50 protein-coding genes are annotated in these 57671 nt (G+C 71.8%); 46 read left to right on the top strand and 4 right to left on the bottom strand.

What is annotated here, in order from left to right:
* The first annotated feature begins 82 nt into the window (after positions 1-82).
* From ACH4S8_RS29825 to nusB, 13 genes are all read left to right on the top strand, one after another.
* Entirely contained in the window at positions 83-517 is a 435-nt protein-coding gene (locus tag ACH4S8_RS29825; RefSeq protein WP_385404399.1) for a DUF948 domain-containing protein, read from the top strand.
* Between the two features lie 7 nt (positions 518-524).
* Positions 525-881 carry a DUF6167 family protein gene (locus ACH4S8_RS29820; protein WP_398399423.1) on the top strand — a complete coding sequence of 119 codons (357 nt, stop codon included), beginning with the start codon at positions 525-527 and terminating at the stop codon, positions 879-881.
* Entirely contained in the window at positions 881-3553 is a 2673-nt protein-coding gene (gene alaS / locus ACH4S8_RS29815; protein ID WP_398399421.1) for an alanine--tRNA ligase, read from the top strand. Before ACH4S8_RS29820 ends, alaS begins: the two co-directional genes overlap by 1 nt.
* A gap of 15 nt (positions 3554-3568) precedes the next feature.
* The gene (ruvX, locus tag ACH4S8_RS29810) at positions 3569-4033 is read left to right on the top strand and encodes a Holliday junction resolvase RuvX (protein WP_398399419.1); all 465 of its coding nucleotides are present in this window, start codon (positions 3569-3571) and stop codon (positions 4031-4033) included.
* 123 nt (positions 4034-4156) lie between these two features.
* Complete coding sequence (gene mltG / locus ACH4S8_RS29805) at positions 4157-6055, top strand: endolytic transglycosylase MltG (RefSeq protein WP_398399417.1); 1899 nt, start codon at positions 4157-4159, stop codon at positions 6053-6055.
* Positions 6036-6875, top strand: a complete 840-nt coding sequence (locus ACH4S8_RS29800) for a shikimate dehydrogenase (protein WP_398399415.1) — start codon at positions 6036-6038, stop codon at positions 6873-6875. Before mltG ends, ACH4S8_RS29800 begins: the two co-directional genes overlap by 20 nt.
* A gap of 538 nt (positions 6876-7413) precedes the next feature.
* Entirely contained in the window at positions 7414-8598 is a 1185-nt protein-coding gene (aroC, locus tag ACH4S8_RS29795) for a chorismate synthase (protein ID WP_398399413.1), read from the top strand.
* A 29-nt stretch (positions 8599-8627) separates the two neighbouring features.
* Positions 8628-9110, top strand: a complete 483-nt coding sequence (locus tag ACH4S8_RS29790) for a shikimate kinase (protein ID WP_398399733.1) — start codon at positions 8628-8630, stop codon at positions 9108-9110.
* Positions 9107-10198 (top strand): 3-dehydroquinate synthase, encoded by a 1092-nt coding sequence (aroB, locus tag ACH4S8_RS29785; protein WP_398399411.1) that lies wholly within the window; start codon positions 9107-9109, stop codon positions 10196-10198. Before ACH4S8_RS29790 ends, aroB begins: the two co-directional genes overlap by 4 nt.
* A gap of 192 nt (positions 10199-10390) precedes the next feature.
* Positions 10391-11341, top strand: a complete 951-nt coding sequence (locus ACH4S8_RS29780; RefSeq protein ID WP_398399409.1) for an AAA family ATPase — start codon at positions 10391-10393, stop codon at positions 11339-11341.
* A 459-nt stretch (positions 11342-11800) separates the two neighbouring features.
* Entirely contained in the window at positions 11801-12907 is a 1107-nt protein-coding gene (locus ACH4S8_RS29775; RefSeq protein ID WP_398399407.1) for an aminopeptidase P family protein, read from the top strand.
* A 59-nt stretch (positions 12908-12966) separates the two neighbouring features.
* Complete coding sequence (efp, locus tag ACH4S8_RS29770; RefSeq protein WP_351862521.1) at positions 12967-13533, top strand: elongation factor P; 567 nt, start codon at positions 12967-12969, stop codon at positions 13531-13533.
* 2 nt (positions 13534-13535) lie between these two features.
* Positions 13536-13970, top strand: a complete 435-nt coding sequence (nusB, locus tag ACH4S8_RS29765; protein ID WP_398399404.1) for a transcription antitermination factor NusB — start codon at positions 13536-13538, stop codon at positions 13968-13970.
* Positions 13971-14163: 193 nt separating this feature from the next.
* Here nusB and bldD read toward each other — a convergent pair whose 3' ends face one another.
* Positions 14164-14664: a transcriptional regulator BldD gene (gene bldD / locus ACH4S8_RS29760; protein WP_037621142.1), complete on the bottom strand. Its 501-nt coding sequence runs from the start codon at positions 14662-14664 to the stop codon at positions 14164-14166.
* Positions 14665-14908: 244 nt separating this feature from the next.
* On the opposite strand from bldD, the gene pyrR reads away from it, so the two are divergent.
* The 14 genes from pyrR (at position 14909) to ACH4S8_RS29690 (ending at position 31790) form a co-directional block, all read left to right on the top strand.
* Positions 14909-15499, top strand: a complete 591-nt coding sequence (gene pyrR, locus ACH4S8_RS29755; RefSeq protein ID WP_398399401.1) for a bifunctional pyr operon transcriptional regulator/uracil phosphoribosyltransferase PyrR — start codon at positions 14909-14911, stop codon at positions 15497-15499.
* Positions 15500-15581: 82 nt separating this feature from the next.
* Entirely contained in the window at positions 15582-16559 is a 978-nt protein-coding gene (locus ACH4S8_RS29750; RefSeq protein WP_398399399.1) for an aspartate carbamoyltransferase catalytic subunit, read from the top strand.
* A 4-nt stretch (positions 16560-16563) separates the two neighbouring features.
* A complete protein-coding gene (locus ACH4S8_RS29745; protein WP_398399397.1) occupies positions 16564-17850 on the top strand; it encodes a dihydroorotase in 1287 nt (428 codons plus the stop codon).
* Entirely contained in the window at positions 17847-18413 is a 567-nt protein-coding gene (locus ACH4S8_RS29740; RefSeq protein WP_398399395.1) for a hypothetical protein, read from the top strand. The genes ACH4S8_RS29745 and ACH4S8_RS29740 overlap by 4 nt, the downstream gene beginning before the upstream one ends.
* Positions 18410-19567: a glutamine-hydrolyzing carbamoyl-phosphate synthase small subunit gene (gene carA / locus ACH4S8_RS29735; protein WP_398399393.1), complete on the top strand. Its 1158-nt coding sequence runs from the start codon at positions 18410-18412 to the stop codon at positions 19565-19567. Before ACH4S8_RS29740 ends, carA begins: the two co-directional genes overlap by 4 nt.
* The gene (carB, locus tag ACH4S8_RS29730) at positions 19560-22868 is read left to right on the top strand and encodes a carbamoyl-phosphate synthase large subunit (RefSeq protein WP_398399391.1); all 3309 of its coding nucleotides are present in this window, start codon (positions 19560-19562) and stop codon (positions 22866-22868) included. The genes carA and carB overlap by 8 nt, the downstream gene beginning before the upstream one ends.
* A 97-nt stretch (positions 22869-22965) precedes the next feature.
* Positions 22966-24072, top strand: coding sequence for a quinone-dependent dihydroorotate dehydrogenase (locus tag ACH4S8_RS29725; protein WP_398399389.1), 1107 nt, complete (start codon positions 22966-22968; stop codon positions 24070-24072).
* Complete coding sequence (gene pyrF, locus ACH4S8_RS29720) at positions 24069-24911, top strand: orotidine-5'-phosphate decarboxylase (RefSeq protein WP_398399387.1); 843 nt, start codon at positions 24069-24071, stop codon at positions 24909-24911. Before ACH4S8_RS29725 ends, pyrF begins: the two co-directional genes overlap by 4 nt.
* Positions 24912-25220: 309 nt before the next feature.
* Positions 25221-25544, top strand: a complete 324-nt coding sequence (locus tag ACH4S8_RS29715) for an integration host factor (protein WP_016638838.1) — start codon at positions 25221-25223, stop codon at positions 25542-25544.
* 37 nt (positions 25545-25581) lie between these two features.
* Positions 25582-26175, top strand: a complete 594-nt coding sequence (gene gmk / locus ACH4S8_RS29710; RefSeq protein ID WP_398399384.1) for a guanylate kinase — start codon at positions 25582-25584, stop codon at positions 26173-26175.
* A 37-nt stretch (positions 26176-26212) separates the two neighbouring features.
* Positions 26213-26485: a DNA-directed RNA polymerase subunit omega gene (gene rpoZ, locus ACH4S8_RS29705; protein WP_003982715.1), complete on the top strand. Its 273-nt coding sequence runs from the start codon at positions 26213-26215 to the stop codon at positions 26483-26485.
* 92 nt (positions 26486-26577) lie between these two features.
* Complete coding sequence (coaBC, locus tag ACH4S8_RS29700; RefSeq protein WP_398399382.1) at positions 26578-27780, top strand: bifunctional phosphopantothenoylcysteine decarboxylase/phosphopantothenate--cysteine ligase CoaBC; 1203 nt, start codon at positions 26578-26580, stop codon at positions 27778-27780.
* 236 nt (positions 27781-28016) lie between these two features.
* Positions 28017-29225, top strand: coding sequence for a methionine adenosyltransferase (gene metK / locus ACH4S8_RS29695; protein WP_151468486.1), 1209 nt, complete (start codon positions 28017-28019; stop codon positions 29223-29225).
* A gap of 408 nt (positions 29226-29633) precedes the next feature.
* Entirely contained in the window at positions 29634-31790 is a 2157-nt protein-coding gene (locus ACH4S8_RS29690; RefSeq protein ID WP_398399379.1) for a primosomal protein N', read from the top strand.
* 264 nt (positions 31791-32054) lie between these two features.
* Here ACH4S8_RS29690 and ACH4S8_RS29685 read toward each other — a convergent pair whose 3' ends face one another.
* Complete coding sequence (locus ACH4S8_RS29685; protein WP_398399377.1) at positions 32055-32597, bottom strand: hypothetical protein; 543 nt, start codon at positions 32595-32597, stop codon at positions 32055-32057.
* A 357-nt stretch (positions 32598-32954) separates the two neighbouring features.
* Here ACH4S8_RS29685 and fmt point away from each other — a divergent pair, with 357 nt between their 5' ends.
* Positions 32955-33887 (top strand): methionyl-tRNA formyltransferase, encoded by a 933-nt coding sequence (gene fmt, locus ACH4S8_RS29680; protein WP_398399375.1) that lies wholly within the window; start codon positions 32955-32957, stop codon positions 33885-33887.
* A gap of 102 nt (positions 33888-33989) precedes the next feature.
* The gene (locus ACH4S8_RS29675; protein ID WP_398399373.1) at positions 33990-35423 is read left to right on the top strand and encodes an RsmB/NOP family class I SAM-dependent RNA methyltransferase; all 1434 of its coding nucleotides are present in this window, start codon (positions 33990-33992) and stop codon (positions 35421-35423) included.
* A 69-nt stretch (positions 35424-35492) separates the two neighbouring features.
* Here ACH4S8_RS29675 and ACH4S8_RS29670 read toward each other — a convergent pair whose 3' ends face one another.
* Positions 35493-37727, bottom strand: coding sequence for an MMPL family transporter (locus tag ACH4S8_RS29670; RefSeq protein WP_398399371.1), 2235 nt, complete (start codon positions 37725-37727; stop codon positions 35493-35495).
* A 134-nt stretch (positions 37728-37861) separates the two neighbouring features.
* Between ACH4S8_RS29670 and rpe the strand changes: the two genes are divergently transcribed.
* From rpe to ACH4S8_RS29635, 7 genes are all read left to right on the top strand, one after another.
* Positions 37862-38548 carry a ribulose-phosphate 3-epimerase gene (gene rpe, locus ACH4S8_RS29665; protein ID WP_355773108.1) on the top strand — a complete coding sequence of 229 codons (687 nt, stop codon included), beginning with the start codon at positions 37862-37864 and terminating at the stop codon, positions 38546-38548.
* 78 nt (positions 38549-38626) lie between these two features.
* Positions 38627-39670: a sugar-binding transcriptional regulator gene (locus tag ACH4S8_RS29660; RefSeq protein ID WP_398399368.1), complete on the top strand. Its 1044-nt coding sequence runs from the start codon at positions 38627-38629 to the stop codon at positions 39668-39670.
* Between the two features lie 52 nt (positions 39671-39722).
* On the top strand, positions 39723-40169 hold the full coding sequence (locus ACH4S8_RS29655; protein WP_398399366.1) for a ribonuclease domain-containing protein: 447 nt from the start codon (positions 39723-39725) through the stop codon (positions 40167-40169).
* Positions 40166-40543 carry a barstar family protein gene (locus ACH4S8_RS29650; protein WP_398399364.1) on the top strand — a complete coding sequence of 126 codons (378 nt, stop codon included), beginning with the start codon at positions 40166-40168 and terminating at the stop codon, positions 40541-40543. The genes ACH4S8_RS29655 and ACH4S8_RS29650 overlap by 4 nt, the downstream gene beginning before the upstream one ends.
* Positions 40544-40650: 107 nt before the next feature.
* Positions 40651-42093 (top strand): GuaB1 family IMP dehydrogenase-related protein, encoded by a 1443-nt coding sequence (locus ACH4S8_RS29645; RefSeq protein ID WP_398399731.1) that lies wholly within the window; start codon positions 40651-40653, stop codon positions 42091-42093.
* A gap of 309 nt (positions 42094-42402) precedes the next feature.
* Positions 42403-43920, top strand: a complete 1518-nt coding sequence (locus ACH4S8_RS29640) for an amino acid permease (protein WP_398399362.1) — start codon at positions 42403-42405, stop codon at positions 43918-43920.
* A 10-nt stretch (positions 43921-43930) separates the two neighbouring features.
* On the top strand, positions 43931-44383 hold the full coding sequence (locus tag ACH4S8_RS29635; protein WP_015661832.1) for an Lrp/AsnC family transcriptional regulator: 453 nt from the start codon (positions 43931-43933) through the stop codon (positions 44381-44383).
* 153 nt (positions 44384-44536) lie between these two features.
* Here the strand turns inward: ACH4S8_RS29635 and ACH4S8_RS29630 are convergent, their stop codons facing one another.
* A complete protein-coding gene (locus tag ACH4S8_RS29630) occupies positions 44537-45277 on the bottom strand; it encodes a GntR family transcriptional regulator (RefSeq protein ID WP_398399359.1) in 741 nt (246 codons plus the stop codon).
* 223 nt (positions 45278-45500) lie between these two features.
* Here ACH4S8_RS29630 and ACH4S8_RS29625 point away from each other — a divergent pair, with 223 nt between their 5' ends.
* The 10 genes from ACH4S8_RS29625 to ACH4S8_RS29580 all read left to right on the top strand — a co-directional run bounded on the left by ACH4S8_RS29625 (position 45501) and on the right by ACH4S8_RS29580 (position 57544).
* On the top strand, positions 45501-46658 hold the full coding sequence (locus ACH4S8_RS29625; RefSeq protein WP_398399356.1) for an ABC transporter substrate-binding protein: 1158 nt from the start codon (positions 45501-45503) through the stop codon (positions 46656-46658).
* Positions 46655-47560, top strand: a complete 906-nt coding sequence (locus tag ACH4S8_RS29620) for an ABC transporter permease (RefSeq protein ID WP_398399354.1) — start codon at positions 46655-46657, stop codon at positions 47558-47560. The genes ACH4S8_RS29625 and ACH4S8_RS29620 overlap by 4 nt, the downstream gene beginning before the upstream one ends.
* Positions 47548-48372 (top strand): ABC transporter permease, encoded by an 825-nt coding sequence (locus tag ACH4S8_RS29615; RefSeq protein WP_398399352.1) that lies wholly within the window; start codon positions 47548-47550, stop codon positions 48370-48372. The genes ACH4S8_RS29620 and ACH4S8_RS29615 overlap by 13 nt, the downstream gene beginning before the upstream one ends.
* Complete coding sequence (locus ACH4S8_RS29610; RefSeq protein WP_398399350.1) at positions 48369-49430, top strand: ABC transporter ATP-binding protein; 1062 nt, start codon at positions 48369-48371, stop codon at positions 49428-49430. Before ACH4S8_RS29615 ends, ACH4S8_RS29610 begins: the two co-directional genes overlap by 4 nt.
* A 285-nt stretch (positions 49431-49715) precedes the next feature.
* Entirely contained in the window at positions 49716-51209 is a 1494-nt protein-coding gene (locus ACH4S8_RS29605) for an HAD-IA family hydrolase (protein ID WP_398399729.1), read from the top strand.
* Between the two features lie 179 nt (positions 51210-51388).
* Positions 51389-53722: a nitrate- and nitrite sensing domain-containing protein gene (locus ACH4S8_RS29600; RefSeq protein ID WP_398399348.1), complete on the top strand. Its 2334-nt coding sequence runs from the start codon at positions 51389-51391 to the stop codon at positions 53720-53722.
* Between the two features lie 28 nt (positions 53723-53750).
* The gene (locus tag ACH4S8_RS29595; RefSeq protein WP_398399727.1) at positions 53751-54215 is read left to right on the top strand and encodes a roadblock/LC7 domain-containing protein; all 465 of its coding nucleotides are present in this window, start codon (positions 53751-53753) and stop codon (positions 54213-54215) included.
* 7 nt (positions 54216-54222) lie between these two features.
* Complete coding sequence (locus tag ACH4S8_RS29590) at positions 54223-54603, top strand: DUF742 domain-containing protein (protein WP_398399346.1); 381 nt, start codon at positions 54223-54225, stop codon at positions 54601-54603.
* A gap of 363 nt (positions 54604-54966) precedes the next feature.
* Entirely contained in the window at positions 54967-55773 is an 807-nt protein-coding gene (locus tag ACH4S8_RS29585) for a carbon-nitrogen hydrolase family protein (protein WP_398399344.1), read from the top strand.
* A gap of 76 nt (positions 55774-55849) precedes the next feature.
* Positions 55850-57544 carry a flavin monoamine oxidase family protein gene (locus ACH4S8_RS29580; protein ID WP_398399342.1) on the top strand — a complete coding sequence of 565 codons (1695 nt, stop codon included), beginning with the start codon at positions 55850-55852 and terminating at the stop codon, positions 57542-57544.
* Positions 57545-57671 lie beyond the last annotated feature (127 nt).

Here is a 57671-nt window from a genome sequence, read left to right as displayed (position 1 = left end):
GTACGGAGCCCCGGCCCCGGCGCGATAGGCTCGGGTGACGACTTTCCGATGTTCAGGCGCACAGTCAGGGAGCGGGTGCACAGTGTCCGGTGGTGAGGTGGCCGGGATCCTGGTGGCCGTCTTCTGGGCGATCCTGGTCTCCTTCCTCGCCGTCGCGCTGGTGAGGCTGGCCCAGACGCTCAGGGCGACCACCAAGCTCGTGGCGGACGTGACCGAGCAGGCCGTTCCGCTCCTGGCCGACGCCTCCGCCGCGGTGCGCTCCGCCCAGACGCAGATCGACCGGGTCGACGCCATCGCGTCGGACGTCCAGGAGGTCACGTCGAACGCCTCGGCGCTGTCGACGACCGTCGCCTCCACGTTCGGCGGCCCGCTGGTCAAGGTCGCGGCGTTCGGCTACGGCGTGCGCCGCGCCATCGGAGGCCGTCGTGACAATGTGCCCGACAAAGCGTCCCGGCGTACCGTGATCGTGGGCCGCACCGTCCCGTCCGCGCGGCGGGGAAAGCGGAAGAAGGACTGACGCAGCGATGTTCCGCCGTACGTTCTGGTTCACCGCGGGCGCAGCCGCGGGTGTATGGGCCACCACCAAGGTCAACCGCAAGCTCAGGCAGCTGACCCCCGAGAGCCTCGCGGCGCAGGCCGCGAACAAGGCGATCGACGCGGGCCACCGGCTCAAGGAGTTCGCGCTCGACGTCCGCGACGGGATGGCCCAACGAGAGGCCGAACTCGGCGAGGTGCTCGGTCTGAACGGGCACCCGGATTCCGAACTGCCGACGCAACGCCGTATCCGCGCGATCGGCGGCGGCGAGCAGTCCGGTGACAACAAGCAGATCAAGTACATCGACAACACGACGTACTCGTACAACCGGAATGAGGACCACTGATGGAGTCGGCTGAAATCCGCCGCCGCTGGTTGAGCTTCTACGAGGAGCGCGGTCACACCGTCGTCCCTTCGGCGTCGCTCATCGCGGACGACCCGACTCTGCTCCTGGTCCCCGCCGGCATGGTCCCCTTCAAGCCGTACTTCCTCGGCGAGGTCAAGGCCCCGTGGGCGCGCGCCACCAGCGTGCAGAAGTGCGTGCGCACGCCCGACATCGAAGAGGTCGGCAAGACCACGCGCCACGGCACGTTCTTCCAGATGTGCGGCAACTTCTCCTTCGGTGACTACTTCAAGGAAGGGGCCATCACCTACGCCTGGGAGCTGCTCACCTCGCCCCAGGACAAGGGTGGTTACGGCCTCGACCCCGAGCGCCTGTGGATCACGGTCTACCTCGACGACGACGAGGCCGAGACCATCTGGCGCGACAAGATCGGCGTCCCGGCCGAGCGCATCCAGCGCCTGGGCAAGAAGGACAACTACTGGTCCATGGGTGTCCCGGGCCCCTGCGGCCCGTGCTCCGAGATCAACTACGACCGCGGCCCCGAGTTCGGCGTCGAGGGCGGCCCGGCCGTCAACGACGAGCGCTACGTGGAGATCTGGAACCTGGTCTTCATGCAGTACGAGCGCGGCGAGGGCATCTCGAAGGACGACTTCGAGATCCTCGGCGAGCTCCCGAGCAAGAACATCGACACCGGCCTCGGCCTCGAGCGTCTCGCCATGATTCTGCAGGGCGTGCAGAACATGTACGAGATCGACACGTCCATGGCGGTCATCAAGAAGGCCACCGAGCTGACGGGTGTCGAGTACGGCGCCGCCCACGGCTCCGACGTCTCGCTGCGTGTGGTCACCGACCACATGCGCACCTCCGTGATGCTCATCGGCGACGGCGTGAGCCCCGGCAACGAGGGCCGCGGCTACGTGCTGCGCCGCATCATGCGCCGCGCCATCCGCAACATGCGCCTGCTCGGCGCCACCGGACCGGTCGTCAAGGACCTCATCGACGTCGTCATCGGCATGATGGGCCAGCAGTACCCGGAGCTCGTCACCGACCGGCAGCGCATCGAGACCGTGGCCCTCGCCGAGGAGGCCGCCTTCCTCAAGACGCTGAAGGCCGGCACGAACATCCTCGACACGGCCATCACCGACACCAAGGAGTCCGGCGGCACGGTCCTCGCCGGCGACAAGGCCTTCCTGCTCCACGACACCTGGGGCTTCCCGATCGACCTCACCCTCGAAATGTCCGCCGAACAGGGCCTGTCGGTGGACGAGGACGGCTTCCGCCGCCTGATGAAGGAGCAGCGGGACAAGGCCAAGGCCGACGCCCGCGCCAAGAAGACCGGCCACGCCGACGTCGGCGCCTACCGGCAGATCGCCGACGCCGCCGGCGAGACCGACTTCGTCGGGTACGACGGCACCGAGGCCGAGTCGACGATCGTCGGCATCCTCGTCGACGGTGTCTCCTCCCCGGCCGCCACCGAGGGCGACGAGGTAGAGATCGTCCTGGACCGCACCCCGTTCTACGCCGAGGGCGGCGGCCAGATCGGCGACACCGGCCGCATCCGGGTCGACTCCGGTGCGATCATCGAGATCCGCGACTGCCAGAAGCCCGTTCCGGGTGTGTACGTCCACAAGGGCGTCGTCCAGGTCGGCGAGGTCACCGTCGGCGCCAAGGCCCAGGCCACCATCGACGTACGCCGTCGCAAGGCCATCGCCCGCGCCCACTCGGCCACGCACCTCACGCACCAGGCGCTGCGCGACGCCCTGGGCCCGACGGCCGCCCAGGCCGGTTCCGAGAACCAGCCCGGCCGCTTCCGCTTCGACTTCGGCTCCCCGTCCGCCGTCCCGACGGCCGTGATGACGGACGTCGAGCAGCAGATCAACGAGGTGCTCGCCCGCGACCTGGACGTCCAGGCCGAGGTCATGAGCATCGACGAGGCCAAGAAGCAGGGCGCCATCGCCGAGTTCGGCGAGAAGTACGGCGAGCGCGTCCGCGTCGTGACCATCGGCGACTTCTCCAAGGAGCTGTGCGGCGGCACCCACGTGCACAACACCGCCCAGCTGGGTCTGGTGAAGCTGCTCGGTGAGTCGTCCATCGGCTCCGGCGTGCGGCGCATCGAGGCCCTGGTCGGCGTCGACGCGTACAACTTCCTGGCCCGTGAGCACACGGTCGTCGCCCAGCTCCAGGAGCTGGTCAAGGGCCGTCCGGAGGAGCTTCCGGAGAAGGTCTCCGCCATGCTCGGCAAGCTGAAGGACGCCGAGAAGGAGATCGAGAAGTTCCGCGCGGAGAAGGTGCTCCAGGCCGCCGCCGGACTCGTCGAGTCCGCCCAGGACGTGAACGGCGTCGCCCTGGTCACCGGGCAGGTCCCGGACGGCACGGGCGCCGACGACCTGCGCAAGCTGGTCCTCGACGTGCGCGGCCGCATCCAGGGCGGACGGGCCGCCGTCGTGGCCCTGTTCACGGTCGTGGGCGGCAAGCCGCTGACGGTCATCGCCACCAACGAGGCCGCCCGCGAACGCGGTCTGAAGGCCGGCGAGCTGGTCCGCGGCGCCGCCAAGACCCTCGGTGGCGGCGGTGGCGGCAAGCCGGACGTCGCCCAGGGCGGCGGTCAGAACCCCGCCGCCGTCGGCGAGGCCATCGACGTGGTCCAGCGCCTCGTCGCCGAGACGGCCAAGTAAGAAACGGCCGAGAAGATGCGAAGAGGACGTCGGCTCGCGATCGATGTCGGGGACGCCCGGATCGGGGTCGCCTCGTGCGACCCCGACGGGATCCTCGCGACTCCGGTGGAGACGGTCCCGGGACGTGACGTCCCGGCCGCCCACCGCCGGCTGCGGCAGCTCGTCGAGGAGTACGAGCCGATCGAGGTCGTCGTCGGGCTCCCTCGCTCCCTCAAGGGGGGCGAGGGCCCCGCCGCCGTCAAGGTCCGTGCCTTCGCCCAGGAGCTTGCGGAAGGGATTGCTCCTGTTCCGGTTCGGCTCGTGGATGAGAGGATGACCACGGTCACGGCCAGTCAGGGACTGCGCGCCTCGGGCGTGAAGTCGAAGAAGGGCCGGTCGGTGATCGACCAGGCGGCGGCCGTCATCATTCTGCAGCAGGCCCTGGAATCCGAACGAGTGTCAGGCACGTCGCCCGGGGAGGGCGTCGAAGTGGTCATGTGATCGCGATACGGTAACGTTCCGCCCGATGCGGTGGTGTTCGAACCGCCGTCGCACAGTAAAGAGGCGGACGGGCGCCGGGCCACTTGAACCGGCAGCTCCCGGCTCGCGGCTCGTAGGGGATCGATGACTGAGTATGGCCGGGGCTCTGGCTCCGAACCGTGGCATCCGGAGGACCCGTTGTACGGGGACGGCGGATGGGGCGGGCAGGCCGCCGACGGCCAGTCCGCCTACGACGGCGGCCAGCCGCAGCACTATCCGCAGCAGCAGGGCGACTGGGGCCAGGGGCAGCAGTACCAGGGCCAGCAGCAGTACGCGCCGCAGGGTCAGCACGAGCAGTATCCCGGCCAGCAGCAGTATCAGGACCAGCAGTTCCAGGGGCAGCAGCAGTACCCCGGCCAGGGGCAGCAGCAGTACCCCGGTCAGGGTCAGGGGCAGTACCCCGGTCAGGGGCAGGGGCAGTACCCCGGTCAAGGGCAGGGCCAGGGGCAGCAGCAGTACCCCGGACAGGGTCAGCAGCAGTACCCCGGTCAAGGTCAGCAGCAGTACCCGGGTCAAGGTCAGCAGCAGTACCCCGGTCAGGGTCAGCAGCAGTACCCGGGCCAAGGTCAGCAGCAGTACGCCGACAGGGGCACCGGCGCGCAGTCCCAGGAGCCGTACGCGGCCGATCCCGCCGACCCCTACGCGGGCCAGTACGCGGGTGAGCAGCCCGATCTCTACGGCACCCCCGACGCCTACCCGCCGCCCGAGCCGCCCGCCCGGCGCCGCACCGAGTCCGAACCCGACCCCGAGCCGGACTGGGACCCGGGACCGGACCAGGGCGAGCACGCCTTCTTCTCCGGTGCCGACGACGATGACGACGACTTCGACGAGGACGACGACCCGAAGAAGGGCCGTGGCCGCAAGGAGCGGGGCGGCGGCAAGGAACGCGGTGGCGGCAAGGGCAAGAAGCGCCGCAGCGGCTGCGCCTGCCTGGTGGTCGTCGCGGTCTTCGGCGGCGGCCTCGCCGGAGCCGGGTATTTCGGATACCACTACTACCAGAATCGTTTCAGCGCAGCCCCCGACTTTTCCGGTGAGGGCACGGGACAGGTCCCCGTCGAGATCGGCAAGGGCGAGCTCGGTTATGCCATCGGCCAGAAGCTCAAGGCGGCCGGTGTCGTCAAGAGCGTGGACGCGTTCGTGTCCGCGCAGGCGGAGAATCCCAAGGGAAAGTCGATTCAGGCGGGCGCCTATATCCTGCGCAAGGGGATGTCGGCCAAGAGCGCTGTCGCGCTGATGCTCGACCCCAAGAGCCAGAACAACGTGGTCGTGCCTCCGGGACTCCGCAATGCCCTGGTGTACGCGAAGATCGACGAAAAGCTCGGACTCGCCAAGGGCACGACGAGCGCCGTCGCGAAGAAGAAGTACAAGACCCTCGGACTGCCGAGCTGGGCGAACACCAACAAGGACATAAAGGACCCCCTGGAGGGGTTCCTGTACCCGCTCACGTATCCCGCAGCCAAGGGCATGAAACCCGAGGCCGTGCTGAAGAGCATGGTCGCGCAGGCCAACAAGAGGTACGCGGCGATGGGGCTCGTGGCGAAGGCGAAGGCGCTCAAGCTCGAGAACCCGCTGCAGGTGGTCACGGTCGCGAGCCTGGTCCAGGCGGAAGGCAAGACGCACGACGACTACCGGAAGATGGCCGAAGTCGTCTACAACCGTCTCAAGGCCACCAACACCGAGACCAACCAGAAGCTGCAGTTCGACTCGACCTTCAATTACCTGAAGGGCCAGAGCAAGATCAATATCAGCGAGTCCGAGATCAACAGCAATCCGGACCCGTACAACACGTATTACCACAGGGGTCTGCCGCCCGGTCCGATCGGCAATCCCGGTGACGACGCCTTCCGTGCGGTGTTCAACCCCACGAAGGACGGCTGGATGTATTTCGTGGCGACCGACGGCCAGAACAACACCGAATTCGCCAAGACGCTGGCCCAGTTCGAGAAACTCAAGGAAAAGTTCAATGCCAGCTCCGGCAACTGACGTCCGCCGGGCCGCGGTGCTCGGTTCACCGATCGCCCACTCCCTCTCCCCGGTCCTGCACCGCGCGGCGTACCGGGAGCTGGGCCTCGGCGACTGGACGTACGACCGCTTCGAGGTCGGCGAGGAGGCGCTGCCCGCCTTCGTCGGGGGACTCGGGCCGGAGTGGGCCGGGCTGTCGCTGACCATGCCGCTCAAGCGGGCCGTCATGCCGCTGCTCGACGAGATCAGCGAGACGGCCGCCTCCGTCGAGGCGGTCAACACCGTCGTGTTCACCGAGGACGGGCGGCGCGTCGGCGACAACACCGACGTCCCCGGAATGGTCGCAGCGCTGCGTGAACGGGGGATCGAGCAGGTCGACTCGGCCGCCGTCCTCGGCGCCGGCGCCACCGCCTCCTCCGCGCTGGCCGCCCTCGCGCGGATCTGCACCGGTGAGGTCGTCGCGTACGTCCGCAGCCGGGAGCGGGCCGCGGAGATGCGGCAGTGGGGCGAGCGGCTCGGCATCGAGGTGCGCACCGAGGACTGGGCCGACGCCGAACGGGCGCTGCGGGCGCCGCTGGTGATCGCCACGACGCCCGCCGGCACCACGGACGCCCTGGCCGCCGCCGTCCCCGGGCGCCCCACGACCCTCTTCGACGTGCTCTACGACCCCTGGCCGACCGACCTCGCGGCACGCTGGTCCGCGTACGGCGGAGCCGTGGTCGGCGGGCTCGACCTGCTCGTGCACCAGGCCGTGCTCCAGGTGGAGCAGATGACCGGACGGACGCCGGCCCCGCTCGTCGCCATGCGCAAGGCCGGCGAACACGCCCTGGCCGCGCGCTAGGGCCTGTCGTCACATTCCCGTCTGCCCCGCAACGCCTGACACGCTCCCCCGAGCTCTTCGAGCAGGGGGACCCCCACTCGCCGCACCGGGCGAAAGCCCAAGTACGTCCAGTACGAGGGCTTCCACCCGGCACGCCGAGAGCACGCACCAGACGCCGCGAGGCCGCCCTCCGGGCGACGACGGGAATGTGACGACAGGCCCTAGGACCTGACCGGTCGGCACGGCCCGAAATCCCTCGGGTCCGGCAGAAGCGGCGCCCCGACCGGGGGTGAAGCCGGGGTGCCGGCGGTCCGCGGTCCGGCGGCGTCGTGGCCCGTCACGGGCGTGGCGCGGTGCGTTCCGGCGGGCCCCGCGCCGTACGTGAGGCTCCGCGACCCGGCCGGATGCGTCCGCCTGATGGACCTGCGGCCGGTTTCCGCCCCCGGACGTGGGAGGATCGGAGACGGCGGGCCAGGGCCGCGCACCCGGTCGCGCCGTCGCCGTACGCGAGGACGCGTGTACGCAGCAGCAGTACAGGGCGCGAGCATGAGGAGCACCGTTGAGCAGGTTGCGCTGGCTGACCGCTGGGGAATCCCACGGTCCCGCACTTGTCGCGACGCTGGAGGGCCTTCCCGCCGGCGTGCCGATCACCACGGAGATGGTGGCGGACCACCTCGCCCGGCGGCGCCTGGGTTATGGACGCGGTGCCCGGATGAAGTTCGAGCGCGACGAGGTCACCTTCCTCGGCGGCGTCCGGCACGGCCTCACCCTCGGCTCCCCGGTCGCGGTCATGGTCGGCAACACCGAATGGCCCAAGTGGGACCAGGTCATGGCGGCCGACCCGGTGGACCGGGAGATCCTCGACGGTCTCGCCCGCAACGCCCCGCTGACCCGCCCGCGGCCCGGCCACGCCGACCTCGCCGGCATGCAGAAGTACGGCTTCGACGAGGCCCGGCCGATCCTGGAGCGCGCCTCCGCCCGCGAGACCGCGGCCCGCGTGGCGCTCGGCGCCGTCGCCCGTTCGTACCTGAAGGAGACGGCCGGGATCGAGATCGTCTCCCACGTCGTCGAGCTCTGCTCCGTGAAGGCTCCGCAGGGCGTCTACCCCACCCCGGCCGACGTGGAGAAGCTCGACGCCGACCCGCTGCGCTGCCTGGACGCCGACGCCTCGAAGGCGATGGTCGCGGAGGTCGACCAGGCCCACAAGGACGGCGACACGCTCGGGGGCGTCGTCGAGGTGCTCGCGTACGGCGTCCCCGTCGGCCTCGGCTCGCACGTGCACTGGGACCGCAAGCTGGACGCCCGCCTCGCCGGTGCCCTGATGGGCATCCAGGCGATCAAGGGCGTCGAGATCGGCGACGGCTTCGAACTGGCCCGGGTGCCCGGCTCCCAGGCCCACGACGAGATCGTCGGCACGCCCGAGGGCATCAGGCGGACGTCGGGCCGCGCCGGCGGTACCGAGGGCGGGCTGAGCACCGGCGAGCTGCTGCGCGTCCGCGCCGCGATGAAGCCGATCGCCACCGTGCCGCGCGCGCTGGCCACCGTGGACGTCGTCACCGGCGAGGCAGCCAAGGCCCACCACCAGCGCTCCGACGTCTCCGCCGTGCCGGCCGCCGGCATCGTCGCCGAGGCCATGGTCGCCCTCGTCCTCGCGGACGCGGTGGCCGAGAAGTTCGGCGGCGACTCGGTCACCGAGACCCGCCGCAACGTCCGGTCCTACCTCGAGAACCTGGCCATCCGGTGACCGCCCCACGGCTGGTCCTGGTCGGCCCCATGGGGGTCGGCAAGTCCACGGTGGGCGCGCTCGTCGCGGAGCGGCTCGGCTGCGCCTACCGGGACACGGACGACGACATCGTGGCCGCCGAGGGCCGCAGCATCGCCGACATCTTCGTCGACGAGGGCGAGCCCGCGTTCCGCGCGATCGAGAAGCGGGCGGTGCGCGACGCGCTCGCCGAACACGACGGTGTGCTCGCGCTGGGCGGCGGCTCGGTCCTCGACGCCGACACCCGCGCGCTGCTCGCCGGCCACCAGGTCGTCTACCTCTCCATGGACGTGGAGGAGGCGGTCCAGCGCACCGGCCTCAACGTGGCCCGGCCGCTGCTCGCCGTCAACCCCCGCAAGCAGTGGCGCGAGCTGATGGAGGCACGCCGCCACCTGTACACCGAAGTCGCCCGCGCGGTCGTGGCGACCGACGGCCGCACCCCCCAAGAGGTCGCCCAAGAGGTCCTCGACGCACTGGAGTTGAAGGAAGCATGAGCGAGGCAGTGACCCGGGTCCAGGTCGGCGGCAGTGCGGGCACCGACCCCTACGAGGTCCTGATCGGCCGTCAACTGCTCGGTGAACTGGGCGCCTTGATCGGTGCCAAGGCCAAGCGCGTCGCCGTCATCCACCCCGAGGCCCTCGCCGACACCGGCGAGGCGCTGCGCGCCGACCTGGCGGAGCAGGGCTTCGAGACCGTCGCCATCCAGGTGCCGAACGCCGAGGAGGCCAAGACCGCCGAGGTCGCGGCCTACTGCTGGAAGGCGCTGGGCCAGTCCGGCTTCACCCGCACCGACGCCATCGTCGGTGTCGGCGGAGGCGCCACCACCGACCTCGCCGGTTTCGTGGCGGCGACGTGGCTGCGCGGGGTGCGCTGGATCGCCGTCCCCACCACCGTGCTCGCCATGGTCGACGCGGCGGTCGGCGGCAAGACCGGTATCAACACCGCCGAGGGCAAGAACCTGGTGGGCGCCTTCCACCCGCCCGCGGGCGTGCTGTGCGACCTGGCCGCCCTCGACTCGCTGCCGGTCAACGACTACGTCTCCGGGCTCGCCGAGATCATCAAGGCCGGCTTCATCGCCGACCCGGTGATCCTGGACCTCATCGAGTCCGACCCCGAGGCGGCCCGGACGCCGGCCGGCCCGCACACCGCCGAGCTGATCGAGCGCTCCATCAAGGTCAAGGCCGAGGTCGTCTCCGGCGACCTCAAGGAGTCGGGGCTGCGCGAGATCCTCAACTACGGCCACACGCTCGCCCACGCCATCGAGAAGAACGAGCGGTACAAGTGGCGGCACGGCGCCGCCGTGTCCGTCGGCATGCACTTCGCCGCCGAACTCGGCCGCCTCGCGGGCCGGCTGGACGACGCGACCGCCGACAGGCACCGCACGATCCTGGAGTCCGTCGGTCTCCCGCTCAGCTACCGCTACGACCAGTGGCCGAAGCTCGTGGAGAACATGAAGGTCGACAAGAAGTCCCGCGGCGACCTGCTGCGCTTCATCGTCCTCGACGGACTGGCCAAGCCGACCGTCCTGGAGGGCCCGGATCCGGCCGTCCTCCTCGCGGCCTACGGCGAGGTCGGCGAGTAACCGGCGGCGCCCCGCGCGGCCTTATGCTCCGAAGCACACCTGCTCAGCCCGTTTTGCCTCTCCTTTCCGGGCACTTCGCACGGTCCCCGGCCGTTCACACAACGGCGGCCGGGGAAGGTACCGTTCAGTAGCGACGGGGCCCGCGTCCCGTCCGCCAGCGCTCATCGCCTGTACGAGACGGAGTGGCACCGGATGCAGCACGCAGTGGGGGCTCCGCTGCCGCCCCACCAGCCGGGGCAAGGGCCGGCCGCCGGTTGGTCGCCGGCCGGACAGTACCCGGGGCAGCGGGGTCCCGCGCCCGCTCCGGGCTTCGCCGGAGCGCCGGTTCCGCCCGGTGCCCCACCCGCCCAGGCGCCGCAGCATCATCTGCCGCCGCATCAGATGCCCCCGCAGCCGCCCCAGCACCCGTCGGCGCACCCACCGCAGCATCCTTCCGTGCAGCATCCCCAGCACCCGTCGGCGCAGCCGCCGCCGCACCCGCCCGTGCCGCCCGCGCCGGAGGCCACCGGGCACGTGCAACTGCCTCCGGGCGTCTCGGTCGCCATGCCGAGCCCGCCGCCCGCCACGGGCGCGCCCGACCCGGCGGCGACCACGCTCGCGATCCTGCTCATCGGTCCCGCGGGCGCGGGCAAGACCAGCGTCGCCAAGTACTGGGCGGACCACCGCCGGGTGCCCACGGCCCACATCAGCCTCGACGACGTCCGCGAATGGGTGCGTTCGGGCTTCGCCGACCCGCAGTCGGGATGGAACGACCACTCCGAGGCGCAGTATCGTCTCGCCCGCCGCACCTGCGGCTTCGCCGCCCGCAACTTCCTGGCCAACGGCATCTCGTGCATCCTCGACGACGCCGTCTTTCCGGACCGGCCGGTCGTCGGCCTCGGCGGCTGGAAGCGGCACGTGGGACCCGGCCTGCTGCCGGTCGTGCTCCTGCCGGGCCTGGAAGTGGTCCTGGAGCGCAACGCGGAGCGGTCGGGCAACCGCAGGCTCAGCGACGAGGAGGTCGCCCGGATCCACGGCCGGATGGCGGGCTGGTACGGCTCAGGGCTCCCGATCATCGACAACTCGCAGCTCGACGTCGCGGCCACGGCCCGCGTCCTGGACGACGTCCTGGCCCGCTCGATCGCCAGCCCGCCGCAGTGGTGAGCCGGTCGGTTCATCGGCCCGCCGCGCCGATGAACCGACCGGGCCCGCCGCAGTGGTGAACCGGTCCGGTCCGCCGAACGGCTGAACCGACCGGGACCGTCCCGACGACTGACCGATCGGGCCGACCCGCCGTGCCCGGCCAGGTCCCCGCGTACAGGGCCGCCGCGCCGTACCCGGCCGGGGTCCCCGTCCGCGCGGGGCGTCGCCATGCCCGGCAAGGCGGCTCCGCCGGTGCGGGGCGACGCTGTGCCCGGTGAGGTTCCGCCGTGCGGGTCGGTGCTGTGCCCGCCAAGGGCTCCACCTGTACGGGGCCGGCGCCGTGGCCGGCCGGGATCCCCGCCCGTGAGGGCCCGTCTCGGTGGGCGTCGAGAGAGGTCCGTGTCCGGCCCTCCGGGCGGACGGCTACCCGTCCGGCCCTCTGGACCGGCGACATCCGGCCACCGCTCGTAGGCTCGGTTCATGCCAGAGGTGTACGCGACCCGCAGAGAGCGGCTCCGGGAGCGCTGTACGGCGGGCGGCAGCGCGGCGGCGCTCGTCACCCGTCCCGCCAACGTGAGGTATCTCGCCGGTGCCGCGCCGCACGGCGCCGTGCTGCTGCTAGGCAGCGACGAGGACATGCTGCTGTGCGCCGGTCCGCCGAGCGGCGAAGCCATGGAAGGGCGCCCCGACGAGGCGCTCGCCGTCCGGGTGCTGCCGCGCGCCGGTGGTGATCCGGCCGTCGCCGCCGCCGGTGTGGCGGCCGGCCAGGGCGCCGATTCCCTCGCGGTCGAGGAACACCACCTCACCGTCACCCGGCACCGCGCCCTCGGCTCGGTCGCGCCGCGGCTGCGGCTGGCCGATCTGGGCGGCGCGGTGGAACAGCTGCGCGTGATCAAGGACGAGGAGGAGATCGCCGCCCTGCGGATCGGGGCCGAGATCGCCGACCAGGCGCTCGGGGAACTCCTCGAATCGATCCTCGTCGGCCGCACGGAACGCCATCTCGCCCTGGAACTGGAGCGCCGGCTCGTCGACCACGGCGCGGACGGACCGGCCTTCGCGACCTCGGTCGGTACCGGGCCGAACTCGGGGCGCCGCGGCCACCGGCCCAGCGACCGGCGTGTCGAGGAGGGCGACTTCCTCTCCGTCTGTCTCGGCGCGACCTACCGTGGCTACCGCTGTGAGATCGGCCGTACGTTCGTGATCGGCACCTCGCCCGCCGACTGGCAGATCGAGCTGTACGACCTCGTCTTCGCCGCCCAGCGCGCCGGCCGGGAGGCGCTGGCACCCGGCGCCGCCTACCGGGACGTGGACCGCGCGGCCCGCCAGGTACTGGATTCCGGAGGCCACACCGAAGGCCTTCCGCCCCTGACGGGACACGGTGTCGGGCTCGAAATCGACGAGGACCCGCAGCTTGCCCCCGCAGCCATGGGTAAACTGGACGCTTGCGTGCCGGTCACCGTCGAACCGGGGGTCCACCTCCCGGGCCGGGGCGGTGTCAGGATCGATGACACGCTCGTCGTGCGCCCTGAGGCGGACGGCGGACCCGAGCTACTCACCATTACGACCAAGGAACTGCTCGCGCTCTAGCTTCCGAGCTGCGCGCGTGCGCCGGGGTCGTCCACGTCAGTCCAGGAGATTCCGCAACCGTGGCTTCCACGAACGACCTCAAGAACGGCCTGGTGCTCAAGCTCGACGGAGGCCAGCTCTGGTCCGTCGTCGAGTTCCAGCACGTCAAGCCCGGCAAGGGCCCGGCCTTCGTGCGCACCAAGCTGAAGAACGTGCTCTCCGGCAAGGTCGTCGACAAGACGTTCAACGCCGGCGTCAAGGTCGAGACGGCCACGATCGACAAGCGCGACATGCAGTTCTCGTACATGGACGGCGAGTACTTCGTCTTCATGGACATGGAGACCTACGACCAGCTCATGGTCGACCGCAAGGCCGTCGCCGACGCCGCCAACTTCCTCATCGAGGGCTTCACGGCCACCGTCGCCCAGCACGAGGGCGAGGTGCTCTTCGTCGAGCTGCCGGCCGCCGTCGAGCTGGTCGTCCAGGAGACCGAGCCGGGCGTCCAGGGCGACCGCTCCACCGGTGGCACCAAGCCCGCCACCCTGGAGACCGGTCACCAGATCCAGGTCCCGCTCTTCATCACCACCGGTGAGAAGATCAAGGTCGACACCCGCACCAGCGACTACCTCGGCCGGGTGAACAGCTAACCGTGGCTGCCCGCAACACGGCCCGCAAGCGCGCCTTCCAGATCCTCTTCGAGGGCGACCAGCGCGGCGTGGACGTCCTGACGGTCCTCGCGGACTGGATCCGGCACTCCCGGTCCGACACCCGGCAGCCCCCGGTCAGCGAATACACGATGGAGCTCGTCGAGGGTTACGCCGTCAAGGCGCGGCGCATCGACGATCTCATCGCGCAGTACTCCGTCGGCTGGACGCTGGACAGGATGCCGGTCGTCGACCGCAACATCCTGCGCCTCGGTGCCTACGAGCTGATCTGGGTCGACGCGACCCCGGACGCCGTGGTGCTCGACGAGGCGGTGCAGCTGGCGAAGGAGTTCTCCACGGACGAGTCGCCCTCGTTCGTGAACGGCCTGCTGGGCCGGCTGAAGGACCTGAAGCCGTCGCTCCGCCGCGACGAGGACTGACCGGCAGCCCTGGCCGTACGGCCCGGAGGGGCGTACGGAACGCCGGAGGGCCCGCAGCGATCACGCTGCGGGCCCTCCGGCGTTCGTGTACCCGGAAGACTTCCCAGGCCCGCAGACGGCCGCCGGGGTGGCCGGAACCATCAGGTTCCGGCCACCCCGGCGGCACGTTTCTGCTGAGCTGTCCCTAGGGGATTCAGCCCTCGTCGTGGGCGACCGCGCGGCGCGCGTCCGCGTCCAGGACGCCCCAGCTGATCAGCTGCTCGGTCAGGACCGAGGGGGACTGGTCGTAGATCACGGCGAGGGTGCGCAGGTCGTCCTGGCGGATCGACAGCACCTTGCCGTTGTAGTCGCCGCGCTGCGACTGGATCGTCGCCGCGTAGCGCTGCAGCGGGCCCGCCTTCTCGGCCGGCACGTGCGCGAGCCGCTCGAGGTCGAGGACCAGCTTCGGCGGCGGCTCGGCGGCCCCGCCCGGGGTGGTGCCCGGAAGCAGCTCCTGGACCGGAACCCCGTAGAAGTCCGCCAGCTCGGCGAGACGCTGCACGGTCACGGCACGGTCGCCGCGCTCGTACGAACCGACCACGACCGCCTTCCAGCGGCCCTGCGACTTCTCCTCCACGCCATGGAGGGAAAGGCCCTGCTGGGTGCGGATGGCGCGGAGCTTGGCCCCGAGCTGTTTGGCGTATTCGCTGGACATATAGCTCCCCGGACGCTGTATCAACGTGCGGCTCCGCCGCGCGGCTGGTGACTCACTGTGAGGTTACGCAGCGTTACTCTCCCCCGTCAAGCCGAAGGATTTTCGACCGGTCCCGGACGGGTGTCACCAGGGGTGGCTCAAACCGATGTGATCAGCTGCGTTGCCGGGCTGGTACCGTTGATGGCGCAAATCCGACGTCCTTTAATGATCCGTCCCGTGAGGCGGAGAAGGAGGTCCGTTTCCCATGGACACCGAGCACGACACGCAGCACGAGGAAGCCGACGCGCGTCCCGTACTGGAGGCACCCGACATCGCGCGGGTGCTGACCCGCATCGCCCACGAGATCGTCGAACGCGCCAAGGGCGCCGACGACGTGGTGCTCCTCGGCATCCCGACCCGGGGTGTCTTCCTGGCCCGCAGGCTGGCCGACAAGCTCGAAGAGATCACCGAACGCAAGATCCCGGTCGGATCCCTCGACATCACGATGTACCGCGACGACCTGCGCATGCACCCGCCGCGCGCGCTGGCCCGCACCGAGATCCCCGGTGACGGCATCGACGGCCGCCTCGTCGTCCTCGTCGACGACGTGCTCTTCTCCGGCCGCACCATCCGCGCCGCGCTCGACGCGCTGAACGACATCGGGCGCCCGCGCGCCGTGCAGCTCGCCGTCCTCGTCGACCGGGGCCACCGCGAACTGCCCATCCGCGCCGACTACGTCGGCAAGAACCTCCCCACGTCGTTGCGGGAGACGGTCAAGGTCCAGCTCGCCGAGGAGGACGGTCGCGACACCGTGCTGCTCGGTGCCAAGCGGACCTCCACGGGCGAGCCCCGGTAGCACTCCGGCCCACGCCGCACAGTGCGCCCCCGCGCGCCCGCATGCCCGAATCCTCCCTGAACTTCCTTACGGAGCCTGACAGATGCAGCGTCATCTCATCTCGGCCGCCGACCTCACCCGCGACGACGCCGTCCTGATCCTCGACACCGCCGAGGAGATGGCCCGGGTCGCCGACCGGCCGATCAAGAAGCTGCCGACCCTGCGCGGCCGCACGATCGTCAACCTCTTCTTCGAGGACTCGACCCGGACCCGGATCTCCTTCGAGGCCGCCGAGAAGCGCCTCTCCGCGGACGTCATCAACTTCACCGCCAAGGGGTCGAGCGTCTCCAAGGGCGAGTCCCTCAAGGACACCGCCCAGACCCTGGAGGCCATGGGTGTCGACGCCGTCGTCATCCGGCACGGCGCCTCCGGAGCCCCCTACCGCCTCGCCACCTCCGACTGGATCGACGCCGCCGTCATCAACGCGGGCGACGGCACCCACCAGCACCCCACGCAGGCCCTGCTCGACGCCTTCACCATGCGCCGCCGGCTCGTCGGCCGGGACGCCGGGCTCGGCCAGGACCTGTCCGGCAAGCGCATCACGATCGTCGGCGACGTCCTGCACAGCCGTGTCGCCCGCTCCAACGTCGACCTGCTGCACACCCTCGGCGCCGAGGTCACCCTCGTCGCGCCGCCCACCCTGGTGCCGGTCGGCGTGGAGAGCTGGCCCTGCGAGATCTCGTACGACCTCGACAGCACCCTCTCCAAGTCCGACGCCGTGATGATGCTGCGCGTGCAGCGCGAGCGGATGAACGCGGCGTTCTTCCCGACCGAGCGCGAGTACTCGCGTCGCTACGGGCTCGACGGCGACCGCATGGCGAGAATGCCGGAGCACGCCATCGTGATGCACCCCGGCCCGATGGTCCGCGGCATGGAGATCACCGCCGAGGTCGCGGACTCCGAGCGCTGCACCGTCGTCGAGCAGGTCGCCAACGGTGTCTCCATCCGCATGGCCGTCCTGTACCTGCTCCTGGGCGGCAACGAGCCCGCCGTCACCCACACCCGTACCGAGGAGAAGTAAGACCATGAGCAAGATCCTTATCCGTGGTGCGCGGGTGCTCGGCGGCGAGCCGCAGGACGTCCTGATCGACGGCGAGGCCATCGAGGCCGTCGGCACCGGCCTGTCCGCCGAGGGCGCCGAGGTCGTGGAGGCCGACGGCAAGGTGCTGCTGCCGGGCCTGGTCGACCTGCACACCCATCTGCGCGAGCCGGGCCGCGAGGACTCCGAGACCGTCCTGACCGGCACCCGCGCGGCGGCGAGCGGCGGCTTCACGGCCGTGTTCGCCATGGCCAACACCTTCCCGGTCGCCGACACCGCCGGTGTGGTCGAGCAGGTCTACCGGCTCGGGCAGGAGCACGGCTACTGCGACGTGCAGCCGATCGGCGCCGTCACCGTCGGCCTGGAGGGCAAGAAGCTCGCCGAGCTCGGCGCCATGCACGAGTCCGCCGCCGGCGTCACGGTCTTCTCCGACGACGGCAAGTGCGTGGACGACGCGGTGATCATGCGCCGCGCGCTGGAGTACGTGAAGGCCTTCGGCGGTGTCGTCGCCCAGCACGCCCAGGAGCCCCGCCTCACCGAGGGCGCCCAGATGAACGAGGGCGTCGTCTCCGCCGAGCTCGGACTCGGCGGCTGGCCCGCGGTGGCCGAGGAGTCGATCATCGCCCGGGACGTCCTGCTCGCCGAGCACGTCGGCTCCCGCGTCCACATCTGCCACCTGTCGACCGCCGGCAGCGTCGAGATCGTCCGCTGGGCCAAGTCCCGCGGCATCGACGTCACCGCCGAGGTCACCCCGCACCACCTGCTCCTCACCGACGAACTGGTGCGGTCGTACAACCCGGTCTACAAGGTCAACCCGCCGCTGCGCACCGAGCGCGACGTCATGGCCCTGCGCGAGGCGCTCGCCGACGGCACGATCGACATCGTCGCCACCGACCACGCGCCGCACCCGCACGAGGACAAGGACTGCGAGTGGGCGGCCGCGGCGATGGGCATGGTCGGTCTCGAGACCGCGCTGTCCGTCGTCCAGCAGACGATGGTCGAGACCGGGCTGCTGGACTGGGCCGGCGTCGCCGACCGCATGTCCGTCAAGCCCGCCGCGATCGGCCGGGCCACCGGCCACGGACGTCCCGTCTCGGCAGGTGAGCCCGCCAACCTCACGCTCGTCGACACGGCATACCGTGGGACCGTGGACCCCGCCGGCTTCGCCTCGCGCAGCCGCAACACCCCCTACGAGGGCCGTGAGCTGCCGGGCCTGGTCACCCACACCTGGCTGCGGGGCAAGGCCACCCTCGTCGACGGGAAGCTCGCGTGACACCTCACCTCTCCATCGCCGCCGCCCAGAAGTCCGCGGAAGTGACCGACTGGTCCGCCCGGATCGGCTGGCTCGTCGGCCTCGCCCTCTTCGTCGCGCTCGTCTACTGGCTGATGCGCGAGGGCTGGAAGTGGCGCGGCACCCTCCAGGGCGACCTGCCGGAGCTGCCTGACGCGCCGGAAGACCCCGGTCCGGCGAGACTGGGCATGAGCGGCCGCTACCACGGCTCCACCACCGCCGGGCAGTGGCTCGACCGCATCGTGGCGCACGGCCTGGGCACCCGCAGCAAGGCCGAGCTCACCCTGACGGACGCGGGTCTCGACGTCGTACGCCCCGGAGCGGACGACTTCTTCATCCCGGCCGCGCAGCTGCGCGGGGCCCGGCTCGACAAGGGCATCGCGGGCAAGGTCCTCACCGAGGGCGGACTCCTCGTCGTCACCTGGGCGCACGGCGACCGGCTCCTCGACTCCGGATTCCGCTCGGACCGCGCGGCCGAGCACAACGAATGGGTCGACACCCTGAACGACATGATCAACAAGACGGAAACGGAAGGCGCACGATGACGACCTCCACTCAGGGGAACGCCTCGCAGAAGGAGAAGGCGCTTCCCGCCGTACTCGTCCTGGAGGACGGCCGGGTCTTCCGCGGCCGTTCCTACGGGGCCGTGGGGGAGACCTTCGGCGAAGCGGTGTTCTCCACCGGCATGACCGGCTACCAGGAGACCCTCACCGACCCCTCCTACCACCGCCAGGTCGTCGTGATGACCGCCCCGCACGTCGGCAACACCGGCGTCAACGACGAGGACCCCGAGTCGAAGCGGATCTGGGTCGCCGGATACGTCGTCCGTGACCCCGCGCGCGTGCCCTCCAACTGGCGCTCGCGGCGCTCCCTGGACGAGGAACTGCGCAGCCAGGGCGTCGTCGGCATCAGCGGCATCGACACCCGCGCCCTGACCCGCCACCTGCGCGAGCGCGGCGCCATGCGCGTCGGCATCTTCTCCGGCAACGCGCTGCCCGACGCGGGCACCATGCTCGCCGAGGTGCGCCAGGCGCCCGAGATGAAGGGCGCGGACCTCGCCGCCGAGGTCGCCACCAAGGAGGCGTACGTCGTCCCCGCGATCGGCACGAAGAAGTTCACCGTCGCCGCCGTCGACCTCGGCATCAAGGGCATGACCCCGCACCGGATGGCCGAACGCGGCATCGAGGTGCACGTGCTGCCCGCGACGGCCACCGCCGAGGACATCTACGCCGTCGACCCCGACGGCGTCTTCTTCTCCAACGGCCCCGGCGACCCGGCGACCGCCGACGGTCCCGTCGCCGTCATGAAGGAAGTCCTCGCCCGCAGGACGCCGCTCTTCGGCATCTGCTTCGGCAACCAGATCCTCGGCCGCGCGCTCGGCTTCGGCACGTACAAGCTGAAGTACGGCCACCGCGGCATCAACCAGCCCGTGCAGGACCGTACGACCGGCAAGGTCGAGGTCACCGCGCACAACCACGGCTTCGCCGTCGACGCCCCGCTCGACGAGGTCTCCCAGACCCCCTACGGCCGCGCCGAGGTCTCCCACGTCTGCCTCAACGACAACGTGGTGGAGGGCCTCCAACTGCTCGACCAGCCGGCCTTCAGCGTCCAGTACCACCCCGAAGCGGCGGCAGGACCGCACGACGCCGCCTACCTGTTCGACCGCTTCGTATCCCTGATGGAGGGCCAGCGTGCCTAAGCGCACCGATATCCAGTCCGTCCTGGTCATCGGCTCCGGCCCGATCGTCATCGGCCAGGCCGCCGAGTTCGACTACTCCGGCACCCAGGCGTGCCGCGTCCTGCGTGCCGAGGGCCTGCGGGTCATCCTGGTCAACTCCAACCCGGCGACGATCATGACCGACCCGGAGATCGCCGACGCCACCTACGTCGAGCCGATCACCCCCGAGTTCGTCGAGAAGATCATCGCCAAGGAGCGCCCCGACGTCCTGCTGCCGACGCTCGGCGGCCAGACGGCCCTCAACACCGCGATCTCCATGCACGAGCAGGGTGTGCTGGAGAAGTACGGCGTCGAGCTCATCGGCGCCAACATCGAGGCCATCAACAAGGGCGAGGACCGCGACCTCTTCAAGGGCGTCGTCGAGGCCGTGCGCGAGAAGATCGGTCACGGCGAGTCCGCCCGGTCCGTCATCTGCCACTCCATGGACGACGTGATCGCGGGCGTCGAGACGCTCGGCGGCTACCCCGTCGTCGTCCGCCCCTCCTTCACCATGGGCGGCGCCGGCTCCGGCTTCGCGCACGACGAGGAGGAGCTGCGCCGCATCGCCGGCCAGGGCCTCACGCTCTCCCCGACCACCGAGGTGCTCCTGGAGGAGTCCATCCTCGGCTGGAAGGAGTACGAGCTGGAGCTGATGCGCGACAGGAACGACAACGTCGTGGTCGTGTGCTCCATCGAGAACTTCGACCCCATGGGCGTCCACACCGGCGACTCCATCACCGTCGCCCCGGCCATGACGCTCACCGACCGCGAGTACCAGCGGCTGCGCGACATCGGCATCGCGATCATCCGCGAGGTCGGCGTCGACACCGGCGGCTGCAACATCCAGTTCGCGGTCAACCCCGACGACGGCCGCATCATCGTCATCGAGATGAACCCGCGCGTCTCGCGGTCCTCGGCCCTCGCCTCCAAGGCGACCGGCTTCCCCATCGCCAAGATCGCGGCCAAGCTCGCCGTCGGCTACACGCTCGACGAGATCCCGAACGACATCACCGAGAAGACCCCGGCCTCCTTCGAGCCGACCCTCGACTACGTCGTCGTGAAGGCCCCGCGCTTCGCCTTCGAGAAGTTCCCCTCCGCCGACTCCACCCTCACGACCACCATGAAGTCGGTCGGCGAGGCCATGGCCATCGGCCGCAACTTCACCGAGGCGCTGCAGAAGGCGCTGCGCTCGCTGGAGAAGAAGGGCAGCCAGTTCACCTTCGTGGGTGACCCCGGTGACAAGGACGAGCTGCTGCGCGAGGCCGTCCGGCCCACCGACGGCCGCATCAACTCCGTCATGCAGGCCATCCGCGCGGGCGCCACCCCCGAGGAGGTCTTCGAGTCCACGAAGATCGACCCGTGGTTCGTCGACCAGCTCTTCCTGATCAAGGAGACCGCGGACGAACTGGCCGCCGCCGACAAGCTCTACCCCGAGCTGCTCGCCGAGGCCAAGCGGCACGGCTTCTCCGACACCCAGATCGCCGAGATCCGCGGGCTGCGCGAGGACGTCGTCCGCGAGGTGCGGCACGCGCTCGGCATCCGCCCGGTCTACAAGACGGTCGACACCTGCGCCGCCGAGTTCGCCGCGAAGACGCCGTACTTCTACTCCTCCTACGACGAGGAGACCGAGGTCGCGCCGCGCGAGAAGCCCGCGGTGATCATCCTGGGCTCCGGCCCGAACCGCATCGGCCAGGGCATCGAGTTCGACTACTCCTGCGTCCACGCCTCCTTCGCGCTCAGCGACGCGGGCTACGAGACCGTGATGGTCAACTGCAACCCCGAGACCGTCTCCACGGACTACGACACCTCCGACCGCCTGTACTTCGAGCCGCTGACGCTGGAAGACGTGCTGGAGATCGTGCACGCGGAGTCGCTGGCCGGCCCGATCGCCGGTGTCGTCGTCCAGCTCGGCGGCCAGACCCCGCTCGGCCTCGCGCAGGCGCTGAAGGACAACGGCGTACCGATCGTGGGCACCCCGCCCGAGGCGATCCACGCCGCCGAGGACCGCGGCGCCTTCGGACGCGTCCTCGCGGAGGCCGGCCTGCCGGCCCCCAAGCACGGCACCGCCACCACCTTCGCCGAGGCCAAGGCCATCGCCGACGAGATCGGCTACCCCGTCCTGGTCCGCCCCTCGTACGTCCTCGGCGGACGCGGCATGGAGATCGTCTACGACGAGACCCGGCTGTCCTCGTACATCGCCGAGTCGACCGAGATCAGCCCCTCCCGGCCGGTCCTGGTCGACCGCTTCCTCGACGACGCGATCGAGATCGACGTCGACGCGCTGTACGACGGCGAGGAGCTCTACCTCGGCGGCGTCATGGAGCACATCGAGGAGGCCGGCATCCACTCCGGCGACTCGGCGTGCGCGCTGCCCCCGATCACCCTCGGCGGGTTCGACATCAAGCGGCTGCGCGCCTCGACCGAGGCCATCGCCAAGGGTGTCGGCGTGCGCGGTCTGATCAACATCCAGTTCGCGATGGCCGGCGACATCCTCTACGTCCTGGAGGCCAACCCGCGCGCGTCGCGCACCGTCCCCTTCACCTCGAAGGCGACCGCGGTGCCGCTCGCGAAGGCCGCCGCCCGCATCTCGCTGGGCGCCACCGTCGCCGAGCTGCGCGCCGAGGGCCTGCTCCCGGCGAACGGCGACGGCGGCACCCTGCCGCTCGACGCGCCGATCTCCGTCAAGGAGGCCGTCATGCCGTGGTCGCGCTTCCGCGACATCCACGGACGCGGCGTCGACACGGTCCTCGGCCCGGAGATGCGCTCCACCGGCGAGGTCATGGGCATCGACTCGGTGTTCGGCACCGCGTACGCCAAGTCGCAGGCCGGCGCGTACGGCCCGCTGCCCACCAAGGGCCGCGCCTTCATCTCCGTCGCCAACCGCGACAAGCGCTCGATGATCTTCCCCGCGCGCGAACTCGTCGCCCACGGCTTCGAGCTCATGGCCACCTCCGGGACGGCCGAGGTGCTCAAGCGCAACGGCATCAACGCCACGATCGTGCGCAAGCAGAGCGAGGGCGAGGGCCCGAACGGCGAGAAGACCATCGTCCAGCTCATCCACGACGGCGAGGTCGACCTCATCGTCAACACGCCGTACGGCACCGGCGGCCGCCTCGACGGCTACGAGATCCGCACGGCGGCCGTGGCCCGCTCGGTCCCGTGCCTGACGACGGTGCAGGCGCTCGCCGCCGCCGTCCAGGGCATCGACGCGCTCAACCACGGAGACGTGGGCGTGCGCTCGCTCCAGGAACACGCGGAGCATCTGACCGCGGCGCGCGACTAGCGGCCCCGAGGGGGACACCGGAAACGGTGTCCCCCTCTTCATGAGCCCCCCGCCCCTTCCAGAGGCGCCCTCACCGGGCTCCTCAGAGGACACGATCATGTACAAGCTGTTCTTCGACCTCGTCTTCAAGCGGATGGACCCGGAGCAGGCCCACCACCTCGCCTTCCGCTGGATCCGGCTCGTCGCCCGCGTCCCCGTCCTGCGCACCTTCGTCGCCGCCGCGCTCGCGCCCCGGTACAAGGAACTGCGTACCGAGGCGCTGGGCCTGCGCATGCACGGGCCCTTCGGACTCGCGGCGGGCTTCGACAAGAACGCGGTGGCCATCGACGGCATGTCGATGCTCGGCTTCGACCACATCGAGATCGGCACCGTCACCGGGGAGCCCCAGCCCGGCAACCCCAAGAAGCGGCTGTTCCGCCTCGTGCCGGACCGCGCGCTGATCAACCGCATGGGATTCAACAACGAGGGCTCCGCGGCCGTCTCCGAGCGCCTGGCGGCCCGCACGCCCGTCTTCCGGACCGTCGTGGGCGTCAACATCGGCAAGACCAAGGTCGTCCCCGAGGAAGAGGCCGTCGGCGACTACGTGAAGTCGACCGAGCGCCTCGCCCGGCACGCCGACTACCTCGTCGTGAACGTGTCGTCCCCGAACACCCCCGGCCTGCGCAACCTGCAGGCCACCGAAGCGCTGCGCCCGCTGCTCGGAGCCGTCCGCGAGGCCGCCGACCGTGCCGTCACCGGCCGGCGCGTCCCGCTCCTCGTCAAGATCGCGCCCGACCTCGCCGACGAGGACGTCGACGCGGTCGCCGACCTCGCCGTCGAGCTCGGCCTCGACGGGATCATCGCCACGAACACCACCATCGCCCGCGAGGGGCTCGGGCTGACGTCCGACCCCTCCCTGGTGAAGGAGACCGGCGGCCTGTCCGGCGCGCCGCTCAAGGCGCGCTCCCTGGAGGTGCTGCGCCGCCTCTACGCGCGCGTGGGCGACCGGATCACCCTGGTGGGCGTCGGCGGCGTCGAGAACGCCGAGGACGCCTGGCAGCGCATCCTGGCCGGCGCCACGCTGGTCCAGGGCTACAGCGCCTTCATCTACGAGGGCCCCTTCTGGGCCCGGGCCGTCCACAAGGGGCTCGCCGCCCGCCTGCGGACGAGCCCGTACGCCACCCTCGCCGACGCGGTCGGCGCCGACGTGAGGAAGCCCGTATGAGCCTGGAACCCTTCGGCACGCGCCTTCGCCGCGCCATGGACGAGCGCGGTCCCCTGTGCGTGGGCATCGACCCGCACGCCTCCCTGCTCGCCGACTGGGGGCTCGGCGACGACATCGCGGGCCTGGAGCGCTTCAGCCGTACGGTCGTCGAGGCGCTCGCCGAGCGGGTCGCCGTCCTCAAGCCCCAGAGCGCGTTCTTCGAGCGGTTCGGCTCGCGCGGGATCGCCGTCCTGGAGAAGTCCGTCGAAGAGGCCCGGGCGGCCGGCGCGCTCGTCGTGATGGACGCCAAGCGCGGCGACATCGGTTCGACCATGGCCGCGTACGCCGAGACCTTCCTGCGCAAGGACGCGCCGCTCTTCTCGGACGCGCTGACGGTGTCGCCCTACCTCGGCTACGGCTCTTTGAAGCCCGCGGTGGAGCTGGCCCGGGAGAGCGGGGCCGGGCTGTTCGTCCTCGCGCTCACCTCCAACCCGGAGGGCGGCGAGGTGCAGCACGCCGTCCGCGCGGACGGACGCGACGTCGGAGCGACGATGCTCGCGCACCTGGCCGCCGAGAACGCGGACGAGAGGCCCCTCGGCTCCTTCGGCGCGGTCGTCGGCGCCACCCTGGGCGATCTCTCCTCCTACGACCTGGACATCAACGGCCCGCTCCTCGCGCCCGGCATCGGCGCCCAGGGGGCGACCGCGGCCGACCTCGCGGGCGTGTTCGGGTCCGCCGTGCGCAACGTCGTCCCGAACGTGAGCCGGGGTGTTCTGCGTCACGGTCCCGACGTCATGGCCCTGCGGGAGTCGGCCGAGGGGTTCGCGGAGGAGATCCGGGCCGCCGTGGCGGCGGCCTGAGGGCTCCGACAACCGTTCGAGAGCCCTCCGGCGGGTGCCTTCCCGGCGTTCCGAGTCTGAATACATTCTCAAATCCGGGGAGGTATGTCGTAAATGTCGGGCTCCAGGGAGGCTGACCAGGACTTTTCCTTCGTTCTCGCTGACTCCGGCGCACTTGCCCGCTAGTCTCCGACGAGTGGGAGCGCCTCCCGCGCTGTCAAGGCGGCGGGGAGGAACGGGCGAGCGTGTTGCCCGGGGCTCCCAGGTGTGGGGCGACTAGGTTCCTCACCGGTCCGTATCCGACAGTTCGACATCCGAGGTGACGTAGGCGTGGCTCTTCCGCCCCTTACCCCTGAACAGCGCGCAGCCGCGCTCGAAAAGGCCGCCGCGGCTCGCCGGGAGCGGGCCGAGGTCAAGAATCGACTCAAGCACTCCGGCGCCTCTCTTCACGAGGTCATCAAGCAGGGCCAGGAGAACGACGTCATCGGCAAGATGAAGGTCTCCGCTCTCCTGGAGTCCCTGCCGGGCGTGGGCAAGGTCCGCGCCAAGCAGATCATGGAGCGACTCGGGATCTCCGAGAGCCGCCGCGTACGCGGTCTCGGCTCGAACCAGATCGCCTCTTTGGAGCGCGAGTTCGGCGGTTCCGGCGCCTGAGTCCTGGACACCCCGGGATTGCTGGAATAATCGCTGCATGGCTGTAACACCCCGGGGGACGACCCCCGTACCCCCGGACGCACGTCCGCGGCTGACCGTGCTCTCCGGCCCCTCCGGGGTCGGCAAGAGCACGGTCGTCGCTCATATGCGCAAGGCACACCCCGAGCTCTGGCTCTCGGTGTCGGCGACGACCCGCAAGCCGCGCCCCGGTGAGAAGCACGGAGTCCACTACTTCTTCGTCTCCGACGACGAGATGGACAAGCTGATCGCCAACGGCGAGCTCCTGGAGTGGGCCGAGTTCGCCGGCAACCGCTACGGCACCCCGCGTGCCGCGGTCACGGAGCACCTGGAGTCGGGCAAGCCGGTCCTGCTGGAGATCGACCTCCAGGGAGCCCGGCAGGTCCGCGAGTCCATGCGGGACGCGCTCCTGGTGTTCCTGGCCCCGCCCTCCTGGGAGGAGCTGGTGCGCAGACTCACCGGGCGGGGCACCGAATCGCCCGAGGTGATCGAGCGCCGCCTGGAGGCGGCCAAGGTCGAACTCGCGGCCGAGCCGGAGTTCGACGTCACCCTTGTCAACACCTCCGTCGAGGACGTGGCGCGCGAGCTGCTAGCCTTGGTGGAAGTTGTTTGATCTTTCAGGTCAATTTCCACCTTTCGGAAGGCAGAGCGTGTCCTCTTCCATCACTGCTCCCGAGGGCATCATCAACCCTCCGATCGACGAGCTCCTCGAGGCCACCGACTCGAAGTACAGCCTGGTGATCTACGCGGCCAAGCGTGCCCGCCAGATCAACGCGTACTACTCGCAGCTCGGCGAGGGCCTCCTCGAGTACGTCGGTCCGCTCGTCGACACCCACGTCCACGAGAAGCCGCTGTCGATCGCCCTGCGCGAGATCAACGCGGGTCTGCTGACCTCCGAGGCCGTCGAGGGCCCCGCTCAGTAGTCGTCACAAACGCTCATCCCAGGCCCGGCGGCGCGACTGCCGGGCCTGTGGTGTGTCATGGAGTCGTACGTTTTCGAGCCCGGGGAGAGACGGTGGACAAGCCGAAGGTCGTTCTGGGGGTCAGCGGTGGCATCGCCGCGTACAAGGCCTGTGAACTGCTGCGACGACTGACGGAGTCGGGCCACGACGTGCGTGTCGTGCCCACGGCCTCCGCACTGAACTTCGTCGGCGCCGCCACCTGGTCCGCCCTTTCGGGCCACCCCGTCTCCACCGAGGTCTGGTCGGACGTCCACGAGGTCCCGCACGTCCGCATCGGGCAGCACGCCGACCTCGTGGTGGTCGCCCCCGCGACGGCCGACATGCTCGCCAAGGCCGCCCACGGGCTGGCCGACGACCTCCTCACCAACACCCTGCTCACCGCCCGCTGTCCGGTCGTCTTCGCACCCGCCATGCACACCGAGATGTGGGAGCACCCGGCGACGCAGGAGAACGTGGCGACCCTGCGGCGGCGCGGTGCCGTCGTCATCGAGCCGGCCGTGGGGCGCCTGACCGGCGTCGACACCGGCAAGGGACGGCTGCCCGACCCGGGGGAGATCTTCGAGATCTGCCGCCGCGTCCTGGCCCGCGGGGTCACCGAGCCGGATCTCGCCGGACGGCACGTCGTCGTCAGCGCCGGCGGCACCCGTGAGCCCCTCGACCCGGTCCGCTTCCTCGGCAACCGCTCCTCCGGCAAGCAGGGGTACGCGCTCGCCCGCACGGCCGCCGCCCGCGGCGCCAGGGTCACCCTGATCGCGGCGAACACGGGCCTGGCGGACCCGGCGGGCGTCGACGTGGTCCAGGTGAGCACCGCCGTGCAGATGCGCGAGGCCGTGCTGAAGGCGGCCTCCGACGCCGACGCCGTGGTGATGGCGGCCGCTGTGGCGGACTTCCGCCCCCAGGCGTACGCGACCGGGAAGATCAAGAAGAAGGACGGCAAGGAACCGGAGCCGATCGTTCTGGTCCGTAATCCGGACATCCTCGCCGAGATCTCCGCGGACCGTGCGCGCCCCGGCCAGGTCGTGGTGGGATTCGCCGCCGAGACCGACGACGTCCTGTCCAACGGGCGGACGAAACTGGAGCGCAAGGGCTGCGATCTCCTCGTGGTGAACGAGGTGGGGGAGCGCAAGACCTTCGGTTCCGAGGAGAACGAGGCCGTGGTGCTCGGAGCCGACGGAAGCGAGACCCCGGTGCCCCACGGGCCCAAGGAAGCACTGGCCGAGACCGTGTGGGACCTGGTGACACGCCGACTCGTGTGAAGCCTCCCCTGTCGCACCTGTCACACAAATCGCGCAAAATCGGGCGTGGCGACCCTGGCGGAGACCCCTGGCCATGGCGCAGAATGCCCGTGCCGCAGGTCACAGGCCTTCCGAGAGGCGAGACAGGGGTCCCGCGGCCGAGTGCGACCGATAAACTGTTCTCGGACGACGCCGGGCGCAGCCTCCGGCCGTCCACCAATGATCAGCCAGCAGCCGCTGCAACCACAGGGAGCGTTGTGTCCCGTCGCCTGTTCACCTCGGAGTCCGTGACCGAGGGCCACCCCGACAAGATCGCTGACCAGATCAGCGACACCATTCTCGATGCGCTTCTGCGCGAGGACCCGACGTCCCGGGTCGCCGTGGAGACGCTCATCACGACCGGCCTGGTGCACGTGGCCGGAGAGGTCACGACCAAGGCGTACGCGCCGATCGCCCAGCTCGTCCGCGACAAGATCCTGGAGATCGGCTACGACTCGTCGAAGAAGGGCTTCGACGGAGCGTCCTGTGGCGTGTCGGTGTCGATCGGCTCCCAGTCCCCGGACATCGCGCAGGGTGTCGACACGGCGTACGAGTCCCGTGTCGAGGGCGACGAGGACGAGCTGGACAGGCAGGGTGCGGGCGACCAGGGCCTGATGTTCGGGTACGCGACGGACGAGACCCCGAACCTGATGCCGCTCCCGATCCACCTCGCGCACAAGCTCTCGCGCCGACTGTCCGACGTCCGCAAGAACGGGACCATCCCGTACCTGCGCCCCGACGGCAAGACCCAGGTCACCATCGAGTACGACGGCGACAAGGCGGTCCGTCTGGACACCGTCGTGGTCTCCTCGCAGCACGCCTCGGACATCGACCTGGAGTCCCTGCTCGCCCCCGACATCCGCGAGTTCGTGGTGGAGCCGGAGCTGAAGGCCCTCCTGGACGACGGCATCAAGCTGGAGACCGAGGGCTACCGCCTGCTGGTGAACCCGACCGGCCGCTTCGAGATCGGCGGCCCGATGGGCGACGCCGGCCTCACCGGCCGCAAGATCATCATCGACACGTACGGCGGCATGGCCCGCCACGGCGGCGGTGCCTTCTCCGGCAAGGACCCGTCCAAGGTCGACCGCTCCGCCGCCTACGCGATGCGCTGGGTCGCGAAGAACGTCGTCGCCGCGGGCCTCGCCTCGCGCTGCGAGGTCCAGGTCGCCTACGCGATCGGCAAGGCCGAGCCCGTCGGCCTGTTCGTGGAGACCTTCGGCACCGCCAAGGTCGAGGCCGAGAAGATCGAGACCGCCATCACGGACGTCTTCGACCTCCGTCCGGCGGCGATCATCCGTGACCTCGACCTGCTGCGCCCGATCTACTCCCAGACCGCCGCGTACGGCCACTTCGGCCGCGAGCTGCCCGACTTCACGTGGGAGCGCACGGACCGGGTGGACGCGCTGCGCAAGGCCGCGGGCCTGTAGTTCCCGAACGATTCGTCAGAGCCGTGAGGCCCGGTACCCCTCGGGGTGCCGGGCCTCACGGCTGCGCGGAAAACGGTGGCCGGACCGGACGCGGGTTCGTATGCTGATGATCTCCCGGTGCGATGGCCGCGGTTACTTCGGTGGAGTACGCCCATGGCGTGCGGTGAATCTGGATCACGTTCCGCTGCCGCCCTGATCTCGGGAGAACCGACGTTGCCCCGCCCGGTGCGACGGCCGCGGCTACTTCCTGGGGGATGTCCCCCTCGCAGGTTCGAATCCTGCTGCCGGTCCCCGACCGGTATGGCCGAGCGGTCCATGGCAGAAGGCGCCTTCACGGCGTTCGCGATCCGCGGCCGGCCTGATCTCGGGCGGGCGGCGCTGTCGGTGCCGTCTGGTAGGAATACTGCTGTGAGCAGCGCGAACGGGCGATCCGACGACAGCGCGGGCGGGGCGGACGGCGCGCCGCCCGAGCAGCTTGCGCTGATCCGGGAGGCCGTGCGGCAGGCCAAGGCGCCGAAGGCGAAGCCACGGACCTGGCGGGGTGCCCCGCTGGCGAAGGAACTGCCCGTCGCGCGGGTGCTCGTCGACAAGGGCGTGCTGCACCTCGACCGCTACTTCGACTACGCCGTGCCCGAGGACCTGGACGAGGCCGCGCAGCCGGGCGTGCGGGTGCGGGTCCGGTTCGGCGCCGGCGGGCGCAACGTGCGCGAGGGGCGGCGCGAGGGCGGCGGTCTCATCGACGGCTACCTCGTCGAGCGGGTCGCCGAGTCCGACTACTCCGGGCCGCTGGCCGCCCTCGCCCAGGTCGTCTCGCCCGAACCCGTCCTCGGACCCGAGCTGCTCGGGCTGGCCCGCGCCGTCGCCGACCGCTACGCGGGATCGCTGGCGGACGTCCTGCAACTGGCGGTGCCGCCCCGGCACGCCCGTGCCGAGGCGCGGGAGTCGCCCGCGCCCCCGCCGCCGCCCACCGCACCCGACCCGGGGACCTGGCGGCGCTACGGACGGGGGGCGGACTTTCTCGCCTCGCTCGCCTCCGGCGGCGCCCCGCGCGCCGTGTGGACCGCGCTGCCCGGTCCCGAGTGGGCCGAGGAGATCGCCCGCGCGGTGCGGGCGACGCTCGCCTCCGGGCGCGGCGCGCTCGTCGTCGTACCGGCGGGCCGGCCCGCCGCCCGCGTGGACGCGGCCCTCAAGTCCCAGCTGGGGGAGGGGCAGCACGCCGTGCTGACCGCCGACGCGGGACCCGAGCGGCGCTACCGCGACTGGCTCGCCGTACGACGGGGGTCCGTACGGGCGGTGGTCGGCACCCGGGCCGCCATGTTCGCGCCGGTACGGAACCTGGGTCTTGTCGTCGTCTGGGACGACGGCGACGGCGGACACAGCGACGACAACGCTCCCTTCCCGCATGTCCGGGAGGTGCTGGAACTGCGCTCCTCGCGCGACAAGTGCGGCTTCCTGCTCGGGAGTTGGACGTGCACGGTGGAAGCGGCACAACTGGTGGAGAGCGGCTGGGCGCTGCCGCTGGCCGCCGACCGGGAACAGGTGCGCGCCACCGCTCCGCTGGTGCGGACCGTCTCGGACGCCGATCTCGCCCGCGACGAGGCCGCGCGGGCCGCCCGGCTGCCGACGCTCGCCTGGCAGGTCGTCAGGGAGGGGCTGAAGCAGGGGCCCGTGCTGGTCCAGGTGCCCCGCCGGGGCTATGTGCCCCGGCTGGCGTGCGCGCGGTGCCGCGAGCCCGCGCGGTGCCGGCACTGCGCGGGGCCGCTGGAGGCGCAGGACGCCCGGGCGCTGCGCTGCGCGTGGTGCGGGCGGGACGAGAGCGCCTGGCACTGCCAGGAGTGCGGCGGGTTCCGGCTGCGGGCGCAGGTCGTCGGCGCCCGGCGGACCGCCGAGGAGCTGGGGCGGGCGTTCCCGGCCGTGCCCGTGCGCACCTCGGGGCGGGAGCAGGTGCTGGACACGGTGTCCGCGACGCCCGCCCTGGTGGTCAGCACGCCGGGGGCCGAGCCCGTCGCCGAGGGCGGGTACGCGGCGGCCCTGCTGCTCGACGGCTGGGCCATGCTCGGACGGCCCGATCTGCGGGCCGGCGAGGACGCGTTGCGCCGTTGGACGGGGGCCGCCGCGCTGGTCCGCCCGCAGGGGGCGGGCGGCACGGTCGTGGTCGTGGCCGAACCGACCCTGCGGCCCGTGCAGGCGCTCGTGCGGTGGGATCCGGTCGGGCACGCGGTGCGTGAACTCGCCGAGCGGGCCGAGCTGGGATTTCCGCCCGTCTCCCGGATGGCGGCGGTGTCCGGGGCGCCGGAGGCGCTCGCCGGGTTCCTCGCGGCGGCCGAACTGCCGCGCGACGCGGAGGTGTTGGGGCCCGTGCCGCTGCCGTCCGGTGAGGCGGGGCGGCCCTGGCGGCCCGGCGGACCGCCTCCCGGGGAGCCCGGGGAGCGCGTGCTCATCAGGGTGCCCCCGGGCAGCGGCGCGGCGCTGGCGGCCGCGCTGAAGAGCGCGCAGGCGGCCCGTATGGCACGCGGCGGCGGTGAGCCCGTACGCATCCGGATCGATCCGCCCGACATCGGGTGAGGTCCGCGGCTGCCGTACGAGCGCGGGGCGCCGGTCGCGGATCGCTCGATGGACGGGTGTGCCGTCGCGGACCGCGGGTGTGACCGGGTGTCATGGCCGCGCCTCCGCACGGTCGGCAGGCGCAGGCGCGGGTACGTGCGCAGAGGCATGGGCGGAAGCAGCGGCGCAGGGCGGGCAGCGGCATGGACTCGGCCACGGCCGTATGCGTGGGACTGCCTCCCGGGGCCCGGCGCCGGGAGGCAGTTGTCGTCTCGGGCGGTCGGGTCAGCCGTTGCGCGGGATCGGGAAGGCCGAGGGCCTGACCTCGTCGCGGAGCGTCGGGCTGCCGGCCGTCGGCTGGGTCGGCATGGAGCGGGCGCCGGGGACGGTCGACACCGGGGGGAGGGCGGAGTTGACGGCGACCGTGTGCGTGTCGGCCGTCTCCGTCGCGCGCTCCGCCTCGGCGGCTGCCTGGGCGGCGGCGCGGCGGGCGCCGTAACGCCGGTGCACCGCCTGCTTGGTGACCCCGAGGGCCGAGCCCACCGCGTCCCAGGAGAAGCCGAGCGAGCGGTCGAAGTCCACGGCGGCGGTGACCAGGGTCTCGACGCTGTCCCGCAGCTCCTGGGCGAGGCGGACGGTCGGGGCGGGAGCGCGTCCGTAGACGACGAAGCCCGTGGAGGGGCCGGCACGGCGCGGGCGGTAGACATTGCCCAACTGGGCGGTGAGCGTGCGCAGGGCGTCCACCTGCCGGCGGACCCGCTCGATGTCCCGCACCAGCAAGTGCAGGCTGGCCCGAGCCTGGGCGTCGTGGGTTGCATGGTCGGCCATGAACAAGCCTCTCGAACCGGCGTTGAAAGGGATCGGGCAGCTCAGGTGCGGCCCGCTGTGGTCAACTCTTTCTTGACCAACGCGTGGACGGGTGAGTGGTCACGGGTGCAAGGGCGCAAGAGCATATGAACGGGGCGTGTCACGCGCTGTACGCCCCCCGTCGTGCGGTGGACGCGCCCCGGGCGCCGAGGAGCGGTCCGTCCCACCTGCGCCGACGGGCGGGACGGGGCCCCGCGAGGAACCCCCGAGCCCTCGTGCCGCGCGCGGCATAGACTGGTGCGCTGCCCCGTGCTCCGCCTGAACCGGCAGACGCCCGGGGGACGGAAGTGCTCCCGCCCGAGAGGCCAACCGCCACCCATGAAGCTCGTCTTCGCAGGCACCCCCGAGGTCGCCGTTCCCGCCCTGGACGCCCTGATCGCCTCCGGGCGGCACGAGGTGGCCGCCGTCGTGACCCGGCCGGACGCGCCCGCCGGACGGGGGCGGCACCTCGTCGCGAGCCCGGTCGCCCAGCGGGCGCAGGAGGCCGGCATCGAGGTCCTCAAGCCGATGAAGCCGCGGGACGAGGAATTCCTGGCCCGGCTGCGGGAGATCGGCCCGGACTGCTGCCCCGTCGTCGCGTACGGGGCGCTGCTGCCCCGGGTCGCCCTCGACATCCCCGCCCAGGGCTGGGTCAACCTGCACTTCTCGCTGCTGCCGGCCTGGCGCGGCGCCGCCCCCGTCCAGCACGCGATCATGGCCGGTGACGAGATCACCGGCGCCACCACCTTCCTGATCGAGGAGGGCCTCGACTCGGGACCGGTCTACGGGACCGTCACCGAGGAGATCCGGCCCACCGACACCAGCGGGGACCTGCTCACGCGGCTCGCCTTCGCCGGGTCCGGACTGCTCGCCGCGACGATGGACGGGATCGAGGACGGCACGCTCAAGGCGGTACCGCAGCCCGCCGACGGCATCAGCACGGCGTCGAAGATCACCGTCGAGGACGCCCACATCGACTGGGCCGCCCCGGCGCTGCGTGTCGACCGCATGGTGCGCGGGTGCACGCCCGCCCCCGGCGCCTGGACCGTCTTCCGCGCCGAGCGGCTCAAGCTCATCCAGGTGGCGACGGTGCCGGACCGCACGGACCTCGCCCCGGGCGAGCTGTCCGTCGCCAAGAACAACGTGTACGTGGGCACCGGTTCGTACGCCGTCGAGCTGCTGTGGGTACAGGCCCAGGGCAAGAAGCCGATGCGCGCCGCGGACTGGGCCCGCGGGGTGCGGATCCCCTCCGGCGAGCGTCTCGGCGTCTGACGCCTGCCCCGCGGCGCCTGCCCAGCGGCGCAGGCGTCCGACGCCGCCCTGCGGCGTACGCTGATAAACGCACCTTTTTCCTGGATCCGGAGCACCTTTTTCGTGAGTGAGCAGCCCCGTCGGCCGCAGAAGCCCGGCAAGCCCTACCGCCGCCCCCAGAAGGACCCGGTCCGCATGCTCGCCTTCGAGGCGCTGCGGGCCGTGGACGAGCGGGACGCGTACGCGAACCTCGTCCTGCCGCCGCTGCTGCGCAAGGCGCGGGAGAAGGGCGACTTCGACGCACGGGACGCCGCGCTCGCGACCGAGCTGGTCTACGGCACGCTGCGCCGCCAGGGGACGTACGACGCCGTCATCTCGGCCTGTGTCGACCGGCCGCTGCGGGAGGTCGACCCGCCGGTCCTCGACGTGCTCAGCCTCGGCGTCCACCAGCTGCTCGGCACCCGCATCCCGACGCACGCGGCCGTCTCCGCCTCCGTCGAGCTGGCCCGGGTGGTGCTCGGCGACGGGCGGGCCAAGTTCGTGAACGCCGTGCTGCGCAAGGTCGCGCGACAGGACCTCGACACCTGGCTGGAACAGGTCGCTCCGCCCTACGACGAGGACCCCGAGGACCATCTCGCCGTCGTGCACTCGCACCCGCGCTGGGTCGTCTCCGCGCTGTGGGACTCCCTCGGCGGCGGCCGGGCCGGTATCGAGGACCTGCTGGAGGCCGACAACGAGCGGCCCGAGGTGACCCTCGTCGCCCGGCCCGGACGCTCCACCGCCGGGGAACTCCTCGACGCCCTCGACGAGGACTCGGCGCTCCCCGGGCGCTGGTCCCCGTACGCCGTGCGGCTCACCGAGGGCGGCGAGCCGGGCGCCATCGACGCCGTGCGCGAGGGCCGCGCGGGCGTCCAGGACGAGGGCAGCCAGCTGGTGGCGATCGCCCTGGCGAACGCGCCGCTCGACGGGCCCGACCGGCTCTGGCTGGACGGCTGCGCCGGCCCCGGCGGCAAGGCCGCGATGCTGGCGGGTCTCGCCGCCCAGCGGGGGGCGAGTCTGCTCGCCTCCGAGAAGCAGCCGCACCGCGCGGGGCTCGTCGCCAAGGCGCTCGCCGGGAACCCCGGCCCCTACCAGGTCATCGCCGCCGACGGCACCCGCCCGCCGTGGCGGCCCGGCACGTTCGACCGGGTACTCATGGACGTGCCCTGCACGGGCCTGGGCGCGCTGCGCCGCCGTCCCGAGGCCCGCTGGCGGCGCCGCCCCGAGGACCTCGACGGCTTCGGGCCGCTCCAGCGCGGACTGCTGCGCACGGCGCTCGCATCCGTGCGGGTGGGCGGTGTCGTCGGCTACGCGACCTGCTCGCCGCACCTCGCCGAGACCCGCGCCGTCGTCGACGACGTCCTCAAGCACTTCGAGGACGGCTCCGCCGAACTGCTCGACGCCCGCCCGCTGCTGCCCGGCGTGCCCGCGCTGGGCGAGGGCCCCGACGTCCAGCTGTGGCCGCACCTGCACGGGACGGACGCGATGTACCTGGCCCTGATCCGCCGCACCGGCTGACCCGCACCGGCTGATCCGCAGCACCGGCCGATCCCGCCCGATCCCGCCCGGTCGACCCGGGCCGTCGCCTCAGCCGGGTGGCGGAGCCGGTTTCGTGGGGTCCCCGGTGTCGCCGGGGTCCGGCGACACCGCGGGCTCCCCGGATGCTCCGGGCTCCCCGGACTCGTCCGGCTCCCTCGTGTCCGCGGGGCGGGCCCCGCCGTCCTCGTGCGCGAGCCGGTGCGGCCACCACACCTTCGGGCCGACGTCGAGGAAGAGCGAGGTGACCAGCACCGAGCGCACCACGAACGTGTCCAGGAGCACGCCGAGGGCGACCGCGAAGCCGATCTCCGCGAAGCCGACGATCGGCAGGGTGCCCAGGGCCGCGAACGTGCCCGCGAGGACCAGACCGGCCGAGGTGATCACCGCCCCGGTGGTGGCGAGCCCCGTCACCACGCCCTGCCGGGTGCCGTGACGGGTCGCCTCCTCGCGGATGCGGGTGGTCAGGAAGATGTTGTAGTCGATGCCGAGCGCCACCAGGAACACGAACACGAACAGCGGGAAGGCCACGTCCTCGCCCGCGTAGTCGAAGACGTGCCGGAAGGCGAGCGCGCTCACGCCGAGGGCGGTGGCCAGCGACAGCACCACGGTCCCGATCAGCAGGAGCGGAGCGACCAGCGCGCGCAGCAGGAGGCTCAGGACCAGCAGGACCACCACCAGGACGAGCGGGATGACCAGATAGTTGTCGTGCGTCTGGGCGTTCTCCATGTCCAGCAGGGCCGCCGAGCCGCCGCCCACCTTCGCGTCGGCCCCCGGCACGGCGTGCACCGCGTCGCGCACCCGCTCCACGGTGTCCTTCGCCGCCGTGCTGTCGGCGGGGGCGCGGGTGGTCGCCTCGAACAGCACTCTGCCGTCGTGCACGGGCGCGGTGCCAGGTGGCACCCCGATGCTCGACGTCACGACGCCCGGGTCCGCCGCCACGGCCTCGCCGACCTGTCTGCCCTGGGCCGTGTTGGACACGATCACTAGCGGATCCCCGTCGCCCGCGGGGAAGTAGCGCGCCGACACCTGCTGGCCGACGATCGAGTCCGGCTTCCCGGTGAACTGGTCGGCGTTGGGGATGCCCGCGGCCCGCAGCTGGATCAGGCCGAGGGACAGCACCCCGAGGGCCAGCACGGTGGCGACCCAGAACGTCCGGGGGCGACGGGCGATCCGCCGGCCCATGCGCGCCCAGACGCCGCTCCTGGTCGGATCGGCCGAGCCGAGGTGCGGGACGGCGGGCCAGAAGATCCAGCGGCCGAAGACGAGCAGCAGCGCGGGGAAGAGCGTGAGCATGGCGACGAGGCCGACGGCCACGCCGATCCCCGCGACCGGGCCGAGGCCCCGCGTCGAGTTCATCTCGGCGACCAGGAGCACCAGCATGCTCAGTACGACCGTCGCGCCCGAGGCGAGGATGGCGGGACCGGCCCGGTTCATGGCGAGTTTCATCGCCTCGTGCCGGTCCTCGTGGCGGCGCAGTTCCTCGCGGTAGCGGGCGACCAGCAGCAGCGCGTAGTCGGTCCCCGCGCCGAACACGAGCACGGTGAGGATGCCCGCGCTCTGGCCGTTGACGGTCAGACCGGCGTGTTTCGCCAGCAGATAGATCAGCGCCTGGGCCGTGAACAGGGCGACGACCACGCCGAGCAGCGGGACGAACAGCAGGATCGGGCTGCGGAAGGTGATGAGCAGCATGACGATGACGACGGCCATCGCGGCGTAGAGCAGCGTCGAGTCGATGCCCTCGAAGGCCTTGGCGGAGTCGGCGGCCGTGCCGCCGGGTCCGGTGATGTGCACCGAGAGCCCGTCGCCGCCCTTGCCGACCTGGTCACGGATGGAGTCGACGGCGGGGGCGATCCGCTGCCAGCCGGACGCGTTCATGGTGACGGGGATGTAGATCTGCGCCGCGCGCGGGTCCGGCTGCCGGTCGAAGACCGGTCCCCGGGTCTCCTCGCCGCGGATGCCGTGCGCCCGCAGCGCCTTCACCTGCTGGATGTCCTCGGCGATCTGCCGCCGGTCCTGCGCCGTCAGCCCGTCCGGGCGCGCGTAGACGACGACGGCCGGGATCTGCTCGGGCCGGAACCCCTTCGAGACGGCGAGGACCTGGGTGGACTCGGCCGAGCCCGGCAGCCAGGACTGCGCGTCGTTGTCCTGGGCGCCGCTGAGCTTCGTCCCGAGCGGTGCCACGAAGAGGAGAACCAGTAGCCACAGGGCCAGAACCAGCCACTTGGACCGCCTGCCGCACACGACCGAGATGGCTCCGTGCTTCCAGACGTCGAGCCGCTTCATGCCCACCCCCGAGACCGGACGCAGTGCCGCCGGGCCGTCCAGAATGGCACGGCGGACCGTCGCGGGGTATGCGCGGGACGATCCAGGTACGGACCGAGGCGGGCAACGGGCCCGGGGCATGGCAGTCTTGGGGCATGGCCGCGCAGATCAACCCCAGCATCCTGTCCGCCGACTTCGCCCGTCTTGCCGAGGAGGCAAGGGCGGTGGAAGGCGCGGACTGGCTCCATGTCGACGTCATGGACAACCATTTCGTACCGAACCTCACCCTCGGGGTGCCGGTCGTAGAGTCTTTGGCCCGTGCGACGGACACTCCGCTGGACTGTCATCTGATGATCGAGGACGCCGATCGGTGGGCGCCCCAGTACGTGGAAGCCGGTGCCGGCTCCGTCACCTTCCATGTGGAGGCGGCCGCCGCGCCCGTCCGGCTCGCCCGCGAGATCCGGGCCAAGGGGGCCCGCGCCTCGATGGCGCTCAAGCCCGCGACGCCCATCGAGCCGTACGAGGATCTGCTGCCCGAGCTCGACATGCTGCTGATCATGACGGTCGAGCCCGGATTCGGGGGCCAGGCTTTTCTTGACATCATGCTCCCCAAGATCCGCCGCACGCGCGAGTTGATCAGCAAGCACGGCCTGGAACTGTGGCTCCAGGTCGACGGTGGAGTCTCGGCCTCGACCATCGAGCGGTGCGCGGAGGCGGGCGCCGACGTGTTCGTCGCCGGTTCGGCGGTGTACGGGGCGGCGGACCCCGCCCAGGCGGTACGTGCACTGCGCACGCAGGCCGAGGAGGCGACGGCCCGTGCGTCCTGGGCGTGCGGCCACTGAGCCAAGGGAACGTGAACGCCGCCCATCAGGGCGGATCAAGAGCGCCGGATCTGCAAGGATGAACGGCGAATCCAGAGTGTGAACAGAAGTGAGGAGATCGCCGTGTCGGGTATGTCGGCGGGCCGGTCAGCCATGCGGATGGGACCCGCTGAGCTGGTCCAGGCGGCGGCCATGGCCCGCCGCTTCTACCTCGAGGGCAAATCCAAGATCCAGATCGCCGAGGAGTTCGGCGTCAGCCGCTTCAAGGTGGCCCGGGTCCTGGAGACCGCTCTCGAACGGGATCTCGTGAGGATCGAGATCCGCGTCCCCGCCGAGCTCGACGCGGAGCGCTCGGACGCGCTGCGTGCCCGCTACGGCCTGCGGCACGCCGTGGTCGTCGAGTCCCCGGCCGAGGCCGAGGAGTCGCCCGACCCGGAGAACCTCGGCGAGGTGGCCGCCGACCTGCTCGGCGAGCTCGTCAACGAGGGTGACGTGCTCGGCCTCGCCTGGGGCCGTTCCACGATCCACATGGCGGCGGCCCTGGACCGGCTTCCGCCGTGCACCGTGGTGCAGCTGACCGGGGTGTACGACGCCGGGACCGCCGAACGCGGCTCCGTCGAGGCGGTCCGGCGCGCCGCGCAGGTGTCGGGCGGCGACGCCCACCCCATCTACGCGCCGATGCTGCTGCCCGACGCGGCCACCGCGGCGGCGCTGCGGCACCAGACGGGGATCGCCCGCGCCTTCGAGTACTTCGACAAGGTGACGGTCGCCTGCGTCTCCATCGGCTCCTGGGAGCCCGGCATCTCCACGGTGCACGACATGCTCAGCGACGAGGAGCGCGCGCACTACGCGTCCCTCGGTGTCGCCGCCGAGATGTCCGCGCACCTCTTCGACGCCGAGGGCCGGCGGGTCGGGCGTGACCTCGGCGAGCGCTGCATCACCGTCGAGGCCGACCGGCTGCGCCGTATCCCCGAGGTCGTCGCCATAGCGGGCGGACACCGCAAGGCGGCCGCCATCGACGCGGTGCTGCGCTCCGGGCTCGTCACCAGCCTGGTGACGGACACCTCGGCCGCGGACGCGCTGATGACGGCGGGCCCGGCCCCGCGTCCGGCGCTGAACCGGGCGGACCCGGACGGGCCCTGAGGGCGCCGCCCAGCGCGCGCCGCGAGGGGACGGCCGTGGCAGCATCGACGTCATGCTGCCACGGCCGTCCCCTCGCGCGTTCGCGGCCCGCCTGTTCGCCGGACTGCTGGTCTGTCTGACGCTCCTGCTGACGGGCTGCTCACCGGCGGGCACGGCCTCTCCGGGCGACTCCGCGGCCTCCGCCGCCGGCCGGGCCACGGCGGCCCCGTCCTGGGCCGGTGGCCTGCCGTCCGTCCGGGCCGCCGCGCTCCCCGCCGAAGCACGGGCGACCCTCGCCCTCATCGACCGGGGCGGTCCCTTCCCGTACGCCAAGGACGGCTCCGTCTTCGGCAACTTCGAGCACGAGCTGCCCGGGCACACCAGGGGCTACTACCACGAGTACACCGTGCGGACCCCGGGCGAGCACGACCGGGGGGCCCGCCGCATCGTCGCGGGGCAGGGCGGGGAGATCTTCTACACCGACGATCACTACAACTCGTTCAAGGCGGTGCTGAGATGACGCACGGTCCGCTCGCGGCGGTGTGCAGTTCGGCCGGGTGGCAGGTCACCGAGCTCGACCTCACCGGGGTGCTCGACAAGGGCGCCTTCATGGCGCGCTGTGTCCGCGCCCTCGACCTGCCGGAGTGGTTCGGAGGGAACTGGGACGCGCTCGGCGACCTCCTGGGCGACCCCGACTGGGGACCGGCCAGTCCGGGCAGGCTCATCGTGGTGACCGGCTGGCGCCCCTACGCGCGGGCACGGCCCGACGAGTGGGAGACCGCGCAGGAGGTGCTGGCGACGGCATCCGGCTACTACCAGGGCGCCGACGCGGCGCTGTCGGTCGTCCTCTCCCTTGGAGGATCCGACCAGCTGCCCCCTGACCAGCCTGGATGATCTGCCCGGGGACCGCGGGCGGGCTGTCATGGGACAATGAAGTACGTGCTCTTCCCCCTGGCTGACCTGTCCGGGGGCCACCTCTGATCGACCGGGATGTGCAGCACGTGCGTTTCCTCAACGACATCCAGCCCCCGTACGACCTGACGTACGACGACGTCTTCATGGTGCCCAGCCGCTCGGCCGTGGGCTCCCGTCAGGGAGTGGACCTCTCCTCCCCCGACGGCACCGGCACCACCATCCCCCTCGTGGTCGCCAACATGACGGCGATCGCGGGCCGCCGGATGGCAGAGACCGTCGCCCGCCGCGGTGGCCTTGTCGTCATTCCGCAGGACATTCCGATCGACGTGATCACCGAGGTCGTCTCCTGGGTCAAGGGACGCCATCTGGTGCTCGACACCCCGATCGTCCTCGTGCCCCACCAGACCGTCGCCGACGCACTGGCGCTGCTGCCCAAGCGCGCGCACAACGCGGGCGTCGTCGTCGACGAGGACGGCCGCCCCGTCGGTGTGGTCACCGACACCGACCTGTCCGGTGTGGACCGCTTCACCCAGCTGTCCGAGGTCATGTCCAAGGACCTGCTGCTCCTCGACGCGGACATCGAGCCCCGCGAGGCCTTCAACCAGCTCGACGCCGCCAACCGCCGCTACGCCCCCGCCGTGGACGCGGACGGCAAGCTGGCCGGCATCCTGACCCGCAAGGGCGCCCTGCGCGCCACGCTGTACGCGCCGGCCACCGACGCGAAGGGCAGGCTGCGCATCGCCGCCGCCGTCGGCATCAACGGCGACGTGGCCGGCAAGGCCAAGCAGCTGCTCGACGCGGGCGTCGACACGCTCGTCATCGACACGGCGCACGGCCACCAGGAGTCGATGATCAGCGCCGTCCGGACGGTGCGCGCGCTGGATCCGCAGGTGCCGATCGTCGCGGGCAACATCGTCGCCGCCGAGGGCGTCAAGGACCTGATCGACGCGGGCGCCGACATCATCAAGGTCGGTGTCGGCCCGGGCGCCATGTGCACCACCCGCATGATGACCGGCGTCGGCCGGCCGCAGTTCTCCGCGGTCCTGGAGTGCGCCGCCGAGGCGAAGAAGTACGGCAAGCACGTGTGGGCCGACGGCGGTGTCCGCCACCCCCGCGACGTCGCCATGGCGCTGGCCGCCGGCGCGTCCAACGTCATGGTCGGCTCGTGGTTCGCCGGCACGTACGAGTCCCCGGGCGACCTCCAGCAGGACGCGGGCGGGCACCTGTACAAGGAGTCGTTCGGCATGGCGTCCGCGCGGGCCGTCAAGAACCGCACCAGCGAGGAGTCCGCGTACGACCGGGCCCGCAAGGCGCTGTTCGAGGAGGGCATCTCCACCTCGCGCATGTTCCTCGACCCGTCCCGTCCGGGCGTCGAGGACCTGATCGACTCGATCATCGCGGGCGTCCGTTCCTCCTGCACCTACGCGGGCGCCAACTCCCTGGAGGAGTTCGCCGAGAAGGCGATCGTCGGCATCCAGAGCGCGGCCGGCTACGCCGAGGGCAAGCCCCTGCACGCCAGCTGGAGCTGACCTGCCGCTGTCCCCCGTACGGCCCCTGTTCCCCTCTCCGGGAGCGGGGGCCGTACGCGTTCTCGCGGGGCCGGAAGTCGCCTTGCGCAACCATCGAAAGGCCCTGCGCAACGAACAGGCGCCGGGATGCGATGAACGCAACGATCTTGCGGAGATGCGCAAGGTTGCTGCATTACGCCCGTGAAGCCCGAACTCATAGGGTCGGGCGCTGTACACAGGCGTGGCGGGGACCCCGCTCGGTGGGTCCCTCCTGTCGGGGTACCGCCGGTTCCCGTCCTCCTCGACCCGCAGCGATGAAGGAGCCAGCGAGTGCTCGATCAAGGCGCACCCCCGCAGTCCCCACCCACGTCCGCCCCGCCGTCCCCGGGTCTCGGCGCGCGTCTCATGCGCCGCAAGCCGGTGGAACGCCTGGTCCAGGAGGGCGGACACGGTGAGGGGGGCTCGCTGCGGCGCTCCCTCGGCCTGTGGCAGCTCACCATGATCAGCATCGGCGCCACGCTCGGCACCGGCATCTTCGTGGTCCTCGGCCAGGCCGTCCCCAAGGCCGGGCCCGCGGTCACCCTGTCCTTCGTCATCGCCGGTGTCACGGCGCTCTTCTCCGCCCTCTCCTACGCGGAACTGGCCGGCACCATCCCGGTCGCCGGATCCTCGTACTCGTACGCGTACGCAACCATGGGCGAGCTGATCGCCTGGATCTGCGGCTGGTGCCTGGTCCTGGAGTACGGCGTCTCGGTCGCGGCCGTCGCGGTCGGCTGGGGCGAGTACCTGAACGAACTGCTCGACGGCACCATCGGCGTCACCATCCCGGACGCGCTCTCCGCGCCGCCCGGTGACGGCGGTGTCTTCAACCTGCCCGCGCTCATCGTCGTCCTGCTCGCGATGGCGTTCCTGCTCGGCGGAGCGCGCGAGTCGGCGCGCGCCAACACCGTCATGGTGGCCGTGAAGATCGCCTCGCTGGTGCTGTTCTGCGCGATCGGGGTCCAGGGTCTGCGCTCGGGCAATTACGAGCACTTCATGCCGCTCGGCATGGCGGGCGTCAGCGCCGCCGGCGCCACCCTGTTCTTCTCCTACATCGGCTTCGACGCCGCCTCCACCGCGGGCGAGGAGGCCAAGGACCCGCAGCGCGACCTGCCCCGCGCGATCATGCTCTCGCTGGCCATCGTGACCGCCCTGTACGTCCTGGTCGCGGCCGTCGCCGTCGGTGCCAAGCCCTGGCGGCAGTTCGGCAACGCGCACGCCGCGCTCGCGGAGATCATGAAGGAGGTCACCGGGCAGACCTTCTGGGGCACGCTCCTGGCCGCCTGCGCCGTCATCGCCATCGCCAGTGTCGTGCTGACCGTGCTGTACGGCCAGACCCGCATCCTGTTCGCGATGGGCCGGGACGGTCTCGTGCCCAAGGTGTTCGCCCGGGTCCACCCGAAGACCGGCACCCCCCGCGCCAACACGGTCATCGTCTCGCTGTTCTGCGGCATCCTCGCCGCCGCGGTTCCGCTCGGCCAGCTCGCCGACGCCACCAGCATCGGCACCCTGTTCGCCTTCGCGCTGGTCAATGTCGCCGTCGTCGTACTGCGCCGGACGCGCCCGGCCATGCGCCGCACCTTCCGGGTTCCGTTCGCGCCGGTGTTCCCCGCGATCGGCTTCCTGCTGTGCGTGTGGATGATGGCCAGTCTCTCCGCCATCACCTGGGAGGTCTTCGGCGTCTGGATGGCCGTCGGGCTCGTGTTCTACTTCACTTACGGCTACCGCCGGTCCCGGCTGGCGGCCGCGGAACCCGCCGTCGCCGGGCAACCGCAGGACCCCTCGCAAGAACTTCTCGCAGAAAAGTGAACCACCCGCAGTGCTGAACGATCTCGACGAACGCATCGTGCACGCCCTCGCCGAGGACGCCCGCCGCTCCTACGCGGACATCGGGCAACTCGTCGGTCTGTCCGCGCCCGCCGTGAAGCGGCGGGTCGACCGGCTGCGGGCCACCGGCGCCATCACCGGGTTCACCGTACGGGTGGACCCGGCGGCGCTCGGCTGGGAGACGGAGGGCTTCGTCGAGATCTACTGCCGCCGCAACACCTCGCCCGAGACCATCCAGCGCGGTCTGGAGCGGTACCAGGAAGTCGTGGCCGCCTCCACCGTCACCGGGGAGGCGGACGCGGTGGTGCAGGTTTTCGCCTCCGACATGCGGCACTTCGAGCGGGTGCTCGAACGGATCGCGGGGGAGCCGTTCGTGGAACGGACGAAGTCCGTCCTGGTCCTGTCGCCGCTCCTGCGGAGGTTCTCCTCGGGGTCGCCGACGTAGTCGGCGACCCCGTGAGGGCGGGGCGCCCCAGGGGGTGAGGTCCTCGCCCCGTGCGGGTGCGGGTGCTTCGTGGCTCGTCGCGCAGTTCCCCGCGCCCCTGACGGGCGCTCCAGTGCCCGGCGTCGAACCGGAGCCCGTGCCTGTGACGGACGCTTACTCCGCCGTCTTCCTCGCCAGGGCGTTGTTGCCGATCGAGTTGTGGACGCTGAAGCTCACCGCGTCGGAGCGGTAGCGGTCGTCGGACCATTCCACCGGGCGGCCCTCACGGGTGGTGGTCACCCGGCGGACGCGCAGCAGCGGGCTGGTGCGGCGGACGCCGAGGAGGCCGGCGTCCTGGGCGCCCGCCGCGACCGCGTCGATGACGTGCTCGCCGTACGCGAAGACCAGGCCGGTGTCCTCGAAGAGCCGCTGGGTGACGGACGGGCACCCGGGCTCGATCGCCGCGACGGCGGGGGAGATCCAGTCCGCGTACACCGTGCGCTCCAGGAGCACCGGTTCGCCGTCCAGTCCGCGCACCCGCAGGACATGCAACACCGCTGTCTTCTCGGTGAGTTGGAGGCGGACGGCGTCCTCCGCCGTCGCCGGGCGGTACTCCTGGGCCACCACGCGTCCCGTCGCCTCGCGCCCCATCGCCCGCGCCCACTGGGCGAAACTGCGCAGTTCGGCGAAGCTCTGGCTGCGGCGGCCGGCGAGGACCACGCGCCGGGCGCCCTGGCGGGACCCGATGAGCCCCTCGGCGGTCAGGGCCGCGACGGCTTGGCGGACCGTGCCGCGCGAGACGCCGTAGTGGGCCGCGAGGTCGGTCTCCGCCGGCAGCAGACTGCCCACGGTGTACTCCTCGCGGTCGATCGCCCGCCGCAGTTCCTCGGCGATCTCCTCGTGTCGCGCCGTCATTCTTCCCCTCTGATTCGACCTCTGGTTCGCCCGCTGTGCACAGCCTGATCAGCCTAATCGACGGCGGGCGGTGATCGGGGACGGTCGGGATTGTGCAGGAAATAGGGGCTTGTGGTTTCACCGACGTTCACTGACAGGACACCATCGGCGGGCCTACTGGGGCCGACTTGTTCAGACAAGTGCTCCGTTCCACCCCACCCTCGTGCGTCACCCTGGAGAGACCGTGACCGTGTTCCTGCCGAGGACCGCCCTCCTCACCGGCGGCCTCGCCGTCGCCGCAGCGCTCACCCTGAGCGCCTGCGGCGCCGCTCCCGACGACAAGGCGACCACCGCCGACGGCAAGAGCGCGGCCACCGCGACCTCCGCCGCGGACTTCGGCGGTCTCGACGCCCTCGCCAAGGCCGCGAAGAAGGAAGGCACGCTGCACGCGATCGCCCTTCCCCGCGACTGGGCCAACTACGGCGCCCTCATCGACGGCTTCACCAAGAAGTACGGCATCAAGATCCAGGTCGAGAGCCCGGACGGCTCCAGCCAGGACGAGATCAACGCCGTCACCTCGCGCAAGGGCCAGGACCGCGCCCCCGACGTCCTCGACCTCGGCAGCTCCTTCGCGCTGAGCGCCGCCCAGCAGGGCCTGCTCGCCCCGTACAAGGTGGCCGGCTTCGCCGACCTCCCCGAGGGCCAGAAGGACGCGGCGGGCCGCTGGTTCAACGACTACGGCGGTTACATCTCCATCGGCTGCGACGCCAAGAAGGTCAAGGAGTGCCCGACGACCTTCAAGGACCTGCTCAAGCCGCAGTACAAGGGCCAGGTCGCGCTCAACGGCAACCCCACCAAGTCCGGTTCGGCCTTCGGCGGCGTGTACGCGGCCTCGCTCGCGAACGGCGGCTCCTTCGACGACATCCAGCCCGGCCTCGACTTCTTCGCGAAGCTGAAGAAGAACGGCAACTACACGCCCGTCGAGTCGACCCCGGCCACCGTCGAGAAGGGCGAGACGCCCATCAGCATCGACTGGGACTACCTCAACGCCGGATACGCCGACGAGTTCAAGTCCAAGGGCGTCGACTGGAAGGTCGCCGTGCCGAGCGACGGCCAGTTCTCGCAGTACTACTCCCAGGCCGTCAACAAGGACGCCCCGCACCCCGCGGCCGCCCGTCTGTGGCAGGAGTACCTCTACAGCGCCGAGGGCCAGAACCTCTGGCTCAAGGGCTACGCCCGTCCGGCCCTGATGACCGCGATGGAGAAGGCCGGCACGCTCGACAAGACCGCCGCCGCCAAGCTCCCCGCCGTCTCGGGCACCCCGAGCTTCCCGACCGAGACCCAGCAGAGCAAGGCCAAGACCGTGCTCGCCCAGGGCTGGGGCAAGGCCGTCTCCGGATGACCACCGCTCTCACGAAGGCCCCGGCCGACGTGGCGCCCGCCGCTGCCCACCGGCAGCGGCGCCGCCGCACCGCCGGCCCGCTCGCCGTCCTCCCGCTGCTCGTCTTCGTGGCGGTCTCCTTCGGCCTCCCCGCCCTCGCCATGCTGAACGGCGCCTTCACCGTCAAGAACCAGGCCACCGGCGCCACTTCGTACACCACGGCCAACCTGACCGGCTCGTTCCAGGGCGCCTACCTGACCGCGCTCGTGGGCAGCGTCAAGCTGTCCGCCGTCTCCGCCGGACTCGCGACCGTCCTCGGACTGCCGCTCGCGCAGGCCGTGGTGACCTCCCGCTCCCGCGCGCTGCGCGAGGCCGTGCTCACCGCCTCCGGCGTCCTCGCCAACTTCGGCGGTGTCCCGCTCGCCTTCGCCTTCGTCGCCACCCTCGGCAACTCCGGTGTGCTGACACGGCACTTGAGCCTCACCGACCGGGGCTGGAACCTCTACAGCTTCTGGGGCCTGGTCGTCGTCTACCTGTACTTCCTGATCCCGCTCATGGTCCTCACCATCACACCCGCGCTCGACGGTCTGCGCTCCCAGTGGCGCGAGGCGGCGCGGAACAACGGCGCGACCACCGTCCAGTACTGGCGGCACGTGGCCCTGCCCGTCCTCGCGCCCTCGCTCCTCGGCGGACTCGTGCTCCTCTTCGGCAGCGCCTTCGCCGCGTACGCCACGGCCGCCGCCATGGTCGGCAGCGCGGTGCCGCTGGTCACCCTGCAGATCGCCGACGCCATCTCCGGCAACGTGCTGGTCGGCCAGGAGAACGTGGCGCTCGCCCTCAGCCTCGACATGGTCCTCATCGCGGGCCTGGTCATGGCCGTGTACCTGCCCCTGCAACGACGGAGCGCGCGATGGCTCGCCTGAACCCGTGGCGCTGGGCGGTCCTCGCCCTGGCCGCGCTGTACTTCCTGGTGCCCCTGGCCGCGTCCGTGATCTTCACGGTCGACGTGCCGGGGCAGGGCGTCACCCTCGACGCCTACGGCCGGATCGTGTCCGCCGAAGGGTTCGGCTCCAGCCTGCTGCTCTCCCTGGAGCTCGCCGCCGCGACCATCGCCGTGGTGCTGCTCCTCATGGTGCCCGCCACGGTCGCGCTGCGGCTCGGCGCGCCCCGGTGGCGGCCGGTCGTCGAGGTGGTGTGCTCCCTGCCGCTCGTCGTCCCGCCGATCGCGTTCGTCGCCGGCATCTCCACCGTCCTCAAGTGGGGGCCCGAACATTTCTCGCGCACCCCGCTGTTCGAGACGTTCGTGGCGATCCAGGACCCGGGCTTCCCGGTCGTCCTCGTCCTCGCGTACGTCGTGATGGCGCTGCCGTTCGTGTACCGGGCCCTGGACGCCGGACTGCGCGCCGTCGACGTGCGCACCCTCGTCGAGGCGGCCCGCAGCTGCGGCGCGAGCCTGCCGCGGGCCCTCGTGCGCGCGGTGCTGCCCAATCTGCGCGGCGCGCTGCTCAACGCCTCCTTCCTCACCCTGGCCCTGGTGCTCGGCGAGTTCACGGTCGCGAGCCTGCTCGGCTACCAGCCGTTCGCCGTGTGGATCTACGACATCGGCGGCTCGCAGGCCCAGCTGTCCGTCGCCGTCTCCGTGCTCAGCCTGTTCCTCACCTGGGCACTCCTTCTCGCGCTCGCCGTCCTCGGCGGCCGCTCCCGTACCGCTTCCGCCTCCCGGGGACGAACATGACCCTCGCCACGCCCGACACCGCCGCCACCGTCGAATTCCGCTCCCTCAGGCGGGAGTTCGGACCGACCGTCGCCCTCGACGGCCTGGACCTCACCGTCCGGCCCGGTGAGCTCCTCGCCCTGCTCGGTCCGTCCGGCTGCGGCAAGACCACCGCGCTGCGCATGCTCGCCGGCTTCGAACACCCCGACTCCGGCGAGGTGCTGGTCGACGGCGAGGACATCACCCGGGTCCCGGCCCACCGCCGCGACGCCGGGATGGTCTTCCAGTCGTACAGCCTCTTCCCGCATCTCAGCGCCCTGGACAACGTGGCCTTCGGACTGCGGATGCGCAAGGTGCGTACGGCCGAAAGGCGTTCCCGGGCAGGCGAGTTGCTCGATCTCGTCGGCCTCGGGGACAAGGGCGAGCGGTTCCCGCACCAGCTCTCCGGCGGCCAGCAGCAGCGGGTCGCGCTGGCCCGCGCGCTCGCCCTGCGGCCCCGCGTCCTGCTGCTCGACGAACCGCTCTCCGCGCTGGACGCCAAGGTGCGGCTGTCGCTGCGCGAGGAGATCCGCCGGCTCCAGCTGGAACTCGGCATCACCACCCTGTTCGTGACCCACGACCAGGAGGAGGCGTTGTCCATGGCGGACCGGGTCGCGGTGATGCGGGCCGGACGGCTCGAACAGTGCGCGTCGCCCGCCGAGTTGTACGGGCGACCCGCGACCGCCTTCGTCGCCGAGTTCGTGGGCACGATGAGCCGGATCCCGGGGCTCCTCGACGGCGACAGGGTCGACGTCCTCGGCCGGCGGCTGCCGGTGGACGGGGACGCGCCCGCCCCGGGGACGGTGGACGTGCTGGTACGGCCGGAAGCGGTCCGGGTGAGCGCCGACGAGGCGGGTGACGCCCGGGTCGTGGCGACCGCGTTCCTCGGCGCGGCCACCCGGGTGACCGCGCGGCTCGCCGACGGCACCGAGGTCAAGGCCGACCTGCCCACGCACGAGGCCGCGTCGCTCGTGCCGGGCGCCGCCGTGAGCGTCACCCTGCCGGACCGCCCGGTCCTGGTCGCCGCGCGTCCCGACTGAGACGCGCGCGGACCGGGGCGTCCGGCGCCTCCCCGGACCGCGGATACCGTTCGCGTGCCGCCACCGCGGACCCCGGGGTTCCCGTTCGCGGACCACCGCCGCCGACCCCGGGTGCTCGTTCGCGGGCCACCGCCCCACAAGCGACGATCGCCCCCTCCGCCCCTGCCCTCCCCCAAGGTCTCGGCTTCGCTCGACCAGGGGGGACCCCCATCGTCCCTGGGGCTCCGCCCCGGACCCCGCTCCTCGAACGCCGGAGGGGCTGGAATTCCCCCACCGAAGGAGAAGATCACCGTGACCCACCGCACCACCCCCCGGCCCGCCCTCCAGGCCGTCCTGTTCGACATGGACGGCACGCTCGTGGACACCGAGCGGCTGTGGTGGGAGGCGGTGGAGGCGGTGGCCGACGGGCTCGGGCACGCGCTGACGGGGGCCGATCAGCCGCACGTCCTCGGACGGCCCGTCGAGTACACCGCCGCCTGGCTGGCCGGCGTCACCGGCGCACCCGGGGAGGAGACCGCCGCCGAACTGCACCGGCGGTTCGCGGACCGGGTCCGCACGGGCGTCGTGCCGCGCCCCGGGGCGAGGGAACTGCTGCGGGCGCTCGCCCGCGAACGCGTCCCCACCGCCCTGGTGACCGCCTCCCCGCGCACGGTCGCGGACACCGTTCTGGAAGCCCTCGGCGCCGAGCACTTCGCCGTCTCCGTCACCGCCGACGACACCGGCCGCACCAAGCCCGCCCCCGACCCCTACCTCGCCGCCTGCCGCGCCCTCGGCGTCGACCCCGCCGCCTGCGTCGCCGTCGAGGACACCCAGACCGGCGTCACCTCCGCCGAGTCGGCAGGCTGCGCCGTTCTCGCGGTGCCCTCGCTCGCGCCGATCGCCGCCGCGGCCGGCCGCACCGTGCTCGGCAGCCTGGAGGGAGTCTCCCCGGCCCGGCTGCGGGCCATGGTCACCCCGGGCGAGCTGCGGGTGATGAGCTGGAACCTCTGGTGCGGCGGCACGAAGGTGGACGGGTACCGCGAGAAGCAGCTCGAGGTCATCACCGGGACCGGCGCGGACGTGGTCGGCCTGCAGGAGACGTACGGGGACGCGGCGCGGGAACTGGCCGACGCCCTCGGCTGGTACCACCATCAGGCGGGCGACAACCTCGGCGTCATCAGCCGCCACCCGATCACCGCCGCCCTCGGCGACCCGGACGTCGGTTTCTACGGCGGTGCCGGCGTCCGGATCGAACTGGACGGCGGTCAGCGGGTGGACGTCTGGAGCGTCCACCTCGACTGCGCGCCGTACGGCCCCTACGAGGCCCGCTTCGACGGCCTTCCGGCGGCCGGACTGATCGAGCACGAGAGCGGCCGGCTCGCCCGGATGCGGGAGATCCTGCGGCGGATCGCCGACACCCGCGACGAGTCCGTGCCGGTCGTCCTGACCGGTGACTTCAACGCGCCCTCGCACCTGGACCGGCCGGATGTCGCCTGGCCGGTGACGCGGGCCGCCGAGGAGGCGGGCCTGCGCGACTCCTACCGGGAGGCCCGCCCCGACCCGGTGCGCGATCCCGGGCACACCTGGTCGCCCGTCCACGCCGAGCACGAGGACGGCAGCGGGCGCCCGGAGCCGCAGGACCGGATCGACTTCGTCCTGCACCGGGGCCTGACCGTCCTCGACTCCCGCACCCTGGTCGTCGGCACCCCGCGGCCCTGGCCGGAAGTTGCGGACAACGCATGGCCCTCCGACCACGCGGCGGTCGTCACCGTCTTCGCCCTGCCCCGCGCGGAGCGATGAGAGGGCCCGGGCCCGGGCGTGCCAAATTGTTGAACGATGAGTCAGTCCGGACCATTGCGGTCCCGGCGTGTCATCCGCTACTTTGAGCCACGATCGCTACCCGCGAGTAACAGCCGAGGGGTTACCGACCGTCACCCGGCCACCCGACCGTCCTGTCGTCCTGCCGTCCTGGGGAGACCATGCGCTGGCCCTTCGGCCGTACGCCCACGGTCCGTTCGCGGATCGTGGCCCTCTCGATCGCTCCGGTGATCGCCCTCATGACGCTGTGGAGTTTCGCCATGGTGTCCGTCACCGGCGACCTGCGCGCGCTCGTCCGCCTCCAGGGTGTCTACACCGACTTCGGCACCCCGGTCGACACGGCGATCGGCCAGATCCAGATCGAACGCCGCCTCGCCGCCGCGTACCTGGGCGCGAAGCGCGGGACCACGGCGGGAGTCGAGCTGCTGGCCCAGGAGCGCCGCACCGACCGCGCCGTGACAGCGTTGCGAGCGGCCGTCCGGGACGGGGACCGCAGTCGGCTCTCCGGACAGCAGCGGCAGGCGCTCGACGCCCTGCTCCACTCCGTCGACGGGCTGGAGGGCCTGCGTGGCCGGGTGCTGGCGCACACGGTCACCTGGGACCGGGCCGTGGCCGAATACAGCACCCTGGTCGAACCGTCCTTCGACGTCGAGTCCGCGCTCACGGCGCTCCAGGCGGGACAGCTCGCCCGTGAGGCACAGGTCGTCGTCGAGCTGGTGCGGGTACGGGACTTCGTCTCGCGCGAGGACGCGCTCGTCGCCGGGGCACGGGCCGCCGGCACGCTCACCGACCAGCAGTACGACACCCTCACCGCGACCATCGAGGACCGCCGGGTCTTCGAGCGGACCTATGTGCCCGACCTGCCGTCCGACTCGCGCTCCCTCTTCGAGACCTTCCAGCGGGGCGACCTCCACCAGGAGCTGACCCGGGACGAGGACGCCCTGCTGCGGGCGGGTGCGCGACGGGCGGGCGAGGCCGTCGCGGCCGGCTCCTGGCGCACCACCACCGACCGCGCCGTCAAGCGGTACATGCTGCTGTGCACCCAGTCGGCGCTCAACTCCGCCACGCGCGGGCGCGCGTTCGCCTATCAGGAGCTCACCAAGGCCGCGGTCGTCGGCGTACTGGGACTGGCCGCCGTCGGACTGTCGATCTGGTTCGCGGTGCGCGGCGCCCGGCGCATCTCGCTCCGCCTGGAGTCGCTGCGCGACGCCGCGGATCTGCTGACCAACCGTCAGCTGCCGCAGGTCATGGAACGGCTGAGCGCGGGCGAAGAGGTCGACGCGGCCGCCGAGGCGCCGCCGCTCGCGGACATGGAGGCGGTGGCCGACGAGATCGGCCAGGTCGGCCGGTCCTTCAACACCGCCCGGCTCGCCGCCGTCGAGGCGGCCGTCAAGCAGGCGACCCTGCGTCGCGGCCTGTTCGCGGTGCTCCTGAACATCGCCCGCCGCAACCAGGCGCTCGTCCACCGGCAGCTCAAGCTCGTCGACACGCTGGAGCGCCGTACCGACGACCCGGACGTCCTGGACGACCTGTTCCGGATCGACCACCTCACCACCCGCATGCGGCGCCACGCGGAGAGCCTGATCATCCTCTCCGGCTCGGCCCCGGGCCGCCGCTGGCGCCGGCCGGTGCCCGTCGGCGAGGTCGTGTCCTCCGCGGTGAGCGAGATCGAGCAGTACGCGCGCGTCGTCGTCCCCCCGATGCCCGAGGTGGGCATCGCGGCGGACGCCGTCGCCGACGTCGTCCATCTGATCGCCGAACTCGTCGAGAACGCCACCGTGTTCTCACCGCCCCGCACCCAGGTCACCCTGCGCACCGGCCGGACCGGGAGCGGGTTCGTCCTGGAGATCGACGACCGGGGACTCGGCCTAGCGCCCGACCAGATCGACGAGGCCCACCGCACCCTCACCACGCCGGAGGACTTCGACCCGACCCGGCACGACCGGCTCGGGCTGTACGTCGTGGGCCGGCTCGCCGCGCGGCACGGCATCAAGATCACGCTGTGCCGCTCGCCGTACGGCGGTACGACGGCGGTGGTGCTGCTGCCGGAGTCGGTTCTCGCCCCGGTGGAGACCGTGTACCCGGCGGGGCCGGACACGGCTCCGGCGCCGCTGCCCTCGCGGACCGCCACCGCGGTCCTCCCGGCGCAGCGGACGGCGTCCGGGGAGCGGAAGGCCGGCTCCGCGCTGCCGGAAGCCTCCTCCGTACCGCCCGAGGCCCCGGCCCCGGAACCGCCCGGACTGCCCACCCGGGTCCGTCAGCAGGCCCTCGCCCCGGAGCTGCGTGACCCGGCACCGGCGGCCGACGGGACCGCGGAGCGCGAGATCACACCGGAGGAGATGCGCGCGGTCTTCGGAGCCTTCCAGCGCGGCCTCGACCGAGGCCGCAAGGGTCTGCCCACGCAGCCGGGGACGAACGGGTCCGGCTCCGCGCGGTCCGGCCCCGTGCAGCGAACCGACACCGAGGAAGGGACGGACGCCGACGATGCGCCCTGACCAGCTCCCAGAGCAGCCCGACCGGACCATGGAGGCCCCCCGCCCCGACCCGGCGGGCAGCGCCCTCGGGCCGGGGGACGAGGGCGGCCGGCCCGGAACCGATCTCGGGTGGCTGCTCGACGATCTCGTGGCCAGGACCGATCACGTCCGCCAGGCCGTGCTCCTGACCGCCGACGGCCTGCCGCTGAGCTTCTCGGACGGCATGCGTCGACGGGACATCGAACACCTCGCCGCGGTCTGCTCGGGTTTCCACGGCCTGGCCCGCTCGGTGGGCGAGCGCTTCGCCGCGGGCGGGGTGCGCCAGACCATGGTGATGCTCGACGACGCCTACCTCTTCATCACCCCGGCGGGTGACGGAAGCCGGCTCGCCGTGCTCAGCGAGGTGCAGACGGACGTCGGACAGCTCGCCCACGAGATGGAACTGCTCGTCCGCCGTGTCGGCCGCCACATGGCCGCCGCCGTACGTTCGGCGGCCGACCCCGGGGGCCACTGATCCGGCCGTGACCGACGAGCACTGGTACGAGGACGAGACCGGGCCGATGGTGCGGCCCTACACCGTCACCGGCGGCCGGACCCGGCCCTCGGACCGGCACGTCATCGATCTGATGTCGCGGGTCACGGTCCTGGAGACGGACGCCGGGCCGCCCGGCGTCGACCACGCGGCGGCCGCGCTGCTCGAACTGGCCCGTCGCGGCCCCCGCCCGGTCGTCGAGCTGGCCGCGGACGCCGACCTGCCGCTGACCGTCGTACGCGTCCTGCTCGGCGACCTGGCCGAGGCCGGTCTGCTGATCATCGACGAGCCGTACCGCCCGCCGGACGGCGGTCCCGCGGCGGATCCTGAGCTGCTGCGCGAGATCGTGGAGCGGCTGCGCGACCTGTGACCACCCGGCGGGCCCGGGGGCCGGCCCCGGGCCCTGGACGCCGGGTCACGGGTGCCGTACGCCGGGTCACGGGTGCCGTACGGCGGCGGATCCCGTCCCGGCCGGCTCGTTCCGCTTCTCGGGCGCGTTCGTCCCGTCGCGGGAACCGATCCCTCGTGTGACCTGCGTCTCCAGGGGTTCGGGACGTTCGGGACCTTGACCGCGGGGGGCGCGGCGAGGTGCGCAACGAATCGCCGCCGGGGGCGCGGCGCGCGCAACGAATCGTCCGGTGGCGCGCAACGGGTCCTTCTTGTCCCCCCGAGCCGGCCGACCGTACCGTCTATCTGGCCCCCGAATCCCCCCTCGTACCGGTGGAGAACCCGTATGCGCACAGCCCTGCTCCAGAGCTCCGGCCGCCCCGGCTCGATCGTCGAGAACCTCAAGGTGCTCGACGAGGCCGCGGGCCGTGCCGCCGCAGCGGGAGCCGGACTGGTCGTGACGTCGGAGATGTTCCTGACCGGCTACGCCATCGGCGACGACATCGCACGCCTCGCCGAGCCCGCCGACGGAGACTCCGCCGACGCGGTGGCCGAGATCGCCACCCGGCACGGCGTCGCCGTCGCCTACGGCTACCCCGAGCGCGAGGCGCCCGAGGGCGACGGCGCGGCGCGGGTCTTCAACTCCGTGCAGCTGATCTCCGCGGACGGCGCCCGGCTCGCGAACTACCGCAAGACCCACCTCTTCGGCTGCTTCGAGCACGACCACTTCACGCCCGGAGACCAGCCCGTCGTCCAGGCGGAACTGAACGGCCTGCGGATCGGCCTCATGATCTGCTACGACGTCGAGTTCCCGGAGAACGTCCGCGCGCACGCCCTCGCCGGCACCGACCTGCTGCTCGTGCCGACCGCGCAGATGCACCCGTTCCAGTTCGTCGCCGAGTCCGTCGTCCCGGTGCGCGCCTTCGAGAACCAGATGTACGTCGCCTACGTCAACCGCACCGGTCCGGAAGGGGAGTTCGAGTTCGTCGGACTGTCCACGCTGGCCGGTCCCGACGGCATCGCCCGGGCCCGTGCCGGCCGCGGCGAGGAACTGGTCCTGGCGGACGCCGACCCGGTCCTCCTGGCCGCCTCGCGCGAGACGAACCCGTATCTGAAGGACCGCCGCCCGGGCCTCTACGGGTCCCTCGTCTGATCCTCCGCCCGGCCCGGCCCCGGCCGCTCCGACCAGCCTCCCCCTCACCAGTTTTCGCGCAAGGAGTCCGTACCCCATGACGTCCACCGTGCCCAACGCCGTCCAGCACGCCGACGTGCAGCAGCCGCCGATCACCATGTTCGGCCCGGACTTCCCCTACGCCTACGACGACTTCCTCGCGCACCCTGCGGGCCTCGGCCAGATACCCGCCACCGAGCACGGCACCGAGGTCGCGGTGATCGGCGGCGGACTGTCCGGCATCGTGGCCGCGTACGAGCTGATGAAGATGGGTCTCAAGCCCGTCGTGTACGAGGCCGACGAGATCGGCGGGCGGCTGCGCACGGTCGGCTTCGAGGGCTGCGACCCCTCGCTCACCGCCGAGATGGGCGCGATGCGCTTCCCGCCCTCCTCCACCGCCCTCCAGCACTACATCGACCTGGTCGGCCTCCGGACCACCCCGTTCCCCAACCCCCTCGCCGAGTCCACGCCCTCGACGGTCGTCGACCTCAAGGGCGAGTCGCACTACGCGACCTCCGTCGACGACCTCCCGCAGGTCTACCGCGACGTGATGAACGCCTGGAACGCCTGCCTCGAGGACGGCGCCGACTTCTCCGACATGAACCAGGCCATGCGCGAGCGCGACGTCCCGCGCATCCGCGAGATCTGGTCGAGGCTCGTCGAGAAGCTCGACAACCAGACCTTCTACGGCTTCCTGTGCGACTCGGAGTCCTTCAAGTCCTTCCGGCACCGCGAGATCTTCGGCCAGGTCGGCTTCGGAACCGGCGGCTGGGACACCGACTTCCCGAACTCCATCCTGGAGATCCTGCGGGTCGTCTACACCGAGGCCGACGACCACCACCGCGGCATCGTCGGCGGCTCCCAGCAGCTCCCGCTGCGCCTGTGGGAGCGCGAGCCGGAGAAGATCGTGCACTGGGCGTACGGCACCTCGCTGTCGACCCTGCACGACGGCGCCCCGCGCCCGGCCGTCACCCGGCTGAACCGCACCGCGGGCAACGGCATCACGGTGACGGACGCGAACGGCGACATCCGCACCTACAAGGCGGCGATCTTCACCGCCCAGTCCTGGATGCTGCTCTCCAAGGTCGCCTGCGACGACTCGCTCTTCCCGATCGACCACTGGACGGCGATCGAGCGCACGCACTACATGGAGTCGAGCAAGCTCTTCGTGCCCGTCGACCGGCCGTTCTGGCTGGACAAGGACGAGGAGACCGGCCGTGACGTCATGTCGATGACGCTCACCGACCGGATGACGCGCGGCACCTACCTCCTCGACGACGGCCCGGACAAGCCCGCCGTCATCTGCCTCTCGTACACGTGGTGCGACGACAGCCTCAAGTGGCTGCCGCTGTCCGCGAGCGAGCGCATGGAGGTCATGCTGAAGTCGCTCGGCGAGATCTACCCGAAGGTCGACATCCGCAAGCACATCATCGGCAACCCGGTGACCGTGTCCTGGGAGAACGAGCCCTACTTCATGGGCGCGTTCAAGGCCAACCTGCCGGGTCACTACCGCTACCAGCGCCGCCTGTTCACGCACTTCATGCAGGACACGCTGCCCGAGGACAAGCGGGGCATCTTCCTCGCGGGCGACGACATCTCCTGGACGGCCGGCTGGGCCGAGGGCGCCGTCCAGACCGCGCTGAACGCGGTCTGGGGCGTCATGCACCAGCTCGGCGGGACGACCGACCCGACCAACCCCGGTCCCGGCGACGTCTACGACGAGATCGCGCCGGTGGAACTGCCCGAGGACTGAGCCCTTTCCTCACCCCGCGGCGGGGGGGGGGGGGGGGGGGCCCCCCCCCCCCCCCCCCCCCCCCCCCCCCCCCCCCCCCCCCCCCCCCCCCCCCCCCCCCCCCCCCCCCCCCCCCCGGGGGGGGCGG

The organism is Streptomyces sp. NPDC021080 (assembly GCF_044333225.1).
Classification (GTDB): Bacteria; Actinomycetota; Actinomycetes; order Streptomycetales; family Streptomycetaceae; genus Streptomyces.
Note: the sequence above shows the minus strand (reverse complement) of the source record. Positions and strands in the feature narration are given on the sequence as shown.

Bases quoted from the DNA above. Each gene is read 5' to 3' on its own strand.
- ACH4S8_RS29820 (WP_398399423.1), top strand. From the start codon at position 525: ATGTTCCGCCGTACGTTCTGGTTCACCGCGGGCGCAGCCGCGGGTGTA.
- alaS (WP_398399421.1), top strand. From the start codon at position 881: ATGGAGTCGGCTGAAATCCGCCGCCGCTGGTTGAGCTTCTACGAGGAG.
- ruvX (WP_398399419.1), top strand. From the start codon at position 3,569: ATGCGAAGAGGACGTCGGCTCGCGATCGATGTCGGGGACGCCCGGATC.
- mltG (WP_398399417.1), top strand. From the start codon at position 4,157: ATGACTGAGTATGGCCGGGGCTCTGGCTCCGAACCGTGGCATCCGGAG.
- ACH4S8_RS29800 (WP_398399415.1), top strand. From the start codon at position 6,036: ATGCCAGCTCCGGCAACTGACGTCCGCCGGGCCGCGGTGCTCGGTTCA.
- ACH4S8_RS29790 (WP_398399733.1), top strand. From the start codon at position 8,628: ATGGGGGTCGGCAAGTCCACGGTGGGCGCGCTCGTCGCGGAGCGGCTC.
- aroB (WP_398399411.1), top strand. From the start codon at position 9,107: ATGAGCGAGGCAGTGACCCGGGTCCAGGTCGGCGGCAGTGCGGGCACC.
- ACH4S8_RS29780 (WP_398399409.1), top strand. From the start codon at position 10,391: ATGCAGCACGCAGTGGGGGCTCCGCTGCCGCCCCACCAGCCGGGGCAA.
- ACH4S8_RS29775 (WP_398399407.1), top strand. From the start codon at position 11,801: ATGCCAGAGGTGTACGCGACCCGCAGAGAGCGGCTCCGGGAGCGCTGT.
- bldD (WP_037621142.1), bottom strand. From the start codon at position 14,664: ATGTCCAGCGAATACGCCAAACAGCTCGGGGCCAAGCTCCGCGCCATC.
- pyrR (WP_398399401.1), top strand. From the start codon at position 14,909: ATGGACACCGAGCACGACACGCAGCACGAGGAAGCCGACGCGCGTCCC.
- ACH4S8_RS29750 (WP_398399399.1), top strand. From the start codon at position 15,582: ATGCAGCGTCATCTCATCTCGGCCGCCGACCTCACCCGCGACGACGCC.
- ACH4S8_RS29745 (WP_398399397.1), top strand. From the start codon at position 16,564: ATGAGCAAGATCCTTATCCGTGGTGCGCGGGTGCTCGGCGGCGAGCCG.
- carA (WP_398399393.1), top strand. From the start codon at position 18,410: ATGACGACCTCCACTCAGGGGAACGCCTCGCAGAAGGAGAAGGCGCTT.
- ACH4S8_RS29725 (WP_398399389.1), top strand. From the start codon at position 22,966: ATGTACAAGCTGTTCTTCGACCTCGTCTTCAAGCGGATGGACCCGGAG.
- pyrF (WP_398399387.1), top strand. From the start codon at position 24,069: ATGAGCCTGGAACCCTTCGGCACGCGCCTTCGCCGCGCCATGGACGAG.
- gmk (WP_398399384.1), top strand. From the start codon at position 25,582: ATGGCTGTAACACCCCGGGGGACGACCCCCGTACCCCCGGACGCACGT.
- ACH4S8_RS29685 (WP_398399377.1), bottom strand. From the start codon at position 32,597: ATGGCCGACCATGCAACCCACGACGCCCAGGCTCGGGCCAGCCTGCAC.
- fmt (WP_398399375.1), top strand. From the start codon at position 32,955: ATGAAGCTCGTCTTCGCAGGCACCCCCGAGGTCGCCGTTCCCGCCCTG.
- ACH4S8_RS29670 (WP_398399371.1), bottom strand. From the start codon at position 37,727: ATGAAGCGGCTCGACGTCTGGAAGCACGGAGCCATCTCGGTCGTGTGC.
- rpe (WP_355773108.1), top strand. From the start codon at position 37,862: ATGGCCGCGCAGATCAACCCCAGCATCCTGTCCGCCGACTTCGCCCGT.
- ACH4S8_RS29655 (WP_398399366.1), top strand. From the start codon at position 39,723: ATGCTGCCACGGCCGTCCCCTCGCGCGTTCGCGGCCCGCCTGTTCGCC.
- ACH4S8_RS29650 (WP_398399364.1), top strand. From the start codon at position 40,166: ATGACGCACGGTCCGCTCGCGGCGGTGTGCAGTTCGGCCGGGTGGCAG.
- ACH4S8_RS29630 (WP_398399359.1), bottom strand. From the start codon at position 45,277: ATGACGGCGCGACACGAGGAGATCGCCGAGGAACTGCGGCGGGCGATC.
- ACH4S8_RS29620 (WP_398399354.1), top strand. From the start codon at position 46,655: ATGACCACCGCTCTCACGAAGGCCCCGGCCGACGTGGCGCCCGCCGCT.
- ACH4S8_RS29615 (WP_398399352.1), top strand. From the start codon at position 47,548: ATGGCTCGCCTGAACCCGTGGCGCTGGGCGGTCCTCGCCCTGGCCGCG.
- ACH4S8_RS29610 (WP_398399350.1), top strand. From the start codon at position 48,369: ATGACCCTCGCCACGCCCGACACCGCCGCCACCGTCGAATTCCGCTCC.
- ACH4S8_RS29600 (WP_398399348.1), top strand. From the start codon at position 51,389: ATGCGCTGGCCCTTCGGCCGTACGCCCACGGTCCGTTCGCGGATCGTG.
- ACH4S8_RS29595 (WP_398399727.1), top strand. From the start codon at position 53,751: ATGGAGGCCCCCCGCCCCGACCCGGCGGGCAGCGCCCTCGGGCCGGGG.
- ACH4S8_RS29585 (WP_398399344.1), top strand. From the start codon at position 54,967: ATGCGCACAGCCCTGCTCCAGAGCTCCGGCCGCCCCGGCTCGATCGTC.
- ACH4S8_RS29580 (WP_398399342.1), top strand. From the start codon at position 55,850: ATGACGTCCACCGTGCCCAACGCCGTCCAGCACGCCGACGTGCAGCAG.